A 55,833-nucleotide genomic window follows, 5' to 3' on the forward strand; every position below is an offset into this window, starting at 1 on the left:
TTCGGGCGCCCGCGAACGGCCGAGCAAAAGCACCTTACTTCGGCGGCGCCACCCAGATCTCGGCATTGAGCCTCTTCGTCGCCAGGCCGCGAGCGATGGCCTCGGCGCTACGGGCGCTTTTAGCCAGGGACGAAGCTTGGCGCTTGCTGATGACCAGCCCTTCGGCCAGCGCCCGGTTTCCCCGGAGCACCCGCGCCAGGAACGGTGCGCGGCTGCCGCGCGAACGGGAAAAGCGCGCCGGCATGGTTTGCCGCGCCGTGTGGGCGACAACGTCATCGATCCAGCCTTCCGAAAGCCGCGCGCCAGGTTCCAGAAACAGCAGCCAGTCGCCTTTCGCCTGCCGGATCCCGGCTGCAATGCCGCCGGCGACGAAGTGACAGCCGGCGTGATCGGCGACACGATGCGTCTGGTCGGTCGAGCCGGTGTCGCAGACGATGACATCGCGCACCACGCCCTCGACCGCACCGCCGATCAGCGAGGCGAGCGTGCGGGCAAGGCCCTCTTCGTCATCCCGGGTTTCGATAAGAACGCTGAGCATATTTAGCCGAATAGCGGAAAGCCTGGCGCAGCGCCAGTTTTGCATTGCACAACAAAAAAGTTCTTGCTTTGTTCTCATCGGCAAAATAGGATTATTTTCATGAACAGACCGAATCGACAGCCGGCCGACAGTCCCTGGGAGAGGGCGAAAATGGAACATATCGTGCGTGCGGACATTGCAGCCTTCGGGGCAGGAAGAGCCGAGATGGCCAATGCGATGATCGAACAGAGCGGCATGCGCGTCCGTCCGGACCGCAACCGCGGCCGTTCGGCCGGCATCAATCCATCCGGTCGCTTCGAGCCCGTCAGCCGGCATGTGTTCGACGATGGCTGGAATTCGCTGGAGGAACTGCCGCCGTTCAAGACCGAGGTGCAGGTCGAGAAGCCGCGCACGATCATCACCCGCAACGAATCGCCCGACATTTCCTTCGACCGTTCGATCAACCCCTATCGCGGCTGCGAGCATGGCTGCGTCTATTGCTTTGCGCGGCCGACCCATTCCTTCATGGGCCTGTCGCCGGGGCTGGACTTCGAATCGAAGCTGTTTGCCAAGCCGGATGCGGCGCGGCTGCTCGACAAGGAACTGTCGAAGGACGGCTACCAGCCGCGCACCATAGCCATCGGCACCAACACCGATCCCTACCAGCCGATCGAGAAGCAATACCGGATCATGCGCGAGATCCTCGAAGTGCTGGAGGCGCGCGGCCATCCGGTCGGCATCGTCACCAAATCCCATCTGGTGACGCGCGACATCGACATATTGTCACGCATGGCCGAACGCGGGCTGGCCAAGGTGGCGCTGTCGGTGACGACGATGGACCGCATGCTGGCGCGCACCATGGAACCGCGCGCGTCGACGCCGACCAAGCGGCTGGAGGCGATAAGGCAGCTTTCGGATGCAGGCATTCCGGCCTCGGTCATGGTGGCGCCGATCATCCCCGGCCTGACCGACCAGGAGATGGAACGCATCCTCGATTCGGCACGCGCAGCCGGCGCACGCGAGGCCGGCTATGTCATCCTGCGCCTGCCGCTGGAGGTGGCGCCGATCTTCAAGGACTGGCTGCTGCGCCACTATCCCGACCGCTACCGGCACGTGATGTCGCTGATCCGTTCGATGCGCGACGGCAAGGATTACGATTCGGAGTGGGGCAAGCGCATGAAAGGCGCCGGACCCTATGCCTGGCAGATCGGCCGACGCTTCGAGATTACGGCCAAGCGGCTCGGCCTCAATGCCGAGCGGCGGACGCTGAGGACCGACCAGTTCGTCGCCGCCGCCAATGCGACCGAGCAGCTGATGCTGCTCTGAAGACCATCCCTGCCCCGCCATCGTTGGCTGGGCAGGCGAAGAAATCCCGTCCGGCCTGTCCCCCGGCCTGCAGACGGTGCCCTCCCGGTCTTGCCCCACTCGACCCTGGAGGGACTTGCGGAGAATCGGAGCCGATGCGAACCTCGCCGCAACATGGCTCGCGCGCGTTCCGATTCTCCGCTTCTTTTCGAAATCGTCGAGAAGCCCGACTTCTCCTTCGAGACGAAGGCGATGGCCGAAGGTCTGTGGCCTGTCGCAGGCATGGATGAAGCCGGCCGCGGGCCGCTGGCCGGACCGGTGGTGGCGGCAGCCGTGATCCTCGATCCGGCCAACATTCCCGACGGCCTCGACGATTCCAAACGCCTCAATCATTTGCAGCGCGAGGCGCTGTTCCTGAAAATCCTCGGCTCCGCGCTCGGCGTGTCGATGGCCTCGGTGAGCGCCGAAGGCATCGACGGCAGCAACATCCTCAAGGCGAGCCTGGAGGCGATGCGCCGGGCGCTTGCCGGCCTGCCGATACAGGCGAAGCTGGCGCTGGCCGACGGCCGCGACGTACCGCCGGGTCTCATTTGCGAGGGCCGCGCGCTGATCAAGGGCGACCAGCGCTCGCAGTCGATCGCCGCCGCCTCGATCGTCGCCAAGGTGATGCGCGACCGCATGATGTGCGGCTGCGGCAGCCACCACGAGCGCTACGGGTTCGAAGTCCATATGGGCTACGCCACGGTCCGCCATCGCACCGCGATCGAAGCGCATGGGCCGGTGGCAAGGCTGCACCGCGCGTCGTTCGCGCCGTTCCGGCTGGGCGGGGCTGAGGTGGCGGAAGAAGAGGGTTTTGCCGGGTTGGATGGCTAATCTCCCGCCTTGAGGGGGTTGAGGAGCGGTCCGCGAAGCGGACGGAAAGCCAATTGCTTGGCTTTCCGAGCGACGAACGTCCGGCAGGCCAGAGGGCGGTCGCCGCGCATGAAGCGCTGACCTTTCTTGGCCGCAGAAAGAGCGTCGCGCCCGGTCGAACCGACCCCCTCTGTCGCCTTCGGCGACATCTCCCCCTCGAGGGGGGAGATTATCCGCGCTCAATAAAAAAGCCGCCAGGTTGCCCGGGCGGCTTCATGCTTGCGGCTTCAACCCCGCTCAGTTCAACTTGGCCTTCACGTCCTGCAGCGCGGACTTGAACAGGTCGGCGCCGGCCTTGGCATCGACCTTGGCCGCAAGCAGCGTGCGGGCTGCCTCGACGGCGATGTCGACGGCGCTGGCGCGCACCTCGGCGACTGCCTCGCGCTCGGCCTGGCCGATCTTTTGCTCGGCAAGCGCGGTGCGCCTGACAACATAGTCCTCGGTCTTCTTGTGCGCTTCGGCGGCAAGCATGTCTGCCTCGCGCTTGGCGGCGGCGACGATTGCCGCGGCCTCCTGCTCGGCTTCCTTACGCTTCTTCTGGTACTGGCCGAGCAGCTGCTGGGCCTCTTCGCGCAGCTTGCGGGCTTCATCAAGCTCGTTGCTGATCTTGGCGGCACGGGCGTCGAGCGCCTTGGCCATCAGCCCCGGTACCTTGATGTAGACGGCGATGCCGAGGAAAATGATAAGGGCGACGGTGGCCCAGAGCGTCGCGAGCGATGTGGCGTCCATGATGTGCTCCTCAGCGGGCCACGGATTTGACGGCCGCCGCGATCTCGGCCTTGCCGGTCTTGCCGCCGACAAGCGCTTCTACGATGGCCGAAGCGGTGTCCTCGGCGATCGTGCCGACTTCCTTCATGGCGTTGGCCTTGATGGAAGCAATGCTGGCCTCGGCCTCGCCGAGCTTCTTGTCGAGCGCGGCCTCGACCTTCTTGCGGGCAGCTTCGGCTTCGGCCTTGGCCGCGTCGTTGGCCTGCTGGCCGATCGCGTTGGCCTTGGCCTTGGCTTCCGTCAATTCCTGCTCGTAGGCGGCAACGGCGGCGTCGGCCTCGCCCTTCAGCCTGGCGGCCTGGTCGAGGTCCTGGGTGATGCGATCGCTGCGCACGTCGAGGATGCCGCCGAGGCGCGGCATCACCACCTTCTTCAAGAACAGGTAGAACAGCCCAAACGTGATCGCCAGCCACAGAAGCTGCGACGGGAACGTCGCCGGATCGAATGGCGGGAACGTGCCGTGCGCCTCGGCGGGCACGCCGGTGCCGGAATGCGTTTCGCCTTCCGTGCCGGTATGAGCGCCTTCGGCGGCGGGTGCGGACTCTTGCGCAAAGGCAGATGTCACGAACATGGACTATCCCCTGATATCAGGCATGGCCGCAGGGTAGCGGCCGGCCTGTCCAATCTTCTCGAGTGCTCAGCCGAACAGGGCGAGAAGCGCGATCAGAAGCGAGAAAATGCCCAGAGCTTCGGTCACGGCGAAGCCGAAAATCAGGCGGCCGAACTGGCCATCGGCGGCCGACGGATTGCGCAGGGCGCCCGCCAGGTAGCTGCCGAAGATGTTGCCGAGGCCAATGCCCGCGCCGCCCATGCCCAGGCAAGCGATACCGGCGCCGATGTACTTTGCTGCTTCTGCGTCCATTTTAAAACTCCTTTGGATCTGTAATTCGTTGCAATTCCATCCGGCGACCGATGCCGGAAACTCTCGATTAGTGCCCGGGATGCAGGGCGTCGTTCAGATACATGCAGGTCAGCACGGCAAAGACGTAGGCCTGCAGGAAGGCGACCAGCAATTCCAGGGCGGTCAGCGCGACTGCCATGGCCAGCGGCAGCACCGAACCGGCGACGCCGACGGCGCCCAGCGCGCTCAGGCTGACGACGAAGCCCGAAAACACCTTCAGCGTGATGTGGCCGGCCAGCATGTTGGCGAACAGACGAACCGAAAGGCTGACCGGGCGCGAGACGAAGGAAATCACTTCGATCAGCACCACCAGCGGCAGCAGGAAGACCGGAACGCCATGCGGCACGAACAGCTTGAGGAAGCCCAGGCCGTGTTTCGTGAAGCCGTAGACAACGACGGTTCCGATCACAAGCGCGGCGAGACCAAAGGTGACGATGATGTGGCTGGTGACGGTGAAGAAGTAGGGGAAAAGACCAAGCAGGTTGGCGACAAGGACAAACATGAACAGCGAGAACACGAAGGGGAAGAACTTCATGCCTTGAGTTCCGGCAGCGTCGCGCAGCATGTTGGAAACGAACTCGTAGCCCATTTCGGAAACCGACTGCAGGCGCCCGGGAATCAGGCTGCGGCTTGAAGTCGACAGGTAAAGAAACGCCGACGCGACGAGCACGGTCGCGACCATGAACAGGGACGAATTGGTGAAGGACAGGTCATAGCCGCCGATGTTGATCGGAATCAGCTTGACGATATGGAACTGGTGGATCGGATCGACCTTGTCAGCAGCCATTTACATCCCCGTCAAAGCCGCGAACGGCCTTAAGTGTTCTTGTGCGCCATCAACGGCGCCAGTTCATTCTTTCGGATCGCGCGATTTCTCGCTTTTTCCGAATTCCGCCACAACACCTGCCGAACGCAGGACATTGAGCACGCCGGCGCCAAAGCCCAGCAACAAGCCGACGACCAGACCCCATGGCGAGGTTCCCGCCACACGATCCAGAAACCAGCCAAGGCCCACACCCACCACTATCCCGGCGATGAACTCGCTGGACAGCTTGAGCGCCTGGCCATATCCGGCCGTCGCCTTCGCGCCGTCATTCCCCTCTAGCCGATCCGGCCGTCTTGTCGCAAGCGATGCTCCAAGCTCGCGCCGGCGGCGCTCGAGTTCTTCGTCGCGGATGTCGGCTTCATGCTTGCTGCCGCGGCCGGTTTCTCCGGTTCCGTGTGGCCCATTCTTGTCGGCCATCGAACCCCCCTGCCCGGTCAGACCGTTACCGTCCGTCCGCTTCTAAAGTCGCCGGCAACATAGTTAGAGGGTCCGCGCCCGTCAAGCCACGGGCGGGACTTCAAAGTCATGTATTTTTTCTAATGAAATCAATCTCTTGCCGAGGTGCGACATCGTGCCCGGCACTATGGGGTCGGCACATGCCCCGAATCCGTCCGGCGACCGGCGTCCGATTTCGGCGCCCGGGGGCTTTTGCGGCTCGTAACAGACGGCAGCCCGAAGGGCTCAGCTCCAGCCGCCGCCATAGGTGCGGTAGAAGATATGCAGGCCGATCTTGGTCATCTTCTGCATCGTGCGGGCCCAACCCGGATGGACATAGTTGGCGTAATAATGGGTCGATGAGCCGACTTCCGGAATGAAGATCTTGCCGGCGGTGACCGCCATGGCGACATCCTGCGCCACCTTGTAGTTGGCGGGGCTCTCGATGCGCTTCTTGCGGCCGTCGCAGGCGAAGGAGAACTGGCAGCGGTTCAGCCAGTTGTCGTTCTGGTAGACGACGCCGCAGATCGAGTTCGGATAGGCCGGATTGCGGACGCGGTTGAGGATGACCTGCGCGACGGCGGCCTGGCCGCGCACGGATTCGCCGCGCGCCTCGAAATAGATGCCGTTGGCAAGGCAGGCCTGCTCTTTCTTGGAGAAGACGCTGGCCGGCAGCGGGTTCTGGATCCACGAGTGATCGCCCTTGGCCATCGGCGGAATGAAGCGCCCGCTGTTCGGCTCCTCGTCCTGCAGCAACGCCTCGAAGGGCGAGGCCTTGGCGTAGTCGGGTTCGGCCTGGGCATAGGCGGTGGCCAGCACGTCCGGCCTGTCATTGTTGACGAGAGCGGCAAGCATGGCCGGCACGCCGGGATCCGGCTTCTTGTCCTCCCTCGTGTGGAAGGCCTGGGCGATCTGGATTTCCTTGCCCTTGATGCCGGGCTTGGCGAAGGCCAGCTTCAGGCCGCTGTCCATGCTCGGCCGCAGCAGCGAAGAGGTGCGCTGGAAGATCGAGCCGGCATTGAAGTTCTTCGGCGGCGCCACCGGCGAGATCTGGATGATGCGGCCCTTCTTGTCGGCGCGCATGATGCGGTCCTCGTCGGGCGTGACGCCGGCGACATTGCCCTTGCCGCGAAACGAGACCTTGCCAACGCCGGGCAGGCGCACGCCCGAGCCCGAAAGCGAACCGGTGGTGACGGAATCGATGAAAGGCATTTCAGCGGCATGGACCGAACCGGCGACGGAGCGCTCGACATAGGAATTCCAGCGACTGCCCGACGCTTCGAGGCCGGAAATCAGGCTGCCCATGTCCTGGTAGGCGACGACGGTCGGAAAGCCGATCCAGATGCCGAGCCCGATGACCAATGGCGATACGAAGGAACGTTTTTTCTCACCGGCGACGGCAGCCAGCCGCTTCAAGACACGTCGATGCACGGGGAACTCTCCAGAAACGCCACTGAGCCACTGGAGAGCCAAAATGAAGCATTAACCTTGATGCGGGGTTAACGTTAACGATGGTGTTTCTTCAAACTGCTCCGGAATGGAACGCCGTTCGCGGGTCCGTCAAAGTGGTCAGTTCGGCCGCAGCAAGATCGGCCAGGCGATGAGTGCGCAGAGCGCCCCGACCAGCCAGACGCCTGGCCACGACCAGATGTGCAGCAATGCCGGAATGGCTGTCGGCACCACGAAGAAGGCTATGAAGACGAAGCTGTTGGCAAGCCCGAGCGCGGTTCCGGCGCGGCTGGCGCCGGCCAGCGTGGCGAGCTCGGTGTAGGCGACGCCATGCCAGGCCGAGACCGAGATGCCGGCAACGACCAGCAGCACCGCGATCGCCGGCATCAGCGCGGCGTGCGCGCCCGGCGTGGCTCCTGCCGCCAGGACCAGCAGGCCGAGAGCCGCAAAGCCAAGCGCGCTCGTCATGCTGCAGAGGCGAAGGAACCAGCGGCGGTTGCCATGGCGGTCGGTGAAGCGGCCGCTCCAGACGCGCATGATCATGGCGCCGGTCTGCACCGCGGCAAGGCTGGCGCTGATCGTCAGCGTGCCCATGCCGGCGAAGTCGTGCAGGAAGACGGAGGCGAAGGTCAGCACCGCCACCTGCGGAAAGCAAAGCAGGCCGATGGCGGTGGCGATGCGCCAGACCTCGACATTGCGCAGCGGCGCCGGACCGGCCGGCTTTGTCGTCGCAATGCCTCCGGCATTGTCGATCTCCGGGTCGACCTCCGGCGGCTGATGCAGCCAGCGCCAGGCAAACAGCGCCGAGACTGCGTTCACGGCGGCCAGCAGCCCGAAGACCGCCGCGAAGCCATGGGCTGAGGCCAGCGACGGCAGGACCAGCGCGCCGAGCCCGCCGCCGAGCGGCACCGCCGTCTGCCTGATGCTCATCGCAAAACCACGCTCGCCCTCATGGAACCAGGCCATGATGGCGCGGCCGCTGGAACCGTTGACGCTGCCGCCGAGCAGGCCGGTGGCGAGAAGGCATGCCGCCAGCATGGCAACGCCAGGCACATAAGTCGCCGACGGCACGATGAACAATGCCATCAGCGCAAGCCAGGCCGCCGTCGCGCCGAGACCGGTCAACAGCACGCCGCGATCGCCCCAGCGGTCGGTGAGCAGGCCCCAGGGCAGTTCGCTCAAGGCGACGCCCAGGCCGAGGAGACCGAGGACGAGGCCGAGATTGCCGTTGGAGAGCTGATAGCCCGAGCGCAGAAACACCGCTGCCGCCGGTATGCCGGCGAAGGTGGCGGAGAAACTGGCATTGGCGGCAACGCCGATGCCGAGCACCTTCCAGCGATGATTGGCGCGAAATCGTTCGGCCTTCGAAATGGCGGTGACGGCGGCTGCTCGACCAACCCGGCGTTGCTCACAATTTGCGTCGGCAATTGACATGGCGGAACTCCTGTAATGGCCCTTCCGGACCCTTGACGCCTTGTCTCTACCGCCATAACTTCATCCCGAATATCGGGAAGTTTTTGACTATTATTCCCGGAAATCAGGATTGTTTCCATGCGGCGCGTAACCTTCGACCTTGATGTCCTCAGAAGCTTCGTCACTGGCATGGAACTCGGCAGCTTCGCCAAGGCCGCCGACCGGCTCGGACGCTCGACCTCGGCGGTCAGCGCGCAACTGAAGAAGCTGGAGGAGCAGGCGGCGACGCCGATCTTCCGCAAGTCAGGCCGCGGCCTGGCGCTGACCGAAGCCGGCGAGACCATGCTCGGCTATGCTAGGCGGCTGCTCGAGTTGAATGACGAGGCGGCCTCAGCCATCCACGACGTCGAACTGGAGGGCTGGGTGAGGCTTGGCCTGCAGGAAGATTTCGGCGAGGCGGTGTTGCCGGAGGTGCTCGGGCGCTTCGCCCGCGCGCACCCCAAGGTCAAGATCGAGGCCAGGATCGGACGCAGCTATGAACTTGCCGAGAGGATCACATCAGGCAATCTCGACATTGCGCTGGCCTGGGACAGCGGCCAGGCGCTGCCCTACAGCCGGCACGTCGGCGATGCGCAGTTGCGCTGGATCGGCCCGGCAAAGCTGATCGAGACCAGCCTGCGCGAGGGTGAGGCGCTGCCGCTGGTGGCGCTGGAAGCGCCCTGCCTGTTGCGCACGGTGACGACGGAAACGCTGGACCGCGCCGGTCTGCCGTGGCGGATGGCCTTCTCCAGCCCCAGCCTTGGCGGCATATGGGCGGCGGTCGCCGCCGGGCTCGGCTTGACCATCCGCACCGATATCGGCCTGCCGGCCAATGTCAGGGCGATGGCGCCGCAGCTGCTCGGTTTGCCTGCGCTGCCGACAATGGCGCTGGTGCTGCACCAGAAGGACGCCGAACTGGATCCGGTGGCGGCGCGGCTGGCGGACATATTGTTGCAGGCGGCGATAGAGGCGCTGCCGGAGCGTGCGCGGATGGATGAGAGGCTGAGGGCGGTTGCTTAGACGCGATCCGGCGTCGAGTTCCCGCACCCCCCTCTGTCCTGCCGGACATCTCCCCCGCAAGGGGGGAGATTGGATGGCGCGAGTGCTCTCGCGAATCTTCAATCCTGCAAGAAAGGCGCCGTTGGAACGAACTGCTGATCTCCCTCCTTGCGGGGGAGATGGCCGGCAGGCCAGAGGGGGTGCTGTCCCGCAAACATTGCAGAGGATTCCCAGAAGCGAAGGCGTGCCCAAAGGCCGGCTGCCTCACTTGCGCTTGTTCGCCCTGCCGGCGAACGGATTGTCCGAAGTGCGCAGCGCTATCCTGATCGGCACGCCCGGCATGTCGAAGGCCTCGCGCAGGCTGTTGGAGAGATAGCGGACGTAGGATTGCGGCATCGCATCGGGCCGCGAGCACTGGACGACAAATCCCGGCGGCCGGGTCTTGGCCTGGGTGACATATTTGACCTTGAGCCGGCGGCCCGCGACGGCGGGTGGCGGATGATGCGCCAGTATGCTTTCCAGCCAGCGATTGAGCTTGCCGGTGGAAACGCGGCTGTTCCACACCTTGTGCGTCTTGATGACGGCATCCATCAGCTTGTCCAGGCCGCGGCCGGTCTCGGCCGAAACCGTCACCGCCTGGATGCCGCGAACTTGCGGCAAAAGCCGTGTGGTCTTTTCGCGCAATTCCGCCAGCAGTTCCTGCGGATTGTCGATCAGGTCCCATTTGTTGAAGGCGATGACCGGCGCCCTGCCCTCGCGGATGATCAGGTCGGCGATCTGCAGGTCCTGCTTCTCGAAGGGAATGGTGGCGTCGAGCACGATGATGACGATCTCGGCAAAGCGGATGGCGCGCAGGCCATCCTGCACCGACATCACTTCCAGCTTTTCATGGATCCTCGCCTTGCGGCGCATGCCGGCGGTATCGAACAGTTTTAGCCTGCGGCCATGCCAGTCCCAGTCGACGGAGATGGAATCGCGGGTGATGCCGGCTTCCGGGCCGGTCAGCAGCCGCTCCTCGCCGATCAGCGCGTTGATCAGCGTCGACTTGCCGGCATTGGGGCGGCCGACGACGGCGATGCGCATCGGCTTGGTGTCGTCATAGGTCGCTTCAGCATCGGGATCTGTGATGTCCTCGCCGATCAGCACCTCGCTGGCGGCGACCTCTTCCTCGGCGTCGTCCTCTTCCTCGTCGAATGCGCGCTTCTCGCCAAGGGCTTCGATGACGGCGTCGCGCAAATCGGGCATGCCCTGGCCGTGCTCGGCGGAGACCGGGATCGGCTCACCGAGGCCAAGTTCCCAAGCCTCCAGCATGCCACCCTGGGCGCCCTTGGCCTCGGCTTTGTTGGCGACCAGCACGACCGGCTTGCCGGACTTGCGGACAATCTCGGCAAAGGTGCGGTCGTCGGGCAGCAGGCCGGACTTGGCGTCGATGGTGAAGAAGATCAGGTCGGCTTCGCGGATGGCGATCTCGGTCTGCGCGCGCATGCGGCCGGGCAGCGTCGAGGCGGCCGCGTCCTCGAAACCGGCTGTGTCGATGACATCGAAATGCAAGTCGTAGAGTTTTGCCGCGTGGACGCGACGGTCGCGGGTGACGCCCGGCGTGTCGTCGACAAGCGCCAGCTTCCTTCCCACCAGCCGGTTGAAAAGCGTCGATTTGCCGACATTAGGCCGGCCGATAATGGCGACTTTGAAGCTCATCCGGCCCTACAATCCGTCATCCATCGCCCAAAACCGCAGCGCATTCTGGGCGACGCGTATCATGACGCGCCCGAGCCGCGGATCAGTTCGGACATCAGGGTCGCCCGCTGGCGCGCATTGCGCGGGGCGCCGTCATCGGCGGCGATCTGGTCGAACAGTTTCAGCGCATCCTGGGTCTTGCCTTCCTTCCAGGCGGCAAGGCCGAGCGCTTCGCGCGCCGTGTGGCGCAGCGTGTTGTTGTCGGCGGTCAGCGCCTCGACGCGGCTGGAGACGTCGGCGAAGGAGCCGTGATCGACCAGCAGCAGAGCTGCCCGCAGGCGCGCCATGTCGCGAATACCCTGGGGAATGGCGGTGTCGGCGGCGACGCCATCGAAATCCGCGACGGCGGCGGCAAAGTCGCCCTTGTCGGCCTTGACGGTTGCCGCGCGCATGCGGGCGAGCAGCGGATAGGCGCCGTAGCCATCCTTTTCCAGCTGCTGAAGCGCTGTCAGCGCATCGTCGCTCTTGCCGTCATTGGCAAGCTTCAGCGCCTGCGAAAAGGCGTCGCCCGAGCGGTTGGCGCGGCTCTCGTCCCAATAGCGGTAGCCGACGAAGGCAGCCGTGCCGAGCACCACCAGGATGGCAAGGCCGAGGATCGCCGGACCGAAACGGTCCCACAGCGCCTGCGCCTGCTCGCGACGGATCTCGTCGTTGACTTCGCGGATAAAACTGTCGTCGGACATCAATCAAAACCATTGCTGCCCCGGCAGGGGCGCTTCTTGAGCCCGCGTTTTAGCGAAATTTTGTCGGCATGGAAGGGGCTGGGCAGGAAAATCGGCTAATCGCCTGGCAGGCGGCTGGAGCCTGTTCCATCCCGACGGGGTCGGGAGGGGCTCCATTTCCTTTTTTTCAGCATGATCTTTTCCGAAAACCGGTCTCCACTTTCGGGATCATGCTTAGGGCGCCGACCGCACCCACGCCACATTTTGCCGATAGCCGGCTTTGACTGCCTCCGGATCAAGCCCAGATTGTCGATGCCTCTTCTGTCGCGCGTTGTTGCGTTTTCCACAGCCATGCTTGCCACGGCGGGCGCTGTTTTCGCCGACCCGCCGGCCGCGCCCGTCCCGGCCAAGCCGAAGCAAGTGGTCATCATCTCGTTCGACAGCGCCCGCGAGATCTCGCAATGGCAGCGCAGCCGGGCGCTGGCGAAACGGACCGGCGCGCATTTCACCTACTTTCTGTCCTGCGTCTTCCTCTTGTCGCAGCAGACGCGCGCCGAATACACGCCGCCGGGCAAATCCGCGGGCAAATCCAACATCGGCTTTGCCGCCTCGAAACAGGAAGTCGCGGACCGCCTCGAGCAGATCGGGTTCGCCGTGTCGGAAGGCCACGACATCGCCAGCCATGGCTGCGGCCATTTCGACGGCAAGGACTGGAGCAAGGCCGACTGGCTGAAGGAATTCGCGGCGTTCGAGCGCATTCTGGAGAACGCCTATTCGATCAACGGCATTACGCCCGAACCCAAGGGCTGGCACGATATTGCCCATGCCGTTGTCGGCTTTCGCGCGCCCTATTTGTCGACCAGCAAAGGACTCTATGAGGCCCTGCCTGAAGCCGGCTACCACTATGATGCCAGCGGTGTTTCAAAAGGCCCGGTCGAGCCGCCAACCGGCGGCGGCCTGACCCGCTTTTCATTGCCGCAGATCCCGGAAGGCCCGAGTGCGAGGCCGGTGATCGCCATGGATTACAATCTCTATGTCCGGCATTCCGGCGGCTTCGAGCGGCCGAGCCAGGCAGCCGAGTTCAGCGATCGGACCTATCAGGCCTTCCGCGCCGCCTTCGACAAACAATATCAGGGCAAGCGCATTCCGCTGGCGCTCAGCTTCCACTTCACGCTGATGAATGACGGCGCCTACTGGAACGCGCTGGAACGCTTTGCCGGCGAGACCTGCGTCAAAGCCGATGTCGAGTGCATCAGTTTTCGCGATTATGTCGCGCGGCGGCGCAGCGTCGAGAGGCAGGCGGCGGTGGGCGGCTGAGCCGCCCACCGTTTGCATCACAATTTCAGTCTTTACTCAGGCAGGATCTTCGGCGCTCTGCCGCTCCAGGTAGCGCCGATCAATATCCGGCAGCGGCTCGCCTTGCAGTGTCGCTTCGAAGGCGCGCAGGCGTTTGTGAACCGACTGAAGTTCAACGATGGTCGACCAGGAGGTGAGCAGGAACTGCAGAGACCCGGTAACCTTGCCGAAGGCGTTCGAGATCTGGTTCAGCGCGCCAAAGGTGATCTTGTGCGCAACCAGTGACGGCCCCAGGATCAGCAGTGAGAAAATGTTGTCGGCCTGCAGGTAGGTGTAACGGACAACGTTGAAATAGATGTAGTGGAAATAGAGCCTGAAATAGTTGTGACGAACATTCGCGAACAGCTCGGCAGTGGTGGCTGGCTGGGCTCTGTCCGCATGGTCCTCGCCGTAGACCAGTTCCTTGCGGTAAGCAGCTTCAACGCGCTGGTTACGGAATTGTAGTCCCGGAAGCTTCAGACCGGCGACCATGACCGAGATCGTTCCGAACAGACACCAGGCCAGTGCCGCGACCACCAATGGCTGAGGGATCGCACCGACAATCGGCAACTCACTGATGTGGGACTGCAATTGGATCATCACCGGCAGGAATGCAATCAAGGTCATGATCGACTGGACGAAGGTAGCGCCGAGATCCTCCATGATCTGCGAGAAGCGCATTGTATCTTCCTGGATACGCTGCGAGGCGCCCTCGATATGGCGAAGTCTGCCCCAGTTCTCGACGAAATAGTTGTTCATCGCCGTGCGCCAGCGGAAGATCCAGTGGCTGACGATGAAGGCATTGACCACCTGCACATTCATGCCAACCAGCGCGAGCCATGAAAAGTCGGCCAATCCGATGTAGAATTCGCCATTGGTTGACTTTCCCGTCCCGGACATCAGCCCCTGCACATAATCAAAGAAGGGGCCGTACCAGGCGTTGACGGCGACGCTGACCTGCACATTGAAATAGATGAAGAACAGGATGACCGCCGTCATCAGGATGGACCAGCGCTGCCAGGGATGCGGTGAATACCAGCTCCAGAACGCGTAGAACACGAGCACGCAGAACGCGAAATAGAGATAGAACCAAAGGAATGGCTTCGACATGAGGATGGCGATGCCGATGATGGGCGGCGCGTCGGCGGCGGCCGGTGGCATACCGAACAAGGCCCCCAACTGCTCACCTCCAAAGAACCAGAACAGGATTGCGGCAAGGCTCCAGATGGCGGCCGAAGAGAAGAACAGCTTCGGCTGCGGGAAGAAGGATACGAACACTGTGGTGAAATCCTCGGTCGATGCGCAAATCAGCGGCGCTGCGTTTCAGCGGGCATAAAGTCACACATTAGGTGGAAAGCAAATGCCCGTGCCCGATGCCCGGCATCGAGCAAGACCACAATCATGGCGATTTTGGCGCAGCCGACCAGGTGATCCCAGCAGATACCAGCAATACGGCAGCAGCTACGATCGAGGCGAGGAAGAAGTTGCCCGACGCCTGCGCCAGCAGGCCGGCGACGATCGGGCCGACAATCTGGCCGATGCCGAAGGACGCAGTCATCAGCGCGAAGATGCGGCGCAGCGCCTGTGGCACGAGCAGCCTTGCCGTCTGCAGGCCGAGCGCGGTGATGGCGATGAAGGTGCCGCCGAGCAGGACGCCCGCCAGCAATGGTCCGACGGTGCCGCCCACGGCGACGCTGGCGGTGACGCCGACCACTTCGACCAGGCAGCCCACGGCATAGGCTGCGTACAGCCCGATCCGTGCCGCAATCTTCTGCCAGAGCCAGACGGAGGGAAAGCCGGCAAGGCCGGTGACCATCCACACGGTTGCCTCGACGACGCGGCCGCCGCCGCCTTGGCGCACAATGGCGACCAGGAACGTCGCCGTCACCACATAGCCGAAGCCGAACAAGCCGTACGCGACGATGAGCTTCATCAGCGATCGGTCCTTGGGCAGCGCCGGTTCGCGGCCGGCCACGCCGCCGGCGGACGTGGTGCCGCCGGCAAGCCAGGCGACGAGCAGAAGGCCGCAAGCCGAGATTGCCGCGGACCACAGCCAGCCCGAGGCCCAGCCGGCATGTTCGGTGACCAGAACCGCCATCAGCGCCGAGGATGCCGCGATGCCGAGGCCAACGCCACCGAAATGCAGCGCCTGCAGATCGCTTCTGTTGGCGGCAGCCAGATGACCAAAGACGATGCTGGCCATGAACACCATGACGAAGGCGCTGGCGAGACCGGCGAGGAAACGGATGACGATGAAGGCGGTCATCGTCTCGGTCAGCCCCATCAGGGCGGCGAGCGCAGCACTCGCGGCAAGGCCGCCAAACATCAGCAAACGCTCGCGTCCATGTGCCCAACCGCCGGCCGCGGCAAGCGCGCCGACGAGGTAGCCGAGATAATTGGCCGACGCGATCCAGCCGGCATCGGCCGGCGACAGATGCAGCTCTTCCATCATGCCGGGCAGGATCGGCGTGTAGACGAAGCGGCCGATGCCCATGGCAACGGCCATGGCAATCATGCCGGCGAGAGCGAGGCGAAGGGGTGACGGCGCGGCATTCATTGCAGCGCACAATAAGGGTGCCCGGTGGGGAGACAATGCGCTTGAATTGGGCCAGATCTGTTGGTGGCGACGATAGTGCGATTGGCGTCAATGTGCCGGGGTGAAGGCCATCTGACGTCGCGCCGCCCCTCATCCGCCTGCCGGCACCTTCTCCCCGTAGAACGGGGAGAAGGGGGCTAATCGTGCGCCTCGGCGCCCTTTCCTGCAGCGCTGGTGGTTGGCGAAACCTTCAGCGAACGCTTTTTTCTCCCCGTCACTGTACGGGGAGAAATGCCCGGCAGGGCAATGAGGGGCAGCGCCAGCGTCGACAGCACGCCTCTTTCTCTCTTGCCGCGTTCGCGATTTTCAGTGGCAGCCGACAGCACCGGTCTCGTAGGCGGTGCGCCGCGCCGTCAGCCGAAACGGAATGTCGCCGAGTTCGCGCTCCGACATGGTGTCGAGCACCGGATGAGACAGCGGATCGGTCGCCCAATTGACGGCATCGCCATTTTGGCGCGGGGCTCGCCGCGCGCCCACGGCCGCAAAGATCTTGAGCAATGATAGGAGCGTCACCATCCTCGCCTCCTCGATCTGACTGTCCCGCTAAAATCTGCCCTATCGACTCGTCTTTCAATTGAGATTTCAGCCGTAGCGGTTTAGAAAAACTGAAATGGCTGTGCTGAACCGCGTCCATCTCAACGGCTTGCGCGCCGTCGAAACCGTTGCCCGCCTCGGCTCGCTCGCGGCGGCCGCCGGCGAACTCAACGTCTCTGTCAGCGCCGTCAGCCAGCAGATCAACCGCACCGAAAAGCAGCTCGGACAGGCGCTGTTCGAACGCACGGCAAGCGGTCTGGTGCTGACCGAATTCGGCAGGGTGTTTTCCGCCAGGCTGGGCGCCGGTTTTCGCGAACTTGCGCAGGCGGTGGCGCTTGCCGACGAGGCAAACCAGTGCACGCTGGTGGTTTCGGTAGCGCCGGCCTTCGCCTCGAAATGGCTGCTGCCGCGGCTGTCGCGGCATTTCGATCGGCATCCCAACGTGCTGCTGCGCATCGACGCCTTGGCTCAGCTGGCTGATCTTGACCATTCCGACGTCGACATCGCCATCCGGATGGGTGATGGCACCTGGCCGGCCGGAAGGGCCGAACTTCTGCTGGCGCAGGAAGTGTTCCCGGTGTGCGCGCCGTCGATCGCCAGCAAGCTTCACGCGATCGAGGATCTGGCGAACACCTGCGCCATCACCGACGAGCGGACGATGATCAACTGGGAGAGCTGGTTTGAAGCTGCCGGCGTCGAACCGGTCACCTTCCGCAAGGGCGCGCGTTTTACCGACCCGATGCTGTGCCTGGAATCGGCGATCGCCGGCCATGGCGTGATGCTTGCGTGGCAGTTGCTGGCCGCTGACGCGTTGGCCGATGGCCGGCTGGTCGCGCCTTTCGGCGTTCGCGTGGACAGCGGGCTCGGCTACTGGATGGTCACCTCGACTAGCAAGGCCGAAAGCCGCAAGGTGCGGGATTTCAAGGTCTGGATCCGCGAGGAGATCGCGCAGACCATGGCGCAGTTCAGTGCGCTGGAGAGTGCGGCGTAAAGCTAGCTGCCGCGACGGCGCTGGAAAGGACAGCCGCGCCGATCTATGTTGGAAGCTTCACCCCAAGACCAAGGCAGGCAGGATCATGACCACACATTCGCGCGGCGTTTCCGCAACCATCGACCCGGTGAAGCTCGACAGGCTGGCGGAAGTCGCCATCAAGGTCGGGCTGCAGTTGCAGCCGGGCCAGGATCTGGTGCTGACCTCGTCGATTGCGGCGCTGCCGTTGACCAGGCGAATCGTCGAACACGCCTACAAGGCCGGCGCCGGGCTGGTGACGCCGATCTTCAACGATGACGAGATCACGCTGGCGCGCTTCCGCTACGGCGCGGATGCCGGCTTCGACCGCGCCGCCGGCTGGATGTATGAAGGAATGGCGAAAGCCTTTTCCAACAATGCGGCACGGCTGGCCGTGCGCGGCGAAGACCCGTCGCTGTTGTCGGCGCAGGACCCGGCCAAGGTGGCGCGCGCCAACAAGGCGAACTCGATGGCCTACCAGCCGGCGCTGGAGAAGATCACCGGCTTCGACATCAACTGGAACATCGTCGCCTATCCCGATCTCGCCTGGGCCAAGCAGGTTTTCCCCGGCGATGCCGACGACGTCGCGGTGGTCAAGCTCGCCGACGCGATCTTTGCCGCGTCGCGGGTCGATGTGGAAGACCCAATCGCAAACTGGACGGCGCACAATGCAGCGCTGCGCGGCCGCACCGAGTGGCTGAACGGCCACAATTTCCATGCGCTGCATTTCACCGGGCCGGGCACCGACCTCACCGTCGGGCTGGCTGACGGCCACGAATGGATGGGCGGCGCCTCGACGGCCAAGAACGGCGTCACCTGCAACCCCAACATCCCGACCGAGGAAGTCTTCACCACGCCGCATGCACGGCGCGTCTCCGGACATGTCTCCTCGACCAAGCCGCTGTCCTACCAGGGCACGCTGATCGACGAGATTTCGGTGCGTTTCGAGGACGGCAGGATCGTAGAGGCCAAGGCTTCGAAGGGCGAGGACGTGCTGAAGAAGGTGCTCGACACCGACGAAGGCGCGCGCCGGCTCGGTGAAGTGGCGCTGGTGCCGCATTCCTCGCCGATCTCGGCCAGCGGGCTGTTGTTCTTCAACACGCTGTTCGACGAGAACGCCGCCTGCCACATCGCGCTCGGGCAGTGCTACTCGAAATGCTTCGTCGACGGCGCCTCGCTCAGCCAGGACGAGATCGCCCAGCGCGGCGGCAACAAGAGCTTCATCCACATCGACTGGATGATCGGCTCGGACAAGATCGACATCGACGGCGTCCACAAGGACGGCGCTCGCGTGCCGGTGATGCGCAAGGGTGAGTGGGCCTGAGGTCACAACGACTTCGTCATCCTCGGGCTTGACCCGAGGATCCATGCCGTGACCTCCGCTCAGGGTGTAACGGCAGCAGAACCTGCATGGTGTGGCAACGCTCATAGGTCGCGGCATGGATCCTAGGGTCTGCGCCGCGTCGCTTCGCTCCTTGCTTCGCCCTAGGATGACGAAGTGAGGGATACGCAGAGCGCTACTTCACAGCCGCCTCATAAGCCTCCGGCTTGAACCCCACCAAAATCCGATCCCCGACCTCAAGCACCGGCCGCTTGATCAGGGTCGGCTTGGCCAGCATCAGCTTCTTGGCCTTCTTCTCGTCGAGCCCGTTCTTGTCCTTGTCCGGCAGTTCGCGGAAGGTGGTGCTGCCCTTGTTGAGCAGCTTTTCCCAGCCGACCTTGCCGACCCAGCCGTCCAGCTTGCCGGCGTCGATCCCCTCGGCCCGGTAGTCGTGGAACCGATAGGGCACATCGTGGCCCTCCAGCCAGGTGCGCGCCTTCCTGATCGTGTCGCAGGTGGTGATGCCGTACATGGTGATGGTCAAAACGCGCTTCCCTTGGGCTGACAGTCGAATCCGCCAGACAGCCTAAAACCGCCCTTCCCGCTTTGCCAGCATCCCGACCGCTACCAGCGCATTTTTAGGGGCTTGCCAATACTAAGGAAATTGCCTAAGTGTTGCGAAAATCGGCAGAGGAAAAGCCATGGCAAGGATCGTTGTGTCGGAATTGATGTCCATCGATGGCGTGACGGAAGCGCCGGGCGGCGAGCCGGGTTTCCGACACACCAACTGGGTCGGCAAGCGCCACGAGGCCGGCATGATCGAATACAAATTCCAGGAGGTGCTCGACCACGAAGCGCTACTCATCGGCCGGGTGACCTATGAAAGCTTCGCCGGCGCCTGGCCGACCTACAAGGGGCCATTCGCCGACCGGATGAACGGCATGGCGAAATATGTCGTCTCCTCGACGCTGGAGAACCCGGCATGGAACAACACCACCCTGCTGCAAGGCGATCCGATCGCCGCGATACGCAAACTCAAGTGGGAGATGAAAGGCGATATCTTGGTTGGCGGCAGCCGCAGGCTGGTCAACGCGCTCAAGCAGCACGATCTCGTCGACGAATACCGGCTGATGGTGTTCCCTGTCATCCTCGGCAGCGGCGCGCAGCTTTTCGACAGGACGGAGGACGCGACCGACCTCAAGCTGGTCGACACACGTTCCTTCGGCAATGGCGCTGTGGTGCTCACCTATCATGTGGAGCGCGCGTCGTGATGGCCGGTCTGCAAACCGCAACCCCTCCGCCGATCGATGGCATCTTCCGCGCGCTGGCCGACCCGACGCGGCGGCGCGTGGTCGAGCGGTTGAATCGCAGCCCGGCCTCGGTCAGCGAGCTGGCACAGCCTTTCGAGATGGCGCTGCCTTCCTTCATCGAACACCTCAAGGTGCTGGAGGGCTGCGGGCTGGTGCGATCGGAAAAGATCGGTCGGACCAGGACCTATCAGCTAGCGCCCGAGCCGCTGCAGCTTGCCGAAAACTGGCTGGCCGAACAGCGCGCGCTCTGGGAGCGCCGCCTCGATCAATTCGACGCCTATGTGATGAGCCTCAAGGAGCAGGAAAAGTGAGTTATCCTTTCAAGCCCGACCCCAGACTGGACCTCGTGCTGGAGCGCAAGCTCGACGCGCCGTGCGAACTCTTGTGGCGCGCCATGACGGTGTCGGAGCATGTCAAGCAATGGTTCACCCCAAAGCCGTGGCTGATCACCGATTGCGAGATCGATCTTAGGCCAGGCGGGCTGTTCCGGACACGCATGCAGTCGCCGGACGGCACAAAGGTCAACGACCGCCGTTGCTGCTATCTCGACATCGTTGAGAACGAGCGGCTGGTGTGGACGGATGCGCTGCTGCCGGGCTACCGGCCGTCGGGCGAGCCCTTCATCACCGCTGTCATTTCCTTGCATCCGGACGGCAAGGGCACGCGCTACACCGCAACCGCCATCCACCGCGATGAGGCCACCCGCAACAACCATGAAGAGATGGGCTTCTTCGACGGCTGGGGCACGGTGGCCGATCAGCTGGCGCAATATGTGAAGACGATTTGAGTTTTTCGCCCGGCGGCCAGGACAGTGTCCCGGCCGCCATTCTTGAATCATGCAAGTGAGCCGGAAGCCGACGGTATTCCGGACTTAATAATAGAAGCGCTCTTCGGTGATCTTGCCGTTCTTGACCGTATACAGGCCAACTTCATCCATGGTGGCCCGCTCGCCGGTAGCCTTGGGCGTTATGTCAAACTTGAAGCGCAGCGCGAACTGATCGCCATTGACATAGGGGCCATCGATCGAGCCGCCATGGACCTCATGGTTCGCTTCCCACCATTCGCCCTTTTGCTTAACGGCTTCCTTGCCGTTGCAGACAGCCATCGGCCCTTCCATCGCCTCATAGCTGACGATGTCGTCGGCATTGTATTTCGCGGCAGCGCTGTGGCTGTCGCCCTGCTTGAGGAGTTCGGTGAAATCCTTGGCAAGTTCCGCAGTGGTCATGATGTTCCTCCTGTTCAGACGCATCCCAAGTAGGGGGCCGCATGCCGGCATGCCACCGTTAGGACGCTCGGTAGCTGACAACTGGTGTCAAGACGATTGATATAGCGCGGCTATGTGACGACGATTTTGGGGCGGCGCCGACAGCGACGTCGGTTGCGGACACAAGCCAATTCCGCAATGCTAGGTGTATGTGCAACCTCTACAACATCACGACGACGCAAGAGGCTGTCCGCCAATGGACGCGCACATTACGCGATATCAGCGGCAACCTTGAGCCTTCGGTCGACATCTATCCCAATCAGCCCGGTCCGGTCGTTCGCAACACGCCCGACGGAGAGCGTGAGCTGGCGAAAATGCTTTGGGGTTTGCCAACACCGCCAGAGCGCATGAAGGGTAAGGCCGACTACGGCACTACCAACGTGCGCAATCCGCAATACTCGCACTGGCAGCAGTTTGTCGGCGTCGAGCATAGATGCGTCGTCCCGGTGACCAGCTTTGCCGAACCCAGCCCTGCACCGAACGACAAGGACCCAGACACAGGCATCCAGCGCAATTATTGGTTTGCCCGTGACGAAAGCCGGCCGCTGTTCTTCTTCGCTGGTTTCTGGACCCGCTGGCAGGGCGTGCGAAAGGTCAAGGACGGTCCCGGCGACTTCGAGTTGTTCGCCTTCATGACAACCAAGCCTAACGCCCTCATCGCGCCAATTCATGAGAAGGCGATGCCCGTGATCCTAACCACGCCGGAAGAGACCGAGGCTTGGCTGACAGCGCCATGGTCAGAAGCACGGCATTTGCAGCGGACAGCGACCGACGACGCGTTGGTGATCGTCGAGAAGCCAGCTACACAGATCAAGTTCACGCAGTTGGCGCCGGCGCAGGGGTCTCTGTTCTAGGCCGGGATCGGCTCTCCTCAATCGTCGTCTCGCCAGATCACCCGGCGAACCATGCGGATTTCGACAAGACGCCTGACACGAATTTTCAAACGCTCGGCTGCGCCAGGCAGGATGATGCTGGCGTCAAGCTCGCGACCTTTGCAGCGCTCACACCGCATGTGCCGTTCCACATCCCAAAAAGGTATATCACCGACCAGCTTTGCGAGGTCGCCAGGGAGATAGTGTCGAGTGATGTTGCAGTGCCGGCATCGGATACGAATTAGCTGCCCGACCTCGTGCGCCAGGCACAGGGTTTGCACATTTCGGCGCGGTCGGGTGCTCAGTTCGGGCATAAGACAAGGTAGGAATATGTTCCTTGTCGAGTCAATTCACACTTAATTCCATCTTCCTTTTTCACCGCCGGCGGTTGGACGCAAAGGCAGACCAACCGCCGTGGTGAACCTGACCTAAGGCCTACTACGCCCCGTAGCCGATAATGCCCTTGACCTCGAGGAAGTCGTGGATCGCCCAGTCGGCGTATTCGCGGCCGTTGCCGGACTGTTTGTAGCCGTCGAAGGGGGCGAAGGTGTCCCATTCCGGATAGTTGATCGGGACCTGGCCGGCGCGCAGCTGTCTGGCCACCTTGCGGGCGTGCTCGACGTCGCCGGATTGCACATAGGCGGCGAGACCATAGAACGGTGTCGTTGGCGATCTTCACCGCGTCTTCGTCATCCTTGTAGGAGATGACCGACAGCACCGGCCCAAAGATCTCTTCCTTCTCGATGGTCATGCCCGGTGTGACATGGCCGAACACGGTTGGCCTGACATAGTAGCCGCGGTTCAGATGTTCCGGCCGGCCGGGGCCACCGGTGACGAGCGTCGCGCCTTCCTTGATGCCGGCTTCGATCAGCCGCTGGATCTTGGGGCGGATCAGCTTGGCAGCATAGGGCAGTTGGCGCCACGGCGCAGACTGATATGCGCCACGTCGCCAACGCTGAATTGAAAGCCCTCGGCCTGGCGCGGGGCGTCGATCACCACCGGCAATCCCTGCTGGAGTTCGGCGTGCAGCCGAAGCGTGCGGCCGTGGAAGACGATGGAGTTGACGCGCGCCGGCGCGGTGCCGGCGGCGGCGTCGGTGGTGGCCAGCAGATCCTCGGGACGGACGCCGATGGTGCGTTCGGCACCCTCGGTGGGCGTATCGCCGGTTTCGGATGTTGCTTCCAGCGAGAGCCCGCCGGCGGCGAAGCGCAGACGATCACCGTCGCGGCCGACAAAGCGCGACTGCAACAGGTTCATCGTGCCGATGAAGCTCGCGACGAATTTCGTCGCCGGCCGGTCGTAGAGCGTGGCCGGCGGCGCGATCTGCTCGATGCGGCCCTTGTTCATGACGACGATGCGGTCGGAGATCGACAGCGCTTCGGTCTGGTCGTGGGTGACCATGACGAAGGTGGTGCCGAGGCGCGACTGCAGCCGTTTCAGTTCGACCTGCATCTGTTCGCGCAGATGCGCGTCGAGCGCCGACAGCGGCTCGTCGAGCAACAGCACGCGCGGCTCGCAGACAATGGCGCGGGCGAGCGCGACCCGCTGGCGCTGGCCACCCGACAGTTCGGAAACGCGGGCGCCGAGCTTGTCGGCAAGGCCGACCATGTCGAGCGCTTCACGGACGCGCTTGGCCTGTTCGCTGCCTGAAAGCTTGCGCAGCGACAGGCCGAAGCCGACATTTTCGGCCACGTTCATATGCGGGAACAGCGCGTAGTCCTGGAACACGGTGTTGACGGGACGGTCGAAGGGCCGGAGCGCGGTGATGTCGCTGCCGCCGAGCAGAACCTTGCCGCTGGACGGACTCTCGAAGCCGGCGATGACACGCAGGCTGGTGGTCTTGCCGCAGCCCGACGGTCCGAGCAGCGTGATGAACTCGCCGCTGATGATGTCGAGATCGACGGCATCTAGCCCGACAATGCCGCCGGGAAACACCTTTGAGACCTTGTCCAGGCGTACCAGAGCATCAAGCGCCATCGCGCACCTCGGACGGCTTGGTGGTGTTGACCCAGAGGATCTGGCAGCGCTCGGTGCCGGGATTGCGGAAGGCGTGCAGAAGCGTGCTCTTGAAGGCAAAGGAGTCGCCGGTCTTCAGCACATATTTTGTCGAATCCACCACCAGTTCGACCTCGCCCGACAGGACGTAGCCGAACTCATGGCCGATATGCGCATAGGCTTCCGCCGTGCCACCATCGGCTTCGACCGTCACCAGGAGCCCGGTCAGCGTCGCGCCCGGCGGCGACAGCAGCGCCTTGGCGATGCCTTCGGACTTGACCGGGAGCTGCCGCCTTTTGTCGGCACGCACGCAATAGAGATCGTTGCCGGCATCATTGCCGTCGGTGATCAGCGCCGAGGGCTCGATGTCGAGGGCCGCGGCCAGCGGCCAGATCACCTTGACGCGCAGCGAGGACAGGCCGCGCTCGATCTGGCTCAGCGCCCCGATCGATACGCCGGCCTTGGCCGCAAGCTCGGCCAGAGACAGATTGCGCTCCAGCCGCAGCGCCCGCACACGGCGGCCGACGCGGATGTCGGCATCGACCTTGGCCTTCTCGGTTGCGTCGTCAAGCATGTCCATGCGTGGGTCCTTGTTGCAGTCTTACGGGCGCGGCGAGATGGGCCGGCTTCAAGAAATTAATCGCAATTTACCGGCCGTCGGCGCCGCCCCTCATTGTCCTGCCGGACATTTCTCCCCGTATAGTGAAGGGGAGAAGGGGCAGCTTCGGTCCAGGTGCCACTTCCTGCTGCGCTGGAGATTGGCGAACCCATCGAGGACAGTGCCCCTCTCCCCGTCCCTATACGGGGAGAGGATGCCGGCAGGCAGGTGAGGGGCAGCGCAAACTTCGGCAATTAATCCCTCAACCGCCCGCCTTCACCTTCTCGAACATCTTCGCCACATCGTCATTCTGCTTCATCGGGCCGGTGAAGATGGTCGACTTCAGCATCACTTCCGGGTCCGCCGGCAGTTGCAGCTTGTCCAGCTCGTCCTTCGCCACGCCGGCGAAGGCGGTGCTCAGCGAGCTGCCATAGCCGTAGGACTGGATCAGGTACTTACCGGAGTCGGCGTCCAGCCGGCTGTTGATGAAGTCGTAGGCGAGGTCGACATTCTTGGCGTCCTTGAGCATGACGAAGCCGCAGGCCCAGGTCAGCATGCCCTCCTTCGGCTTCATGAACTCGACCGGCACGCCTTGCTTCTTCAACGAGGTGGCCGACGCATTCCAGGTCATGGCGGCGACCAGCTGGCCGCTGGCTAGTGCCTGTTCGACCGAGGTCATGTCGGTGGTGTAGTTGGAGAGCAGCGGGCGCTGCTCTCGCAGCTTTTCCGCCACCTTGTCCATCTCAGCCGGCGTCATGTCGAACGGATTGACCCCGGCGAGCAGCGCGGCAACGATCGGCGTGTCATGCACGGCATCGATCGTCGCCATGCGGCCGGCATACTGCTTGTCCCACAGAAGGTTCCAGCTTGCTTCCGGGTTCTTGACCAGATCGGTGCGGTAAAGGATCGAGGTGTTGCCCCAGTCCCACGGCACCATCCAGACCTTGCCGTCGCCGGCCTGGATGTCGGGCAGGTTCTTGAACACCGGGAAGATCGAATCCCAGTTCTTGATGCGCTTGGTGTCGATCGGCTGCAGCAAGCCTTCCTTGTTCCATCGCGCCACCTTGTCGTAGCAGGGATGCGCGATATCGGGGCGGAAGCCGGCCTTGACCTTGGTGAAGGCATCGTCGTCGTCGCCGAAGATGGAGGCTTCGACGCCATCGGGATGCGCCGCCAGGAAGCTCTTGTTGAAGTCGGGCAGTTCATAGCCCGACCAGGTGAAATATTGCAGCTTGTCGGCGGCGAACGCGACGGTCGACGACAGGACGATTGCAAGGGCGGCAAGCCCGGTACGAGCTGCCTTTCCGGTGATCGATTTCAGGCCAGATGTCAGGTCGAATGCCATTTCAGTTCTCCTCTCTTGTTTTGTTGTCATCAGGATGGTTTCGCGCTGAGCTCGCGATGGCGCAGCAATTCGGCTGTGCCGGCAATGATGAAGGACGCCGCCAGGATCGCTGTCCCCAGCGCCATGACGGTCGGTAGTGAACGCGGGAAGCGCAACTGGCTCCAGATGTAGAGCGGCAGCGTCGGCTCGGTGCCGGCGAGGAAGAAGACGACGATGAATTCGTCGAAGGAAATCAGAAACGCCAGCATGAAGGCCGAAATGATCGCTGGCAGGCTGAGCGGCAGCATCACCCGCCGGAACGTGGTCCAGTCGGACGCGCCGAGATCGAGCGCTGCCTCGCGAATGGTTTTCGGGATGGCGGCAAAGCGGCTGCGCATGATCACCACCGTCGTCGGCAGCGCCACCAGTATGTGGCCGAGAACGATGGCGATGCGCGACGGGCCGAGGCCGATGAGGTTGACGAGGATAAGCAGCGATATGCCGACGATGACGCCGGGGATCAGGATCGGCAGCCTAGAGATGGCGCTGATGGTGGCGGCCACCGGCGAGCGGCCATAGAGGTCCATGTAGGAGACGGTGATGCCGCAGAGCGTGGCGCCGGCGGCGGCCACGACGCCGATGACGAGGCTGTTCAAAAGCGCGCCGGACAGCGCCGGATTGCCATAGAGCGTGGCATACCATTCGAGCGTGAAGCCCTGCAGCGGAAACGCTGCCTGGATGGAGTTGTTGAAGGAAAACAGCGGGATCAAAAGGACCGGCAGGTAGAGGAACACCAAGTAGGCGATGACGTAAACGCCAAGCCAGCGACCGCCTTCCGTGCGCGCCGCGCTCATGTGCGGCTGCCGAATCTGCGGTCGGCGCCGCGCGCGACCAGCACCACCCACAGGATGACCAGCATGACGCAGACCGAGAGTGCAGCGCCGAACGGCCAGTCATTGGCCTTGCCGAACTGAGACTGGATCAGCGTGCCGATCATGGTGCTGGCCGGGCCGCCGACCATGGCCGGCGTGACATAGTCGCCGACCGTCGGCACGAAGACGACCAGGGCTGCCGCCAGCACGCCCGGCATGGAATTGGGCAAGACAACGCGGCGGAAGGTAGTGAAGGGTCTGGCACCAAGATCGGACGCGGCTTCGAGCAGCGATTTCGGAATGGTATCGAGCGCCACATAGATCGGCAGGATGGCAAAGGGCGCGTAGGCGTGCGCCAGGGTGACGACCACAGCGGCCGGCGTGTTGAGGAAGGCCAGCGTCGGTTCCGACCAGATGCCGCTTTCGATCAGCGCCGAGTTCAACACGCCGTTGTAGGCCAGCACGATCTTCCAGGCGAAGACGCGCAGGAGATAGCTGGTCCAGAACGGCAGGGTCACCAGGAACAGCAGCAGTCCACGGCGGCGGCCGGCATGGAACGCGAGATAGTAGGCGACGGGATAGGCGGTGACGACAGTTGCCAGCGTCACCAGGCCGGCAATCACCAGCGAGCGCAACGTCACCGTCCAGTACAGCGGATCAGAGAGCACGGTGATGAAATTGCCTGCCGTAAAACCGACGCCGAGCAGCGAACCGTCATTGCCGCGAAAGGCGAGGAACAGCACCAGGCCAAGAGCAAACAGGATCAGGAAGAAGGTGACCAGTCCGCCCGGCAGCAACATGGCAAAGCGGAAGCCTCGGGACGACCCGGACCCTGCTGGCGCTTCAGACGCAACGATGCTCGACATCGGACTGCTCAAGGGAAATATGAAATCGACTTAACTTTTTTCATATTCCTGAAACTGTCAAGCTGAATCCGCGGAGCCTGAACGACCGACGCACAATCAGTGCTCGAAGGCGTCCAGCATCCGGTACCAGGCAATGGTCGCTGCCACGCCGACCTGCCGGAAGGCATGAAACGGGATCGGCCGGATCGGCGACAGCGGGAACGGCAATTGTGCTGCATCACCGTTCGCCAGGTAGCCCGCCATGCGTTTTCCCAACGCGCTCATCAGGCCGACGCCCCTGCCCTGGCAACCGACCACGGCGAGCAAGCCTTTTTCAGGTTCGTGGATGTGCGGCAGATGATCCGGCGTCATCGCCACGCGGCCGAACCAGCGCTTCTCGATCGGGGTATCGGCCAATGCCGGATAGAGCCTCACAAGTGCACGCTGCAGATGCGCCCAGTCCGCTTCGCTGGAGGGCAGCGCCATGCGGCCGCGCCCACCAAGCACCAGCCGGCCGTCGGCTGTCTTGCGATAGTAGACGAGGATGCGCCTGGAGTCGGACACCGCTTGCCCTTCCGGCAAGATCGCCGCTGCAAGGTTGGACGACAGTGGCGCGGTCGCGATCTGGAAGGAATGCAACGGCACGATCGTCTCGGCGAGACCAGGCAGCAGTCCATCGGAATAGGCATTGGTCGCCAGGACAACCGCCTTGGCCCGCACTTCGGCGCCGTTTGCGCTCGAAACACGCCAAACGCCGGCGTCCCTGGTCAGCTTCACCACCTTCTGCCGCTCGGCAATGCTGGCGCCGTCCGCGGCAGCGATGCGCGCCAGTTCCAGCGTATAAGCGAGCGGATCGATGATGCCGGCGCGGCGGTCGAGCCAGCCGCCGAGATAGCCTTGCGCGCCGGTCATCGCAGCGATCTCGCTTTGGCTGAGAAGCCGGACATCGGCGCCACGTGCACGCCATTGGCGATCCCGGTTCGCTGCCGCTGTCAAAGCGGTTTCGGTGTGCGCAGCCTGGATCCAGCCATTGCGCGTGAACGGCACCGCCAGTTTTTCGTCACGGATGAGATTGAACACCGTATCCGCCGTCGAGGCGGCGAAATCGACCAAAGCCTGGCCACGCTTGGGGCCGAAATGCTCCAGCAGCCATTCGGGATCATATTTCAGTCCGGGAATGACCTGGCCGCCATTGAGGCCCGAGGCGCCCTGGCCGATCTCGCCGGCCTCCAGCACCTGAACGCCGAGACCAAGCCGGGCGGCATGCAAGGCCGTCGACAGGCCCATGAAGCCGCCGCCGACGATGACGACATCCACCAGCGTGCCATCCGGGACGAGTGACTGAAAGGTGGATGCGGTCTGCGGCTTTTGCCAGATCGGGACGGAAAACGGTGTGGGCAAGGCTTCACCTGGAGTATGCGTAAAATGAAAATCCTAGTGCTAGTTTCATTTTTTTGAAAGAGATGGCTTCATGTCAGCACTGACAATTGGCTGCGCCACGGGATAGACCTTTGGCAGGAATCCGGTGAAAGTGCCGCGCCCTTCAGGCCAGCTCACATTCGCGATCATTCAAAGGACCGTAAGCCATGACGAACCCAACGCAGCTTCCCGCCGACGGGCTCTTTATCGGCCGCGCCAAAGCGAGCGATGCCTCGCATCCGCTGGTGGTCACGGTGCGCGACGGCACTGTCTTCGACATCACCTCAAGCGCCGCGCCAACCGTGCGCGATATCTGCGAGATGGCCGATCCGGCGGGATATATGCGCTCCGCCAAGGGCAAGCCGATCGGCGCGCTCGAGGCGATTGCCGCCAACAGCTTTCAGGCCACACGCGATCCGGCGCAGCCATATCTCCTTTCGCCCGTCGACCTGCAGGCGGTGAAGGCATCGGGCGTCACCTTCGTGGTCAGCCTGCTCGAGCGCGTCATCGAGGAGCAGGCGCGCGGCTCGGCCGAAAAGGCCGACGCCATCCGTGCCGACATTGCCGGGCTGATCGGCCATGATCTGTCGAAGCTGAAGCCCGGTTCGCCCGAAGCGATGGAGATCAAGGCGAAGCTGATCCAGCGCGGCGCCTGGTCGCAATATCTGGAAGTCGGCATCGGGCCCGACGCCGAGATCTTCACCAAGTGCCAGCCGATGGCGTCGGTCGGCTTCGGCGCCGATGTCGGCCTGCATCCGGTGTCGACCTGGAACAACCCCGAGCCGGAGATCGCAATGATCGCGGCGAGCAGCGGCAGGATCGTTGGCGCCACCATCGGCAACGACGTCAATCTCAGGGATGTCGAGGGACGCTCGGCGCTACTGCTCGGCAAGGCCAAGGACAACAATGCCTCGGCTTCGCTCGGCCCATTCATCCGGCTGTTCGACGACACCTTCGCCATCGACGACGTGAAGCAGGCCATCGTGCGGCTGAAAGTCGAGGGCGAGGACGGGTTCTCGCTCGAGGGCGCGAGTTCGATGGCCGAGATCAGCCGTTCGCCGGAAGAGCTGGTTGCCGCCGCCATGGGACCGCACCACCAATATCCCGACGGGTTGGCGCTTTATCTCGGCACCATGTTCGTGCCGTCGAAGGACCGCGGCGAAAAGGGCAAGGGCTTCACCCACAAGGTCGGCGACATCGTCACCATCTCGTCGGAGAAATTCGGCGCGCTGGTCAATCGCGTGCTTCTGTCGCCCGATTGCCCGCACTGGACCTACGGCGCCAGCCATCTCATGCGCGACCTCGCCAAAGCCGATCTGATTTAATTTCACGACCGTCTGGACGAGCGGACTGCCAGCAAACGTTCCTGTCCGGGATCCGAAAGCCGTTTGTTGGCGGAATCCGGTGACTGTTTCGGAAATTCGCTCCAAGATCGGGGCGCGGTCTGAGGGGGCCGAATCGCATGCTCGGTCCGCCGATAATGTCGGTGCGCAATCTCGCCCTGCGTTATGGCGGTGTTGTCGCGCTCAGGGATATGAACCTGTCTGTCGGACAGGGGACGATTCCTGCCGTGATCGGTGAAAGCGGCGCCGGCAAGTCGACGCTGGTGAAGGTGCTTGCCGGCGTGGTCAAGCCTGATAGCGGCACCATCCGCATCGGCGTCCAGACCGTTGCCATCGACAGTCCAGTCATTGCCAAAAAGCATGGCGTCGGTGATCTTGAGCGGCGCGACCCTGTTCGGCATCGACGCGACATGGAGCCCCCCTCGTGATCGGCGCCGTGATGGTGCTGGCGCTCGCGCTCGACCGCCTGGTTGTTGCGCAACCGCCGGGCCGAGCGCATTCCGGAAAATCTGCACGCCTGAGTTCCGGCGCCGCCTGCCTGCCCGGAAATATCTGTATCTCTTGATTTGACCCAATTCCCAAGGGAAAGCGCTGCGCGCTTTTCCCGGGAAAACCGCTTCACACTTTTCCTGGAATTGCTCGAACTGATGCGATCTGATGGGATCGCTGATGGCGTGTTGCATCGCGCCACCATCCATTGGGCGGATGGAGGCTTGCCATCGGCCGGAAAAGAAGATGCTCTGAGCATCCGGGCGGCGCTGGCAGGAGGAAATGATCGGGCATGGCCCGGATCATCGCCGGACGTGGAGGTCGTTTTTCAACATGGGAGGAAAGCAAATGCTGACGAGGCTACGAGTACTCGTGCTTGGCTTGATTGTGGCGCTGGCCATTCCGGCGGCGGCACAGGCCAAGACGTTCTACTGGATTTCGCATGGCGGCCCGGCCGACCCGGTCTGGACCTACTTCCTGGCCGGCGCCAAGCAATGGGCGAAGGACACCGGCAACACCGTCAACACCTCGTTCCACAATGGCGATGTTGCCTCGCAGCAGGAGGCCGTGCGCGCCGCGATCTCGGCCAAGGCCGACGGCATCGTCACCACCAGCCCCGATCCGGGCAGCCTGATCGAGATCGCCAAGGAAGCCAACACGGCCAAGATCCCGATCATCAATTTCAACACGCCCGATCCCAAGGCGAGCTTCAACGCCTATGTCGGCGGCGACAACGTCACCTTCGGCAAGCACTGGGCACAGTATCTGGTCGACAAGGGCCTGGTGAAGAAGGGCGACTTCGTCTGGATGCCGGTCGAAATCCCCGGCGCCACCTATGGCGTACAGGAAGAGGAAGGCATCAAGAGCGTCTTCGAGCCGCTCGGGATCACCTATGAGATCACCGAAGCGACGCTCGACCAGGCCGAAGCCATCAACCGCATGGTCGACTATCTCACCGCCAACAAGGCCAAGGTCAAGGCGATCATCGGCCTCGGTGACCTGGTCACCGGTTCGATCAAGCGCGTCTTCGACCAGGCCGGCATCAAGCCGGGCGAAATCCCGGTCGTCGGCTGGGGCAACTCGCTCGACACCACCCAGGAAGTGCTGACCGGCTACGTCAATGCCGGCCAATGGCAGGACCCGCAGGCGACCAGCTATGTCGCACTGTCGCTGGCCAACATGGCCGCCAGCGGCATTCCTCCGGGCTTCAACGTCATCACCGGCGCGCTCTACGAAAAGGACACCGCGCAGGTCTACGACGACATCCTGTCCGGCAAATAACCTGGGTGCCTAACAGTCGCGGCCGCATCGGCGGTCGCGACCGTCCTTTCGCCGAACTGTTCGCAGTATGTGCGAGGTTCAGCCCTTCCCTTCCTGTCGCGGGTCATCAGTGGAAAACCGTTCGCTCCCCCAACGCCTGATCGCGAGGCCGGAATTCGGCCCCCTGGTGCTGCTCATCATCGAGCTCGCCGTGTTCTGGAGCATCAACCATGACTTCCTGTCGCCGCAGAACATCTCCAACATCCTCGCCTTCACCGTCGAGCTAGGGCTGATCGCGCTGGCGATGACGCTGCTGATGACATCGGGCGAATTCGACCTGTCGGTCGGCTCGCTGTTCGGCTTCTCGCCGGTGCTGATGTGGACGCTGTTCAACAGCGGCCTGACCTCGCTAGAAGTCGGTTTCCTCGCCGCCTTGCTGGTCGCCGCCTTCATCGGCTTGGTCAATGGCTGGTTCGTCACCCAGCTCAAGATCCCGTCCTTCCTGGTCACGCTCGGCATGCTGCTGGTGGTGCGCGGCACGGCGCTGTTCGTCACCGACGGCTTTCCTCAGCGCACCTGGAGCGCGGAAGGCAGCTGGCTTGCCGAAGCCCTGGTCGGCGATTTCTTCATCGGGCCGTTCCGCATCTACATGTCGCTGTTCTGGTTCATCGCGGCGGCCGCAATACTCGGCTACGTGCTGACGCAGAGCCGCACCGGCAACTGGATCCAGGCGGCCGGCGGGAACCCTAATGCCGCCCGCGCCCGCGGCGTCAACGTCAACGGCGTCAAGGTCGGCCTGTTCATCCTGTCGTCGCTGATGGCTTCGCTTGCCGGCGTCATCTCATCGCTGCGCACGTCGGCCGCCAACCCCAACAGCGGCACCGGCTACGAGCTCGAAGTCATCGCCATGGTGGTGATCGGCGGCACGGCGCTGACCGGCGGACGCGGCACCATCATCGGCACCGTGCTCGGCATCCTGATCCTGCGCGTCATGCGCAACGGCATCGTGCTGATAGGCGTGCCCGGCCTTGCCTACAACATCTTCATCGGCGCGATCATCCTCGGCATGATGGCGCTCCATTCATGGCTGGAACGCCGGCATCAGGCAGGGACGTGACCATGGCTGAACCGCTCATCCGCATGACCAACATCAAAAAGTCCTACGGGCGCGTGCAGGCACTCGAGGACGCCAATTTCCACGTCAACGAAAGGGAGATTGTCGGCCTGCTCGGCGACAATGGCGCGGGGAAGTCGACGCTGATCAAGGTGCTGTCAGGCGCGGTGCCACTGACCAGCGGCGACATCTTCATCCGCGGCAAGAAGGTCAATCTGCGCTCGACCAGCGACGCCATCGCGCAGGGCATCGAGACGATCTACCAGGACTCGGCGCTGGTGACGCAACTGTCGATCGCCCGAAACTTGTTCCTCGGCCGCGAGCCCATCAAGCCACCGCGCTTCTTGAACCGCATGGATCAGGAGGCGATGAACGTGGTCGCCCGCGATCTGCTGAAGCAGGTCGGCATCTCCAAGAACATCCCGCCGACCACGCCGATCGGCTCGCTGTCGGGCGGCGAGCGGCAGGCGGTCGCCATCGCCCGCGCCATGCATTTCGACAGCGACCTGATCATACTCGACGAGCCGACCAACAATCTCGGCGTCGCCGAGACGCAAGGCGTGCTGAGCTTCGTGCGCAACGCGCGCGATTCCGGGCATTCCTGCATATTCATCGCCCACAACATCCACCACGTCTTCCAGGTGGTCGACCGTATCGTCGTTATGCGCCGGGGCAAGGTGGTGGCCGACGACATCGATCCGAAGAAGACCACAGTCGCCGAGGTGGAGCGTATCATCACCGGCATGTCGGACAAGGAAATCCGCGACGCCATCGTCGAAGGCAAGCCATCGCACGGCTGAACCGTCTTCGCGCCGTCTGGCACGGAAACGCATCCGCTCTAACTCTTTGTGGAGCATGATCTTTGGACAAAAACGGTTCCCGTTTGTCCGACAAAACCGGTTCCCACGTTTCGGGATCATGCTCTATGACTGTGACCATGAAAGCCACCGTTTCGGACATAGCCAGAAGCTGCGGCCTGTCGACCGCGACCGTCGACCGGGTGCTGAACAACCGCGCCGGCGCAAGTGCGGCCAACCGGCAACGGGTGATGGAGGCGGCCAAGCAGCTCGGCTATCTGCCGGTGGTCGACCAGGTGACGCTGCCGTCGCGGCCGGCGCATCTGGAATTCTTCCTGCCGCTTGGCGCCAATGGCTTCATGATCGACCTTGCCGGCCACATCGAGGACTATGCGGCGCGGCTGCCGCTGGTCGCCTCCTGCCGCATCCATAACCTTGCCGGCATCTCGCCCAACGCGCTCCAGGCGGCCATCGAAAATATCTCGCTGAAGGTGAACGGCGTCGGCGTCATCGCCGTCGACCATCCGCGCACGCGCAACATATTGCGCGATGTGGTCGAGGCCGGCATCCGCCTCGTCACGCTGGTCTCCGACGTTCCGGCAGCGCCACGTTCGGCCTATGTCGGCATCGACAACCGGGTCGCCGGGCGTACCGCGGCGCTGCTGATGGGGCGCTTCCTCAACGGCCATAAGGGCCATCTGGCGATGGTGGTCGGCTCGCGCTCCTATCGCGGGCACGAGGAGCGCGAAATGGGCTTCCGCTCGGTGCTGTCGGAAGAGTTTCCCAATTTGACCGTCACCAGCGCCGTCGAGATCAATGACGAGCCGGAGGGCAGCTATGCCGCCACGATGCAGGCGCTGCACAACGAGCCGGACCTGCTCGGCATCTATTGCGTCGGCGCCGGACGCTCGGGCGTGGCGCGCGCCCTGCTTGAAGTCAGGCCAAAGAAGAAGCCGGTGTTCATCTGCCACGACCTGACCAGGGAAACGCGCGGCTATCTCGTCGACGATCTCGCCGATGTCGTCATCGACCAGAATGCGCGGCTGATCGCGGAGCAATCGGTGATCCGCCTGCTCGGCTCGATCGCGTCTTCCGCGCCCTATCTGACAAAGAAGTTCATCGAGCCGCGGCTGATCTTCAAGGAAAACGTGCCGGTGCAGTGAATTTTGCGCCGTGGCGGCTTGTCTATTTGTCCGACAAGTCGGGGTAGCTGCCGCAAATCTGCACAGCAGCTATGCATCTTTTATGGTTGCCGAATCATTAAGCAACTCGTAGGTATTGGTGGTCGGCCATCTACTCCTCCCAGATGCGATGCCGGCGTTGAGTGCGGTGCACCTCCTCCCGCGCCGTATTCGAAATCAAGCCCGCTGCCACCTCCTCCCGGCAGCGGGCTTTTTCTTTTTTGCATGGATTCCAAGAGGATGGCCAAGGCCTCGCTAGCCGGGCCGGATGGCAAGTCCCCTCACCCGGATGCCAACCGAATTGCGAAGGGCAATTCGGGACAATCCGACCTCTCCCCGAGGGGAGAGGAGGTGGTTGGCGCCGACGCTTCCTCTTTTCCCCAGCGGGGGTGAGGCGCGGTCCGCGTAGCGGACGAAAAGCCATTTCGAGCAACGAGCGCCCGAAGGGCGGTGGCCGCGGAGCGGCCGGATGAGGGGCTCTTAGTCCAAGCTCAGTGAGCTGGCTGTCAGCGTGCCCTGAAAGAGCTGATCAGGCCTTCCGCCATGCGCACGAACTGTGTGCTGGGGCCCTGGCAGCCCATGGTCTGCACGCTGACGCGCGCGCCTTCGAACAGCAGCGACAGCGTATCGGCGAGAAGCTCGGCCTGGCCGATGCCAGCATCGCGGCACAGCGCAACGAGGCGATCGCGCTGGGCGCTCTTGAGCTCCTTGATCACGCTCCTCGCCGGATGGTTCGGCTCGGTCAGTTCGACGGCGGCGTTGGCCATGTCGCAGCCGCGACCGTCGGCGGCGAGCATGTCGGCGACCTTGCGGACCCAGGCATGCAATTGCGCCAGCTTGTCGCCGGGGTGCTCCGCCTCGAACTCATCCCATATCGCGGCGCCCTTGGCCGCCGAAGCGCGCAGGCACTGGATGATGAGTTCGTCCTTGGACTCGAAATGACGGTAGAGCGTCATCTTGTTGGTGCCGGCGGCTTCCGTAATGGCGTCGACGCCGACGCCCTTGATGCCATGTTTGTGAAACATGTCCTGCGCCGTCTCCAGGATTCGATCCCGGGGACGCACGCGATCCGTAATGCCGTCTGCCATCGCAGTCTCCTTGTCTCCCTAAATTTTCGGCCCACCTCTTGACTAGGGTGTTACCGGTCTGTAACTATCAGAATGTTACTTACTGGTAACACCTATGTAGCCTTCCGTCAATAACAAGGCCGTGAACTGGTCCTGCCAGATCACAAAGGGTGAAAATTGCGGTTCATGCGGCTCCGGCCGGTGAAGAGATGAAAACCGGTTCGCGATCATCCGATGCGAATCGCTGGAATGGAGACGCTCCAATGTCGCAGCGCAAGGATTTGACCATCGATGAAGCCATCCGGGATCCGATGATCCGGCTGGTGATGAAGGCCGACCGCGTCAACCCGCGCGCCTTCGAGGCGATGCTGAGGACAGTGGCCGATGAGCAGGGCCTCAGCGGTGCGGCGCCGTCTTCGTATTTTTTGCAGGCCCCGGGTTCGGCGCGCAGTCGGCGGCTGTCCCGGTCTGCCCATTCATTTAAAGAGGCCCATTCTTTTAAAGAGGCTTGCGTGTCGTGGTAAACTTTTTCATCCATCGTCCGATCTTCGCCTCGGCGATCGCCATCATCATGGTGCTCGCCGGGACGATTTGTTATTTCCTTTTGCCGGTCTCGCAGTTTCCCGACATCACGCCGCCGCAGGTGGTGGTCAGCGCCCATTATCCGGGCGCCAGCGCGCAAGTGGTCGCCGATACGGTGACGACGCCGCTGGAGCAGCAGATCAACGGCGTCGAAGGCATGACCTACATGTCGTCGTCGAGCTCCAATGACGGCTCCTCGACCATCACCATCACCTTCGATGTCGGCTATCCGCTGAGCACCGCGGCCGTCGACGTGCAGAACCGCGTCTCGCAAGCCGCCTCGTCGCTGCCGGCGATCGTCAACCAGGGTGGTGTGACGATCAAGAAGCAGAATCCGAATTTCGTCCTCATCGTCAACCTGACCTCGCCCGACAGTTCGGTCGACCCGGTGGCGCTGAGCAACCTTGCCTATTTGCAGGTGGTCGACCCGCTGAAGCGCCTGCCCGGCGTCGGCGATGTGCAGATCTTCGGCGAACGGCGCTATTCGATGCGCGTCTGGCTCGACCCCGACAAACTCGCCAATCTCGGCATCACCGCAGTCGACGTCCAGAATGCCATTTCGGAACAGAACGTCCAGGTGGCAGCCGGCAAGATCGGCCAGTCGCCGGCGCCCGCCGGCACCGCCTTCGAAATGCAGGTCAACGCCGTCGGCCGCCTGAGCGACCCGAAGGAATTCGGCGACATCGTCGTGCGCGCCAACACGGACACCGGTTCGCTGGTGCGGCTGCGCGACGTCGCCCGCATCGAGCTCGGTGCGTTGCAATATTCGTCGTCGGCCTTCTTCGGCAAAGACCCGACCGTGGTGCTCGCCGTCTACCAGATGCCGGGTTCCAACGCGCTCGATCTGCAACAGCGCGTCAAGGACAAGATGCAGGAGCTGTCGGCGCGTTTCCCCAAGGGCGTCTCCTACGCCATGCATTACGACACGACGCGCTTCGTGTCGGCCTCGATGCATGACGTGCTGATCACGCTCGGCGAAGCCCTGGTGCTTGTCGTGGCCGTTGTCTTCATCTTCCTGCAAAGCTGGCGCACGACGATCATCCCGACCATCGCCATTCCGGTGTCGCTGGTGGCGACGATGGTCGTCATGGAGATGATGGGCTTCTCGCTCAACATGCTCTCTCTGCTCGGCATGGTGCTGGCCATCGGCCTGGTCGTCGACGACGCCATCGTGGTGGTGGAAAACGTCGAACGACAATTGGAGGCGGGCCTCAAACCGCTGGCGGCGACGAAGGCCGCGATGGCCGAAGTCACCGGACCGATCATCGCCACCACGGCGGTGCTGATGGCGGTCTTTGTTCCGGTGGCCTTCATTCCCGGCGTCTCCGGCAAGCTCTACAACCAGTTCGCGCTGACGGTGGCGATTTCCGTCGGCATCTCGGCCTTCAACTCGCTGACGCTCAGCCCGGCGCTGAGTGCCGCCTTCCTGCGCCATCGCGGCGAGACGCAGTTCGCGCCGTTCCGCTGGTTCAATACGGGCTTCGACAAGCTCTCGCATCTCTACGCCCACGGCGTGCGCATCCTCATCCGGCTGCGCTGGATCATGCTCGGCCTGTTCGCGGCCGGACTGGTCGCCACCTACTTCGTCTGGCAGAAGCTGCCTTCGACCTTCCTTCCGGTCGAGGACCAGGGCTACTTCTTCGTCGTCATCCAGCTGCCCGACGGCGCTTCGCTGGAGCGCACCGACGCGGTGGCGCAAAAGGCGCGCGACATATTGCAAGCGACGCCTGGCGTCGACATTGTCGGCTCGATCAGCGGCCTGAACTTCCTCACCAGTGCAGCGCAGTCGAACTCGGCGGTCGAGTTCGCCATCCTGAAGCCATGGGAAGAGCGCGGCCCCGACCAGAGTGCGTCGAAGCTGGTCGCCGACGTGCGCGGCAAGCTGATGCAGATTCCGGAAGCCTTCGCGCTGTCTTTCGATCCGCCTTCGATCCCGGGTATCGGCACCACGGGCGGCTTCGAATTCGTCGTCGAAGACCTTACCGGCCGTGGCAGCATGGCCCTCAACGATGCGACGCAAGCCGTGATCGCCGAGGCGCGCAAGCAGCCGGAAATCAATCCGCAACAGCTGTTCTCGCCGTTCTCGACCTCGACGCCGCAGTTCAACTACGACCTCGACCGCAGCAAGGCCAAACTACTCGGCCTCAACCTGCCCGACGTCTTCAACACGCTGCAGATCTATCTCGGCTCGCTCTACGTCAACGACTTCAACCTGTTCGGCCGCACCTTCCGGGTGACCATCCAGGCCGACAAGGATGCGCGTGCGGGTGCGGCCGACATTTCGCGGCTCTATGTGCGCAATGCATCCGGTGGCATGGTGCCGCTCTCGACACTGGGCAAGCTGGTGCCGTTCGTCGGCCCGGAAACCGTGCCGCACTACAACAACAACGCCTCGGCCACGATCAATGGCGGCGCAGCCCCCGGCTTCTCGTCGGGCCAGGCGGTCGCCGCGATGGAGCGGGCCGCTGCCACCGCGCTGCCCAGGGATTTCGGTTTCGAATGGACCGGCATCACCTTCCAGGAGCTCAAGGCGGGATCGATCGCGTCGGTCGTGTTCGGCCTCGCCATCGTCTTCGTCTTCCTGATCCTGGCGATGCAGTATGAGAGCTGGGCGATGCCGTTCATGGTGCTGCTGGCGGTGCCACTGGCCCTGTTCGGCGCCTTCGCAGCCCTGTTCCTGCGCGGCATGCAGATCGACGTCTACTCGCAGATCGGCTTCGTCATGCTGATTGGCCTGGCGGCCAAGAACGCGATCCTGATCGTCGAGTTCGCAAGGCGGCGGCGTGAGGAAGGCCTGAGCATCGTCGACGCGGCGATGGAAGCCGCGCGGCTCAGGCTGCGGCCGATCCTGATGACGGCCTTCGCCTTCATCCTCGGCGTGCTGCCGCTGATGTTTGCGACGGGTGCGGGTGCAGCAAGCCGGCAGTCGATCGGCACCACCGTCTTCGGCGGCATGGTCGCCGCGACCATCCTGTCGCTGGTGTTCGTGCCGGTCTTCTACGCAGTCATCGAACGGCTGCGCGAAGGCCGCGAGCGCAGCGAACCCGCCGCACATGACCAGGACCACAGTGACCAGGACAACAATGAACCGACTGCCGACCCAGCGCTCGTGCGACTGGCCGAAGCGGCCGAATAGAATTGGAGACCAAAATGCGTAAATGGAAAATAGCATTGGGAACGGCCGTCGCCCTGGGGGCGATCTCGGTGGCAAGCGTTCACTTCCTCGACATGGCCAATCTCAGCCTCAATGCCGGCACGGCGGCAGCGACGCCGGCGCCGGCGGCATTCGTCATGCCGGTGCCGGTGGCGAGCGTGGTCAAAAAGACCATCCCGATCTATCTCGACTACGCCGCCCGCATCGAGGCGATCCACAGCGTCACGCTGCAGGCCCGCGTGCCCGGCTATCTCGAGGAGCAGACGGCTGAAGACGGCGCCGATGTGCGCCAGGGCGACCTGCTCTACAAGATCTCGCCAGACGACTTCCAGGCGGCTCTCGACCAGGCCAAGGCCGCAGTGCAGCGCGACCAGGCGAGCCTCGACTATGCGCGCTCCAATCTCGGCCGCGGTTCCGAACTCGCCAAGAGCGGTTATCTGGCCAAGGACGGGTTCGACCAGCGCACCAGCACGTTGCGCCAGGCCGAGGCGTCGCTTGCCGTCAACCAGGCGGCGGTGCGGACCGCCGAGCTCAATTTGAGCTATGCCGAAATCCACGCCCCGTTCGCCGGCCGCGTCGGCCGCAACCAGGCTTCCGTCGGCACGCTGGTCAGCGTTGCCGGCACGGTGCTGAACACGCTGGTGCAGCTCGACCCGATCTACGTCACCTTCAATCCGAGCGAGACGGACCTGGCCGAAATCGAGCAGGCCCGCGCGGCCGGCCCGATCGAGGTCGAGGTGCTGCTGCCCGGCGAGACCAAGGCCAGCCAGAAAGGCGAACTCACCTTCATCGACAACACGGTCGACCACTCGACCGGCACGATCACGGCGCGCGCCACCATCGGCAATGCGAAGTTCTCGCTGCTGCCGGGCCAGTATGTCCGCGTGCGGCTGCACATCAGGCAGCTGCCCGATGCACTGATGGTGCCGCAGGTGGCGCTGGGTTCGAGCCAGCTCGGCAAATATGTCTATGTCGTCGGCAAGGGCAACACGGTCGACCAGCGCATCGTCACGCTTGGCGCGAACAGCGGCGATCTGGTGGCCGTGCTGACCGGCGTTGCCGAAGGCGACCAGGTGATAACGGGCAATCTGCAGAAGATCGGACCAGGAATGCCGATCTCGCCATTGCCTCAGGAAAAACCGGCCAGCTGATAACCCCCATCGGCCCCGGTTCTGTGGCGCCCTCGGCACCCACGCCGAGGGCGCCGTTTTTTATGGAGCGCCGTGCGCTTTTCCTGGAATTACTCCGAGCAGCGCGACGAGGCCGGCAATGTCGGCGCGCTCGGCTTTCGCCGGCAGCATGAAGGCGCAATAGGGTTGCCCGAGCCGGACGGAAACCGAGGAGAGCGCTATCAGGCGGCCGGCTTCGAGATCGGCATCAGCCATTGTCCTCTGGCCAAGCGCTATCCCCAGCCCCAGCCTCGCCGCCGATATCGCCAGGCTGGAGAGGCCGACGCGGCGGCCATGCGAAGGGTCGGGAGCGCGATTGCCGCCCGCCGCCGCGAACCAGTCGGCCCAGCTTGGATGCGAGGCATAGTTCGGGCCCCAGTTGGTATGAATGAACTGGCTTTCATGCGCATCCGCGAGTTCGACAACTCCGTTGCCGTGGCGCTTGAGAAATTCGGGCGACGCGACCGGCAGCACCTCATCATGCACCAGCCGCACCATCCGCAGCGCCGGATAGTGATAGTCGCCATAGGAGATGCGCAGGTCGATGTTCTGGCGCACGACATCGACCGGATCGTCCTCGACGCGGATATCGATCGCCATTTGCGGGAAGCCGTAGAGCAGCTCCGCCAGTCGCGGCGCCAGCCACAATTCGGCCAGCGAGTACGGCACGCTGACGACCAGACGCGGCCGCACGCCGCCTTCCAGCATGCGCCGGCCGACCGCCGCGATGTCGCCCAGGGCGCGGGCCGTCTGCGGGTAGATGGCGTGGCCGGCATCGGTCAGCGTGATGCGGTTGCCGTTGCGCACGAAAAGCTGCTTGCCGAACCAGTTCTCGAGGTTGCGGATCTGCTGGCTGACCGCAGCCGAGGAGACGCCAAGTTCGGTGGCGGCAAGCGTGAAGGAGCCGGCCCGCGCGGCAACCTCGAAAGCTCGCACGGCGTTCAAGGGCGGGAGCTTCTCCATTTCGCTTCCTCAATATTTTCTTGCGCAAGCCTAAGTATTTTCCGCGTTGAGAGAAAGATTTTTTTGTCGTCTTCTGCTTTCGAAACCGGAGCATTTGACGATGAAAGACATTCTCGATCTCGACCGCTACCCGCTCGACCGTGAAGGCAGCCCCGAATGGAGGCGGCTGGTGGACACCTCTGTCGCGGCGCTGGAAGCCGACGGCATGTTCAATCTCGAAGGGTTTCTGCGCTCCGGCGTCGCCGAAAAAGCGGTCGGCGAGATACAGCCGGTGATGGCGGAGCGCTCGCATGTGCACAAGCGCATGCACAACATCTACTTCAAGCCGGACCTTCCCGAACTCGCTCCGGATCATCCGGCGCTGCGCAAGGTCGAGACCATCAGCCACACGGTCTGCGCCGACCAGATCCCCGGCAGCACGGTGCTTGCCATCTATGAGTACGAACCGCTGCTGCGCTTCCTGGCGGCGGCGATGGGCAAGAGCAAGCTGCATGTCATGCAGGACCCGCTGGCGCGCACCAATGTCATGGCCTACCGCGCCGGCGAGGCGCTGAACTGGCATTTCGACCGTTCGGAATTCACCACCACGCTTTTGCTGCAGGCACCTGAACGCGGCGGCGATTTCGAGTACCGCACCGATCTGCGGTCGGACGACAATCCCAACTATGACGGCGTCGCAAAACTGCTCGAAGGGCGCGACTCCGAGGCAAAAATCCTGCGACTGAAGCCGGGCACGCTGAACGTCTTCCGCGGCAAGAACACCGCACATCGCGTCACCACGGTCCAGGGCGAGCGCGAGCGGATGATCGCGGTGTTTTCCTATTATGAGAAGCCGGGTGTGATGTTCAGCCCAGAAGAGCGGGTCGGCTTCTACGGCCGCGCAGCATGAGGCCGAAAGGCTGACACGCCACCCGCTACAAGAATCCGGAAAAGGCCTCTTGTCGGATTGTCGACAATCTGCTTGTCTTGTTCCCGGCTCTCACTGGAGTGGCGACATGGCCAAGCTGGATTTCAGTCCGATCGCGGATACGACACGTCGGGCCGAGATCGTCGCGCTGCTCAGGCGCGCGATCCTGACCGGCCAGCTCGAACCCGGCCAAAAGCTCAACGAATTGAGGATCGCCGAACAGATGCGGGTCAGCCGCGCGCCGCTGCGCGAGGCGATGCGCGAGTTGGTGCAGGAAGGCATTCTCACCAGCATTCCCTATGCCGGCACGTTTGTGATCGATGTCACCGCCAAGGACATCGATGACGCCTATTCGTTGAACAAGGTGCTCGATGAATTCGCCATCGAACGCACCTGGAAGCTGCGCGACCAGCGCTTCTTCGACGAGCTCGACAGCCGCCACGAGGCGGTGAAGCAGGCGACGCGGGCGCTCGACACCACGCGCCAGATCGAAACCGCGCTGCAATTGCACGGGCTGATTTATGAATGGGCCGACAATTCGGTGCTGCTGGAAACCTGGCAGCGGCTGACCAGCCGGCTGCAAATGTACTTTGCCCTGCACCAGCGCGCCCGCAACGAGCCGGTGCCGGCGGAAGATGTCCACGAGACCTATGTGCGGCTGTTAAAGGGCGCCGACATGCGCGCCGCACAGCGCCATGCCCGTGAGCACATCGACCTCGATTTCGAAGAGCTGCTTGCCTATGCGCGCGGCCTCGAACAGCGGATATCGAAGGGCGCCTGACCCCTCCTCGCCACCAAGGGACAACGGACAGACAAACGTGCAGATCAAAACCATCAAGGCCTATCGAGTCGTGCAGCCCTTCGTGGACGGGCCTTACCGCATGTCCAAGGGGCGCGTCGCCGACTGCTTCGACGCGGTGATCGTCGCCATCACCTCCGACAGCGGCGTGACCGGCTGGGGCGAGATGGCGCCGCTTGGCAATTTCTATTCGGCCGCCTTTCCGGCCGGCACCCGCGCCGGCGTGGTCGAGATCGCGCCGCATCTGATCGGCCAGGATCCGCGTGGCTTGGCCAGCATCGGCCGGCTGATGGACACGGTGTTCAAGGGCCATCCCTACATCAAGTCGGCGCTCGATATGGCCTGCTGGGACCTGGCCGCCCGCGCCGCCGATGTGTCGCTGGTGACCATGCTCGGCGGCCGCGAGAGCGACATGGCGGAGACCTACCGCGTCGTCACCCACGGCACGCTCGATCAGATGGCGGCACTGGCCAAGAGGATCATCGCCGAGGGCTGTCGCCGCCTGCAGGTCAAGGTCGGCGGTAACGTGCATGACGACATCGAGCGCGTGACGGCCGTCGCTTCTGCCGTGCCGAAAGGCACGGTCATTTTCTGCGACGCCAATGCCGGCTGGACGCCCTACCAGGCACGGCAGTTCGCCGATGCCACGCGCGGCATCGACTACACATTCGAGCAGCCCTGCACGACGATCGAGGAGAACATGTCGGTGCGCCGCATGCTCGACAAGCCGATGGTGCTCGACGAGAGCGTCATTTCGCTCGAGGCTATGCTGGATATTCACCGCCTGGGCGCGGCCGACGGGCTGACGCTGAAGATCTCGCGGCTGGGCGGCGTGACCAGGACCCGGCAGATCCGCGACGTCGCCGTCGATCTGGGCTTCATGATCACCGTCGAGGATACGGGCGGCGCCGAGATCGATACCGCGGCGATGGCACATCTGTCGCTGTCGACGCCGGAAGAACGGCGGCTGCACGCCATTGCCTTCCACGAATGGGTGACGGTGCGCACAGCAAAAAACGCCCCGCCAGTCACCGGCAGTCATATGGGCATTCCCGACGGACCCGGCCTCGGCATCGATGTCGACCCGAGCCTGCTTGGCAAACCATTCTTCGAGATCGGCTGAGATGAAGATCAAGCGCGTCAAGGCGACGCCGATCAATTACCGGCTCGAAGCCCCTTATGTCTGGGTGTTCGGCGAACTCGACGGTTTCTCGCCGACCATCGTCGAGGTCGAGACCGAGGATGGGCTGGTCGGTATCGGCGAGGCGCCGACGCCGGCCGCCGCGGCCGTCATCAACGATGTGCTGGCGCCACGACTTGTCGGCCGCAACGCCTTCGATATTGCCGGGGCCGAGGAAGTCTGTCTGCCCTTCTGGAGCGGCGTGCAATCGATCAACGACCGCACCCGCATCATGGCCTTCGGCGCCATCGAGGTGGCGCTGTGGGACCTGCGCGGCAAGGCGTGGAAGCAGCCGCTCTACCAACTGCTCGGCGGCGCCGTGCGCAAGGACATCCCCTTCACCGACTATTTTTCGCTGCGCGGTGATGGCGCTGATGTGAAAGGTGAGAAGACGCCGGAGGAAGTCGCCGACTATTGCGTCGAACTCAACGAGCGCTTCGGCACCACCTTCTTCGAAGGCAAATTCTCGACCGCCGATCCGAAAATCTCGCTGAAGATGGTCGAACTGATCCGCAAGAAGCTCGGCGACGAGGTGATGATCCGCATCGATTCCAACCAGGCCTATTCGCTGGCCACCGCCAGACACCTGGCGCGGCCGCTGGAAGAGCTTGGCGTGCGCAACTGGGAGGATCCGGTGGCGAGCATCGAAGAGATGCGCGAATTGCGCCGTCATTGCTCCATCCCGTTCTCGACCCACAACATCGACATTGCCCGCGCCATGGAGTTGAAGGTGCCGGACGCCTTTGTCGGCAACCCGACGGCGCATGGCGGCATTGGCCGCATGCAGCGCTTCGTCGGCGCCTGCGAGCATGCCGGCATCGACTACTGGTGCTACAGCGGCGACACCGGCGTCGGCAGCGCCTGCTACCTGCATCTCTGCGCCGCACTCGGCTGGATCCGCGAGCCCAACCAGTCGCTGTTTCGCATGCAGTCGATGGACATTATCGAGGAAGGGCCGTTTTCGCCCAGGAACAATGTCGTGCCGGTGCCGGAGGGCCACGGCCTCGGCGTCACGCTGTCTCAGGACAGGCTTGCCGCCTGCCATCGCGACTTCGTGGAAGACGGGCCGTGCAACAAATACCACGACCCGGAAAAGCCCGGCACCTATCGCCGGCTGCCGTTGAACTAGGCGGTTTTCCGCTCGCAATTGCGTCAAAACAACGAGGAGTGATCACACAGAGACGGATACAACAAGAGAAGCCCGCAGCTGTGACAAGCGCGCGGGACGAGCGGGTAAAAAGCAGATGGCTCCGACGAACGTCCGGCAGGACAAAGGGGGGCGCTGTCCCACCAGCATCAGCAGGCTCTCATCACAACTATCGCTTCGCCTCCAACTTGAAATCCTCCCGCCTCAACCCTTTTCTCGGTTGAAATATTTTTCAAATGGAAATAGGAATGTTCAAAATGATGATTTGACGCTGCGGCGCGTCATGACTGGAGGAAGCGATATGGCCCATCCGCAATTTGCAGCGGAACTTCTGCAGCGCGCTGAAGCCCAAGGGCCAATCACCATCGGTCTCGCCGGCGCCGGTCAGATGGGCACCGACATCGTCGTCCAGGTGGCGTTGATGCCGGGCATGCGGATCGGTGCCATTTCCGAGGTTCGGCCACAGGCGGCGATCGATGCCGCCCTGCTTGCCGGCCATGATCGCTCCGACATCGTCCAGGCGGCCAATGCGTCGGCCATCGACCGCGCCATCGAGGCCGGCAAGATCGCTGTCACCGAAGATTTGCATGCGCTGGCCGCGGCCGGCCGTATCGACGTCATCATCGACGCCACCGGCAATCCCAACATCGGCACGCTGTTTGCGCTCGAAGTGATGAAGAACGGCAAGCATATCGTCATGCTCAACGTCGAGGCCGACATTACCATCGGCCGCTTCCTCAAGGAAGAAGCCCGCAAGGCCGGCGTCGTCTACACGGGTGCTGCCGGCGATGAGCCCGCCTGCACGCTGGAGATCATCGGCTTTGCCCGCAGCCTCGGCTTCAACATCATCGCCGCCGGCAAGGGCAAGAACAACCCGCTGAAGTTCGACGCCATGCCGGCCGACTACGCCAAGGAAGCAGCCGAGCGCAACATGAATGCGCGCATGCTGGTCGAGTTCGTCGACGGCTCCAAGACGGCGATCGAGATGGTGGCGATCGCCAACGCCACGGGGCTGGTGCCCGACGTGCCGGGCATGCACGGCCCGACGGCAACGCTGGAGGAGCTGGCCAGCGTGCTTTGCCCGCGCGAGGATGGCGGCGTGCTGCACCGCAAGGGTGTCGTCGACTATTCAATCGGCAAGGGCGTGGCGCCCGGCGTGTTCTGCGTCATCGAGACCAGGCATCCGCGCGTGATGGAGCGGATGATCGACCTCAAGGTCGGCAAAGGCCCCTATTTCACGATCTTCCGGCCCTATCATTTGACCAGCCTGGAAGTGCCGCTGTCGGCGGCGCGCGCCGTGGTCTACAGGCGCGCCGACATGGAGCCGCTCGACCATCCGGTGGCCGAGGCGGTGGCGGTGGCCAAGAGCGATCTCGGCGCCGGGCAATCGCTCGGCATGATCGGCGAGACCGACTATCGCGGCTTTGCCATGACCTGGGAGGACGCGCGCGCCAAGGGTGCGCTGCCGCTCGGGCTTGCCGAACGCGCCAAGGTGGTCAAGCCGATCAGAAAAGGCGACTTCCTCACCTATGAAAATTGTGTACCCGACGATTCGATGGTGATAACGCAGATCCGCCGTCGTCTCGACCAGTCGGACGGACGGTTCGTGACCAACGCTGCCTGAACCTTCGGGAATAGCTGTGATGGACGATGTCGTTATCGGGATCGACGCCTCGACGACGGCCGTGAAGGCGATTGCTTTCACCCGCGATGGCGCCGAGCTTTTCCAGGCGCGCGAAACCTATCCGCTTTCAAATCCGAAGCCCGGCCATTTCGAACAGGATGCCGAACATTGGTGTGCAGCCCTCATCAGTGCGTTGCAGCAGGTTGCCGACAAGGTCGGCGCCGCGCGCGTGGCGGCAATCGCCATCGCCCATCAGCGCGAGAGCTTCACCCTGATCGATCAGGCCGGCAAGCCGCTCATTCCGGCGATCCTGTGGCTGGACGAGCGCGCCCGGCCGCAGGTCGCCCGGCTGTCTGCCGAACTCGGCCGCGAAGCGATCCGCGACTGGAGCGGCAAGCCGCCCGACCCAACGCCGGCGCTGTACGCCATCGCCTGGCTTGCCGAGCACCAGCCGCAGGTGCTGGCCGAGGCTGCGGCCCTCGTCGATGTTCACGGCTTCTTCGTCCACCGTCTCACCGGCCGTCTCGTGACCAGCACGGCAAGCGCCGATCCGCTCGGCCTGCTCGATGTCGCGACAGGCGAATGGCACGCTGACCTCGTCGCGGCTGCGGGACTCAGGCCCGAGCAGTTGCCGGCGCTGATTGGTCCCGGTGAAATTTGCGGCGGACTCGCCGAAAGCATTGCGCAGCTGACTGGCCTGAAGGCCGGTACGCCAATCGTCGCCGGCGCCGGCGACGGCCAGGCGATGGGCCTCGGCATGGGTGTCTATGGCGCCGGCAAGAGCTATCTCTCGCTCGGTTCCGGCGTCGTCAGCGGCTGCTATTCCGGCACGGTCACCACATCGGACGCGTTTCGCACGCTGGTCTCGCCGACCGGCTCCGGCTTCATGCTGGAGACCGTGCTGCGCTCGGGCATGCAACTGGTCGACTGGATCGTGCGCACCACAGGCGCTTCTTCCGCGGCAGAACTGGAGAAGCTTGCGGTCGATATCGCGGCCGGCAGCGACGGGCTGCTGGTCATGCCCTATTGGGCCGGCGTGATGAGCCCCTATTGGGATGGCGCGGCGCGAGGCGCTGTCGTCGGCCTGTCGCTCAACCATGAGCCAAGGCATCTCTTCCGCGCGACGTTGGAAGGCATCGCTTTCGAGCAAGCCATCGCAAGTGAGGCGATGGAAGGCGAGAGCGGCGGCACACCGGCGGAAATGATTGCCGCCGGCGGCGGCACCAATTCGGGGCTGCTGATGCAAATCATGGCCAGCGTGCTCGAGCGGCCGCTTCTCGTGTCGCCGGTCAACGAGGCGGCCGCACTTGGCGCGGCCATGCTGGCGGCTTCGGCGATCGGCTGGTTTGCCTCACCGGAAGACGCGGCCAAGGCGATGGCGGCGGCGCCCGCCAGACGTGTCGATCCGGACATGGCGCTGTTGGCGGCTTACCGGGCGCGCAGGGCGATCTATCGCGACCTTTATCACGCGACGCGCGATATTCATGCGCGGCTTGGCGCGATTTGAGGTCGACCTGTCGCTTCCGGCCTGAAGCTACCGGATTTGCGTCTTGTCTGGCCAGTGCTAAGCTCAGCGGGCTCATGAAAGTAGCGTTCCACCTCGCGGCCCTGCCCTGGATCGTCGCTGTTGCGACAGCTCCAACGGCAGCGCGCGCGCAAGACGAACTGTCTCTTGAGGTCTCCGTCGACCTGGACAATGACGGCCGTACGGATCGGGCTGTCCTCGCGCAAGATACCAACAGCGGGCAAGCGGACCTCTCGATCTATCTTGCCGCCGGTGACGGTAGGCTCGACCCTTCGCGCAAGCCGAGCCTCGTCAAGAAGGCGCTGACGGAGGACCGGATTCTTGCGCTCGAAAGGAAAGGCAAGGGATCGCTTGTCATCACCTCCTGCTTCGGCTGCGGCGCCAGCAAATCGACGGAAGAGACGCTGACCGTCGTTTATCGCCGCGGCAAGTTCCTGGTCGGCGGCTACAGCCGCAGCTGGGACTGGGGCGAGCAGAAAGCCGACGGGACCGTCGAGACCACGCTCGGCGGCTGCGACATCAACTATCTCACCGGCAAGGCCACCGTCGCCAAGGACCTGGAGGCCGGCCGGCCGATCAAGGGCAAGTTCAAACCGGTGCCCTTGAAGGACTGGTCCTACGAGAAGCGCCCCAAGGCTTGCGAATTCTGAAAAGACTTTTTTCTCAGGTTCCTGACGGAAAATCGCTGCCACTGTTCCGGGCATCGAGGATCAGCGATTGAGCAGGCCCTTGGCGGCGTCCTCGTCGGTGATCAGCACCGCGATCTTGGTGTTGGCCAGCGCGGCGCGCATGATGGCCACCTTTTCCTGCCCCCCCGAGACCAGGATGATGTTCGGGATGTCCGACAGTTCCTGCAGCGGATAGGCGCAGACGCGGCGGTTGACCTCATGGTCGACCGGGCGGCCCTCGGCGTCGATGAAGTGACAGAGGATGTCACCGACAGCACCCGCCGCCTGCAATTCCTCGAGCTCGCTCGGCTTGATGAAACCGTAATTGGCGATCGGGCTGTCGTTGGAGAACGAGCCGACGCTGAGCACAGCGATGTTGGCCCGGCGCGCCCGGAAGACGACATCCTGGACACTGCGCTGGCTCATGAAGGCATCGCGCTGCTCGGGCTTGTCGGCATAGACCGGCACCGGCAGCAGGAAACATTCAGCGCCGATCTTCTCGGCGAATTCCCAGGCGCTTTCGGTCGGGTTGAGCGGCTGTGCATGGGTGAGGCCGCCGAGCATCGAGACGACGGTGGTTCTGGCAATCGGTCGCCTCGGCAACTCGTTGATGGCGAATTTTAGCGTGCGGCCCCAGCCCAGAGCAATGACGTCGCCGGCATTGACGTTGTCGGCGAGATAGGCGGCAGCGGCGTGGCCGATCATTAGCGGCGCGTTGCTGCGGTCGGCGGCCGACGGCACCACGACGGCCTGGCTGAGCCCGAAACGCTGCTTCAGGCTTTCCTCAAGCTGCACGCATTCGACGACACTGTCGCGAATGCGGAACTGGACAATGCCCTCCTCGCGGGCGGCGGAGAGGATGCGATGCACCTTGATGCGGCCGACGCCGAGGATCTCGGATATCCGCTCCTGCGTCAGGCCTTCGACATAGTAATGCCAGGCGGCACGGGCCTTCAGCTCGGCATCGGGGAAGCGCGAGGCCTTCTCGTTTTCGACGGTTGCCATCTTTTTGCCCTCCCACGGCAGATTCGGAATCTTTTCCGCAGAGCGCCGCCCCTGGCCTTCCCTAGGACAAACCCCCAGGTGGCGCAAACCGTCTGCATGGCGCGACGGCACTTGACAATTTTCTAACGAACAGTTTAGCTGAACAAAATTGCATATCAAAGATAAATTGTTCACAGGGAGGTGCCTGGTGAACAAGAGCGGACGGCAGGCCATCGCCGTTTCGCTGACGGAGGAGACGAAGTGGCCGTGAGCAATGATGCAAGCGACTCGAAAGCTGGCGAGTTGAAAGCCGTGCCCGGCGCTCAAGGCGCGACGGGTACAAAGCTTTCGGCGCTGTTCGCCGGAACCATGGGACCGTTGATCGGACTCGCACTGCTTTGCCTGGCGTTGACGCTAACCACCGACACATTCCTCACCGTTCGCAACATCCTCAATGTGCTTGACCAGATCACCGTGCTCGGCATCATGGCGATCGGCATGACACTGGTCATCCTGATCGGCGGCATCGATCTCTCGGTCGGCTCGGTGCTGGCGCTGGCCGCCATGGTGATGGGCTTCGTCGCCCACCCCGACTATCTCAATCTCGGCCTTGCGGCCGGCGTCATCGCCGGACTGGTCGTCGCCGGCCTTTGCGGACTGGTGTCGGGCCTGCTGGTGACCGTCACCCGGCTGCCGCCCTTCATCGCCACACTGGCGATGATGTCGGTGGCGCGCGGTCTTGCCAACATGATCACCGACGGCTCGCAGATCGTCGGCTTTCCCGACTGGTTCACCAACCTGTCGATCATCCGCCATTTCGGCTTCCTGTCCGTCACCGTCGGGCTGATGATGGTGCTGGCGATCATCTTCGCCATCTTCCTCAACTACCGCGCCACCGGCCGCAGCCTTTACGCTATCGGCGGCAGCGCCGAGGTGGCGCGGCTCTCCGGCATTCCGGTGAAGTCGCTGACCAACTGGGTCTACGCGATCTGCGGTGTGCTCGCCGGGCTCGCCGGCATCGTGCTGGCGGCGCGGCTGGATTCGGTGCAGCCCAGTTCCGGCCTCGGCTATGAGCTCGACACCATCGCGGCGGTGGTGATCGGCGGCGCCAGCCTGTCGGGCGGCGTCGGCTCGATCGGCGGCACCGCGGTCGGCGTTCTCATCATCGGCGTGCTGCGCAACGGGCTCAATTTGCTCGGTGTCTCGCCCTTCATCCAGCAGGTGGTGATCGGCGTGGTGATCGCGCTGGCGGTCGCGACCGACACCTGGCGTCGGCGAGCTCAATGAGGAATTCGCCCGGAGCGTCCGGGCGATAGACGGATCGGTCGATCCGAAACTGGGATGTTCCAAGGGGCGCGATGCGCTGGCGGGACAGTTTGACTATCAACGGAGGAAACACATGCTGACCAAACGTTCACTGCTGCTTGCCGCGGCCGCAATCATTCCGCTGCTCGGCCTGACTGAAATGGCCTCGGCCAAAGAGGCCAAGAAACTCGGCCTCGCTGTCGCCAATCTGCAGGCCGACTTCTTCAACCAGATCAAACAATCGGTCGAAGCCTACGGCAAGGAAAAGGGCATCGAGATCGTCACCGTCGACGCCAAGGGCGATTCGGCAACGCAGGTCAGCCAGGTGCAGGATTTGATCACGCAGAACATCGACGCGCTGATCTACATCCCGGCCGGCGCCACCGCCGCCACCGTGCCGACCAAGACCGCCAAGGCCGCCGGCATCCCGGTGATCAATGTCGACCGCAACGCCGACGGCGCGCCGGGCGACACCTTCATTGCCACCAACAGCGTCGCCTCGGCGCAGGCCGTGTGCGACTACATTGCCAAGCAGGCCGGCGGCAAGGGCGAGCTGATCATCATCCATGGCCAGAAGGGCACGACGCCCGAGGTCGACCGCTCGAAGGGCTGCGGCGAAGCGCTCAAGGCCTATCCCGACATCAAGGTGGTCGGCGAATTGTGGAGCGAAGGCTGGCACCAGGACGAAGGTTTCAAGCTGACGCAAGACCTGCTGCAGTCGCATCCCGATGTCTCCATCGTCATCGGCCAGGCCGATGCGCTGGCGCTGGGCGCGGCACAGGCGGTCAAGGTCGCCAATCCCGGCCACAAGGTCTGGGTTGCCGGCTTCGACGGCGACGTGGCGGCGCTGAAGGCGCTTAAGGACGGCGTGTTCGACGTCACCGCGACGCAGCAGACGCAAGGCATGGGCAGGCTCGCTGTCGATGCGGCGATCAAGCTGGTGGCCGGCGAAAGCATTCCGGCCGAACAGCTGCAGGACGCGACGCTGACCACCAAGGACAATGTCGAGCAGTTCATCGCCAAGCACCCGTAACAGCTCGCACCGCGTAAGAGAGCGCCACGATGTCCACAGAGCCTCGCCACAGCGAAAGCCCGCATAACGGACTCTTCGTCAACGGCCTCTGCAAGAGCTACGGACCGGTCCAGGTCCTGGCCGATGCGAGCTTCGAGGTGCGGCCGGGCGAGGTCGTGGCGCTGCTCGGCGAAAACGGCGCCGGCAAGTCGACGGTGTCCAATATCATCGCCGGCTCGATCAGACCCGATGCCGGCACCATCATCTGGCGGGGGAAGCCCTACTCCCCCGCCTCGCCTGCCGCGGCAATCGACGCCGGCGTCGGCATGATCCACCAGGAACTGAAGCTGCTGCCGGACCTGTCGGTGGCGGAAAACGTCTATGTCGGGCGCCTGCCGATGCGCGGCGGCCGCATCGACCGTGCTGAGATGAACGCCAAGGCCTCGGCACAGTTGAAGCGGCTCGGCCTCGATGTCTCGCCGGAACGCAAGGTGCGCACGCTGCGCATCGCCGCCCAGCAGCAGGTCGAGATCGCCAAGGCGCTGACGCTGAACGCCGAACTGCTGATCTTCGACGAGCCGACGGCAGCGCTTGGCGGCGAAGAGACGGAACTGTTGTTCCAGCAGATCCGCAAGTTGAAAGCCGAAGGCATGTCCTTCATCTATATCAGCCACCGTCTCGACGAGATCGCGCAGATTGCCGACCGCGTTGTGGTGATGCGCGACGGACGCATCGTCGCCCGCCACGAACGCGCCGACATCCCTGTGCGCACCGTGGTCGAGCAGATGGTCGGCCGCTCGGTCGAGCGGATGTTTCCGCATCTGTCGCCGCCGCGCGAGGAGACGCTGCTCGAGGTCGAGAACCTGTCCTCGCCGGAGAAGAGTTTCAACAATGTCTCCTTCTCGGTCAAAGCCGGCGAAATCCTCGGCATAGCCGGGCTGATCGGCGCCGGCCGCACCGAGCTGGTGCGGGCGATCGCCGGCGCCGATCCGATCTCGTCGGGCGCGGTGCGGGTTGCCGGTAAACCGGTGCATCTCAGCGGGCCGGCGGCGGCGATCAAGGCTGGCGTCGTGCTGGTGCCGGAAGACCGCAAGGCGCAAGGCGTGGTGCTCGACCAGACGATCGGCGAGAACCTGGCGTTCGGCAATTTCGACCATGTCGCGCCGAAGGGTTGGGTGTTTCCGAAGGCGGTGCAGAAATTCGCCGAGGCCGGCATCTCGCGGCTCGGGGTGAAGGGCAAGCCGAACCAGGCGGTGAGCAAACTTTCCGGCGGCAACCAGCAGAAGGTGATCATCGCCAAATGGGTGTCGCGGCCACCAAAGGTGTTCATCCTCGATGAGCCGACGCGCGGCATAGATGTCGGCGCGCGCGCGGCGATCTACGACGTGATCGCCAACCTCGCCCGCTCCGGCATGGCGGTGGTGGTGGTGAGCTCCGACCTCGAGGAAGTGCTGGGACTGTCGCACCGCGTGCTGGTGCTGAGCCGCGGCCGCCAGCGCGGCATTCTCGACCGCAGCGACGCCAGCAATGTCGCGGTGATGGAACTCGCCACGAGCTAGAATAACGCGCAGCAGGTGATATCCTCCCAAGGATCGACCGCGCGGGGCGCCAGCAAGGACTGGCGCCCCTTCATTTCAGACGGCCGGTGGTTGGAGCAGAGGGACCGACGAATGAAACTATTCGATCTTCACGGGGACGTGGCGCTGGTGACCGGAGCCGGCAGCGGCATCGGGCAAGCGATCGCAATTGGTCTGGCCGAAGCCGGCGCCGATGTCGTCTGTTTCGGTCACACATCCAAGGGCGGACTCGACGAGACGGCACACAAGATTTCAGCACTTGGCCGCAAGGCGCTGGTGCTGACCGGCACTGTGACGTCGGAGGAAGACCTGGCGTTGGCGGTCGCGCGCACGGAGAGAGAACTCGGCGCGCTGACCATTGCCGTCAACAATGCCGGCATCGCCGGAGCCGAACCGGCCGAAACGCTGCCGCTGCAGACATGGCAGAAGATCTACGACGTCAATGTCAGCGGCGTGTTCCTGTCCTGCCAGGCCGAGGCGCGCGCCATGCTGGCGCGGCGCAAGGGCTCGATCGTCAACATCGCCTCGATGTCGGGTTCGATTGTCAATCGCGGCCTGACCCAGGCGCATTACAATTCGTCGAAGGCTGCCGTCATCCACATGTCGAAGAGCCTCGCCATGGAGTGGGCCGATCGCGGCCTGCGCGTCAATGTGGTGAGCCCAGGCTACACGCTGACGCCGATGAACAAGCGGCCAGAGGTCGCCGAACAAATCAAGATCTTCAAGCGC

Annotated in this window: 56 protein-coding genes and 1 pseudogene (1 of these 57 running past the window's edge); 31 read left to right on the top strand and 26 right to left on the bottom strand. The window is 63.6% G+C overall.

Annotated features, from left to right (window positions below; translation table 11 throughout):
* Window positions 1-34 precede the first annotated feature (34 nt).
* Window positions 35-538: a glycosyltransferase gene (locus AC1D1N_RS16745; RefSeq protein ID WP_352584516.1), complete on the bottom strand. Its 504-nt coding sequence runs from the start codon at window positions 536-538 to the stop codon at window positions 35-37.
* Between the two features lie 150 nt (window positions 539-688).
* On the opposite strand from AC1D1N_RS16745, the gene AC1D1N_RS16750 reads away from it, so the two are divergent.
* Window positions 689-1,843, top strand: coding sequence for a PA0069 family radical SAM protein (locus tag AC1D1N_RS16750; RefSeq protein WP_352584514.1), 1,155 nt, complete (start codon window positions 689-691; stop codon window positions 1,841-1,843).
* A gap of 153 nt (window positions 1,844-1,996) precedes the next feature.
* The gene (locus tag AC1D1N_RS16755; protein WP_477349800.1) at window positions 1,997-2,695 is read left to right on the top strand and encodes a ribonuclease HII; all 699 of its coding nucleotides are present in this window, start codon (window positions 1,997-1,999) and stop codon (window positions 2,693-2,695) included.
* 276 nt (window positions 2,696-2,971) lie between these two features.
* On the opposite strand, the gene AC1D1N_RS16760 is transcribed toward AC1D1N_RS16755, so the two are convergent.
* The 7 genes from AC1D1N_RS16760 to AC1D1N_RS16790 form a co-directional block, all read right to left on the bottom strand.
* Entirely contained in the window at window positions 2,972-3,463 is a 492-nt protein-coding gene (locus AC1D1N_RS16760) for a F0F1 ATP synthase subunit B (RefSeq protein ID WP_477342289.1), read from the bottom strand.
* 10 nt (window positions 3,464-3,473) lie between these two features.
* Window positions 3,474-4,073 carry a F0F1 ATP synthase subunit B gene (locus tag AC1D1N_RS16765; RefSeq protein WP_477342287.1) on the bottom strand — a complete coding sequence of 200 codons (600 nt, stop codon included), beginning with the start codon at window positions 4,071-4,073 and terminating at the stop codon, window positions 3,474-3,476.
* Between the two features lie 66 nt (window positions 4,074-4,139).
* Window positions 4,140-4,364, bottom strand: coding sequence for a F0F1 ATP synthase subunit C (locus AC1D1N_RS16770; protein ID WP_006206606.1), 225 nt, complete (start codon window positions 4,362-4,364; stop codon window positions 4,140-4,142).
* 67 nt (window positions 4,365-4,431) lie between these two features.
* Window positions 4,432-5,190, bottom strand: coding sequence for a F0F1 ATP synthase subunit A (locus AC1D1N_RS16775; RefSeq protein ID WP_112567034.1), 759 nt, complete (start codon window positions 5,188-5,190; stop codon window positions 4,432-4,434).
* Window positions 5,191-5,253: 63 nt separating this feature from the next.
* Window positions 5,254-5,646, bottom strand: coding sequence for an AtpZ/AtpI family protein (locus AC1D1N_RS16780; RefSeq protein WP_112567037.1), 393 nt, complete (start codon window positions 5,644-5,646; stop codon window positions 5,254-5,256).
* Window positions 5,647-5,910: 264 nt separating this feature from the next.
* Entirely contained in the window at window positions 5,911-7,095 is a 1,185-nt protein-coding gene (locus tag AC1D1N_RS16785; RefSeq protein ID WP_477349803.1) for a cell wall hydrolase, read from the bottom strand.
* 138 nt (window positions 7,096-7,233) lie between these two features.
* A complete protein-coding gene (locus tag AC1D1N_RS16790; RefSeq protein WP_477349805.1) occupies window positions 7,234-8,547 on the bottom strand; it encodes an MFS transporter in 1,314 nt (437 codons plus the stop codon).
* Between the two features lie 117 nt (window positions 8,548-8,664).
* On the opposite strand from AC1D1N_RS16790, the gene AC1D1N_RS16795 reads away from it, so the two are divergent.
* Window positions 8,665-9,585 carry a LysR substrate-binding domain-containing protein gene (locus tag AC1D1N_RS16795; RefSeq protein WP_477349807.1) on the top strand — a complete coding sequence of 307 codons (921 nt, stop codon included), beginning with the start codon at window positions 8,665-8,667 and terminating at the stop codon, window positions 9,583-9,585.
* A 243-nt stretch (window positions 9,586-9,828) separates the two neighbouring features.
* Here AC1D1N_RS16795 and der read toward each other — a convergent pair whose 3' ends face one another.
* The gene (gene der / locus AC1D1N_RS16800) at window positions 9,829-11,262 is read right to left on the bottom strand and encodes a ribosome biogenesis GTPase Der (RefSeq protein ID WP_477349809.1); all 1,434 of its coding nucleotides are present in this window, start codon (window positions 11,260-11,262) and stop codon (window positions 9,829-9,831) included.
* A 59-nt stretch (window positions 11,263-11,321) separates the two neighbouring features.
* Window positions 11,322-11,984 carry a tetratricopeptide repeat protein gene (locus tag AC1D1N_RS16805; RefSeq protein WP_192256206.1) on the bottom strand — a complete coding sequence of 221 codons (663 nt, stop codon included), beginning with the start codon at window positions 11,982-11,984 and terminating at the stop codon, window positions 11,322-11,324.
* 291 nt (window positions 11,985-12,275) lie between these two features.
* Here AC1D1N_RS16805 and AC1D1N_RS16810 point away from each other — a divergent pair, with 291 nt between their 5' ends.
* Window positions 12,276-13,280, top strand: coding sequence for a polysaccharide deacetylase family protein (locus AC1D1N_RS16810; protein WP_477350096.1), 1,005 nt, complete (start codon window positions 12,276-12,278; stop codon window positions 13,278-13,280).
* A 36-nt stretch (window positions 13,281-13,316) separates the two neighbouring features.
* Here the strand turns inward: AC1D1N_RS16810 and sbmA are convergent, their stop codons facing one another.
* From sbmA to AC1D1N_RS16830, 4 genes are all read right to left on the bottom strand, one after another.
* Entirely contained in the window at window positions 13,317-14,576 is a 1,260-nt protein-coding gene (gene sbmA / locus AC1D1N_RS16815; protein ID WP_112567059.1) for a peptide antibiotic transporter SbmA, read from the bottom strand.
* Between the two features lie 121 nt (window positions 14,577-14,697).
* Entirely contained in the window at window positions 14,698-15,813 is a 1,116-nt protein-coding gene (locus tag AC1D1N_RS16820; RefSeq protein WP_477350098.1) for a YbfB/YjiJ family MFS transporter, read from the bottom strand.
* A gap of 218 nt (window positions 15,814-16,031) precedes the next feature.
* The gene (locus tag AC1D1N_RS16825; RefSeq protein ID WP_477349811.1) at window positions 16,032-16,169 is read right to left on the bottom strand and encodes a hypothetical protein; all 138 of its coding nucleotides are present in this window, start codon (window positions 16,167-16,169) and stop codon (window positions 16,032-16,034) included.
* A 31-nt stretch (window positions 16,170-16,200) separates the two neighbouring features.
* Entirely contained in the window at window positions 16,201-16,410 is a 210-nt protein-coding gene (locus AC1D1N_RS16830; protein WP_436258819.1) for a hypothetical protein, read from the bottom strand.
* A gap of 94 nt (window positions 16,411-16,504) precedes the next feature.
* Between AC1D1N_RS16830 and AC1D1N_RS16835 the strand changes: the two genes are divergently transcribed.
* Both AC1D1N_RS16835 and AC1D1N_RS16840 read left to right on the top strand, forming a co-directional pair.
* Complete coding sequence (locus AC1D1N_RS16835; RefSeq protein ID WP_436258818.1) at window positions 16,505-17,419, top strand: LysR substrate-binding domain-containing protein; 915 nt, start codon at window positions 16,505-16,507, stop codon at window positions 17,417-17,419.
* A gap of 85 nt (window positions 17,420-17,504) precedes the next feature.
* Window positions 17,505-18,761: an aminopeptidase gene (locus tag AC1D1N_RS16840; protein ID WP_436258817.1), complete on the top strand. Its 1,257-nt coding sequence runs from the start codon at window positions 17,505-17,507 to the stop codon at window positions 18,759-18,761.
* A 193-nt stretch (window positions 18,762-18,954) separates the two neighbouring features.
* Here AC1D1N_RS16840 and AC1D1N_RS16845 read toward each other — a convergent pair whose 3' ends face one another.
* Window positions 18,955-19,302 carry an ArsC family reductase gene (locus AC1D1N_RS16845; RefSeq protein WP_477349813.1) on the bottom strand — a complete coding sequence of 116 codons (348 nt, stop codon included), beginning with the start codon at window positions 19,300-19,302 and terminating at the stop codon, window positions 18,955-18,957.
* A gap of 157 nt (window positions 19,303-19,459) precedes the next feature.
* Between AC1D1N_RS16845 and AC1D1N_RS16850 the strand changes: the two genes are divergently transcribed.
* From AC1D1N_RS16850 to AC1D1N_RS16860, 3 genes are read left to right on the top strand one after another with little or no spacing between them, the layout of a single operon-like run.
* Complete coding sequence (locus AC1D1N_RS16850; RefSeq protein WP_436258815.1) at window positions 19,460-20,029, top strand: dihydrofolate reductase family protein; 570 nt, start codon at window positions 19,460-19,462, stop codon at window positions 20,027-20,029.
* Window positions 20,029-20,379 (top strand): ArsR/SmtB family transcription factor, encoded by a 351-nt coding sequence (locus tag AC1D1N_RS16855; protein ID WP_192256834.1) that lies wholly within the window; start codon window positions 20,029-20,031, stop codon window positions 20,377-20,379. The genes AC1D1N_RS16850 and AC1D1N_RS16855 overlap by 1 nt, the downstream gene beginning before the upstream one ends.
* Complete coding sequence (locus tag AC1D1N_RS16860; protein WP_436258814.1) at window positions 20,376-20,855, top strand: SRPBCC family protein; 480 nt, start codon at window positions 20,376-20,378, stop codon at window positions 20,853-20,855. The genes AC1D1N_RS16855 and AC1D1N_RS16860 overlap by 4 nt, the downstream gene beginning before the upstream one ends.
* Window positions 20,856-20,939: 84 nt before the next feature.
* Here AC1D1N_RS16860 and AC1D1N_RS16865 read toward each other — a convergent pair whose 3' ends face one another.
* Window positions 20,940-21,293, bottom strand: a complete 354-nt coding sequence (locus AC1D1N_RS16865; RefSeq protein WP_112565644.1) for a nuclear transport factor 2 family protein — start codon at window positions 21,291-21,293, stop codon at window positions 20,940-20,942.
* 188 nt (window positions 21,294-21,481) lie between these two features.
* Here AC1D1N_RS16865 and AC1D1N_RS16870 point away from each other — a divergent pair, with 188 nt between their 5' ends.
* A complete protein-coding gene (locus AC1D1N_RS16870; RefSeq protein ID WP_112565647.1) occupies window positions 21,482-22,186 on the top strand; it encodes an SOS response-associated peptidase in 705 nt (234 codons plus the stop codon).
* A gap of 456 nt (window positions 22,187-22,642) precedes the next feature.
* Here the strand turns inward: AC1D1N_RS16870 and AC1D1N_RS16875 are convergent.
* The 7 genes and pseudogenes from AC1D1N_RS16875 to AC1D1N_RS16905 all read right to left on the bottom strand — a co-directional run.
* Window positions 22,643-23,090 (bottom strand): annotated as a pseudogene (locus AC1D1N_RS16875) (aldehyde dehydrogenase family protein); the annotation flags it as partial.
* A 5-nt stretch (window positions 23,091-23,095) separates the two neighbouring features.
* A complete protein-coding gene (locus AC1D1N_RS16880) occupies window positions 23,096-24,181 on the bottom strand; it encodes an ABC transporter ATP-binding protein (protein WP_477349817.1) in 1,086 nt (361 codons plus the stop codon).
* Window positions 24,171-24,779, bottom strand: a complete 609-nt coding sequence (locus tag AC1D1N_RS16885) for a helix-turn-helix domain-containing protein (protein ID WP_436258812.1) — start codon at window positions 24,777-24,779, stop codon at window positions 24,171-24,173. The genes AC1D1N_RS16880 and AC1D1N_RS16885 overlap by 11 nt, the downstream gene beginning before the upstream one ends.
* A gap of 280 nt (window positions 24,780-25,059) precedes the next feature.
* Window positions 25,060-26,142 carry an ABC transporter substrate-binding protein gene (locus tag AC1D1N_RS16890; protein ID WP_436258811.1) on the bottom strand — a complete coding sequence of 361 codons (1,083 nt, stop codon included), beginning with the start codon at window positions 26,140-26,142 and terminating at the stop codon, window positions 25,060-25,062.
* Between the two features lie 29 nt (window positions 26,143-26,171).
* Entirely contained in the window at window positions 26,172-26,975 is an 804-nt protein-coding gene (locus tag AC1D1N_RS16895; protein ID WP_436258810.1) for an ABC transporter permease, read from the bottom strand.
* A complete protein-coding gene (locus AC1D1N_RS16900) occupies window positions 26,972-27,859 on the bottom strand; it encodes an ABC transporter permease (protein ID WP_436258809.1) in 888 nt (295 codons plus the stop codon). The genes AC1D1N_RS16895 and AC1D1N_RS16900 overlap by 4 nt, the downstream gene beginning before the upstream one ends.
* Window positions 27,860-27,955: 96 nt before the next feature.
* Window positions 27,956-29,239 (bottom strand): NAD(P)/FAD-dependent oxidoreductase, encoded by a 1,284-nt coding sequence (locus AC1D1N_RS16905; protein WP_436258808.1) that lies wholly within the window; start codon window positions 29,237-29,239, stop codon window positions 27,956-27,958.
* Between the two features lie 185 nt (window positions 29,240-29,424).
* On the opposite strand from AC1D1N_RS16905, the gene AC1D1N_RS16910 reads away from it, so the two are divergent.
* The 7 genes from AC1D1N_RS16910 to AC1D1N_RS16940 all read left to right on the top strand — a co-directional run bounded on the left by AC1D1N_RS16910 (window position 29,425) and on the right by AC1D1N_RS16940 (window position 35,423).
* The gene (locus tag AC1D1N_RS16910; RefSeq protein ID WP_436258807.1) at window positions 29,425-30,582 is read left to right on the top strand and encodes a fumarylacetoacetate hydrolase family protein; all 1,158 of its coding nucleotides are present in this window, start codon (window positions 29,425-29,427) and stop codon (window positions 30,580-30,582) included.
* A gap of 137 nt (window positions 30,583-30,719) precedes the next feature.
* Window positions 30,720-31,028, top strand: a complete 309-nt coding sequence (locus AC1D1N_RS16915; protein WP_436258806.1) for an ATP-binding cassette domain-containing protein — start codon at window positions 30,720-30,722, stop codon at window positions 31,026-31,028.
* Window positions 31,025-31,165 carry a hypothetical protein gene (locus AC1D1N_RS16920; protein WP_436258805.1) on the top strand — a complete coding sequence of 47 codons (141 nt, stop codon included), beginning with the start codon at window positions 31,025-31,027 and terminating at the stop codon, window positions 31,163-31,165. The genes AC1D1N_RS16915 and AC1D1N_RS16920 overlap by 4 nt, the downstream gene beginning before the upstream one ends.
* A gap of 272 nt (window positions 31,166-31,437) precedes the next feature.
* On the top strand, window positions 31,438-32,370 hold the full coding sequence (locus tag AC1D1N_RS16925) for a substrate-binding domain-containing protein (protein WP_436258804.1): 933 nt from the start codon (window positions 31,438-31,440) through the stop codon (window positions 32,368-32,370).
* A 109-nt stretch (window positions 32,371-32,479) separates the two neighbouring features.
* On the top strand, window positions 32,480-33,466 hold the full coding sequence (locus tag AC1D1N_RS16930; RefSeq protein ID WP_436258803.1) for an ABC transporter permease: 987 nt from the start codon (window positions 32,480-32,482) through the stop codon (window positions 33,464-33,466).
* Window positions 33,467-33,468: 2 nt separating this feature from the next.
* Complete coding sequence (locus AC1D1N_RS16935) at window positions 33,469-34,263, top strand: ATP-binding cassette domain-containing protein (protein ID WP_112565680.1); 795 nt, start codon at window positions 33,469-33,471, stop codon at window positions 34,261-34,263.
* A gap of 137 nt (window positions 34,264-34,400) precedes the next feature.
* Window positions 34,401-35,423, top strand: coding sequence for a LacI family DNA-binding transcriptional regulator (locus tag AC1D1N_RS16940; protein ID WP_477342238.1), 1,023 nt, complete (start codon window positions 34,401-34,403; stop codon window positions 35,421-35,423).
* A gap of 524 nt (window positions 35,424-35,947) precedes the next feature.
* On the opposite strand, the gene AC1D1N_RS16945 is transcribed toward AC1D1N_RS16940, so the two are convergent.
* A complete protein-coding gene (locus AC1D1N_RS16945) occupies window positions 35,948-36,529 on the bottom strand; it encodes a TetR/AcrR family transcriptional regulator (protein WP_436258799.1) in 582 nt (193 codons plus the stop codon).
* Window positions 36,530-36,771: 242 nt separating this feature from the next.
* Between AC1D1N_RS16945 and AC1D1N_RS16950 the strand changes: the two genes are divergently transcribed.
* Genes AC1D1N_RS16950 through AC1D1N_RS16960 form a run of 3 tightly spaced genes read left to right on the top strand, consistent with a single transcriptional unit; the run spans window position 36,772 to window position 41,395 of the window.
* On the top strand, window positions 36,772-37,032 hold the full coding sequence (locus tag AC1D1N_RS16950) for a hypothetical protein (protein ID WP_477349823.1): 261 nt from the start codon (window positions 36,772-36,774) through the stop codon (window positions 37,030-37,032).
* Complete coding sequence (locus tag AC1D1N_RS16955; RefSeq protein WP_477349825.1) at window positions 37,026-40,226, top strand: efflux RND transporter permease subunit; 3,201 nt, start codon at window positions 37,026-37,028, stop codon at window positions 40,224-40,226. The genes AC1D1N_RS16950 and AC1D1N_RS16955 overlap by 7 nt, the downstream gene beginning before the upstream one ends.
* A gap of 14 nt (window positions 40,227-40,240) precedes the next feature.
* Complete coding sequence (locus AC1D1N_RS16960) at window positions 40,241-41,395, top strand: efflux RND transporter periplasmic adaptor subunit (protein ID WP_477349827.1); 1,155 nt, start codon at window positions 40,241-40,243, stop codon at window positions 41,393-41,395.
* Window positions 41,396-41,455: 60 nt separating this feature from the next.
* Here AC1D1N_RS16960 and AC1D1N_RS16965 read toward each other — a convergent pair whose 3' ends face one another.
* Window positions 41,456-42,376: a LysR substrate-binding domain-containing protein gene (locus AC1D1N_RS16965; protein WP_477349829.1), complete on the bottom strand. Its 921-nt coding sequence runs from the start codon at window positions 42,374-42,376 to the stop codon at window positions 41,456-41,458.
* Between the two features lie 100 nt (window positions 42,377-42,476).
* On the opposite strand from AC1D1N_RS16965, the gene AC1D1N_RS16970 reads away from it, so the two are divergent.
* The 7 genes from AC1D1N_RS16970 to AC1D1N_RS17000 all read left to right on the top strand — a co-directional run bounded on the left by AC1D1N_RS16970 (window position 42,477) and on the right by AC1D1N_RS17000 (window position 50,208).
* Window positions 42,477-43,265 carry a HalD/BesD family halogenase gene (locus AC1D1N_RS16970; protein WP_477349831.1) on the top strand — a complete coding sequence of 263 codons (789 nt, stop codon included), beginning with the start codon at window positions 42,477-42,479 and terminating at the stop codon, window positions 43,263-43,265.
* A gap of 106 nt (window positions 43,266-43,371) precedes the next feature.
* Window positions 43,372-44,064, top strand: a complete 693-nt coding sequence (locus AC1D1N_RS16975; protein WP_477349833.1) for a GntR family transcriptional regulator — start codon at window positions 43,372-43,374, stop codon at window positions 44,062-44,064.
* 37 nt (window positions 44,065-44,101) lie between these two features.
* Window positions 44,102-45,205, top strand: a complete 1,104-nt coding sequence (locus AC1D1N_RS16980) for a mandelate racemase/muconate lactonizing enzyme family protein (protein WP_477349835.1) — start codon at window positions 44,102-44,104, stop codon at window positions 45,203-45,205.
* 1 nt (window position 45,206) lies between these two features.
* On the top strand, window positions 45,207-46,391 hold the full coding sequence (locus AC1D1N_RS16985) for a mandelate racemase/muconate lactonizing enzyme family protein (RefSeq protein WP_477349837.1): 1,185 nt from the start codon (window positions 45,207-45,209) through the stop codon (window positions 46,389-46,391).
* A 319-nt stretch (window positions 46,392-46,710) separates the two neighbouring features.
* A complete protein-coding gene (locus AC1D1N_RS16990) occupies window positions 46,711-48,033 on the top strand; it encodes an NAD(P)H-dependent oxidoreductase (protein WP_477349839.1) in 1,323 nt (440 codons plus the stop codon).
* Between the two features lie 19 nt (window positions 48,034-48,052).
* Window positions 48,053-49,540 (top strand): xylulokinase, encoded by a 1,488-nt coding sequence (locus AC1D1N_RS16995; protein WP_477349841.1) that lies wholly within the window; start codon window positions 48,053-48,055, stop codon window positions 49,538-49,540.
* 74 nt (window positions 49,541-49,614) lie between these two features.
* Entirely contained in the window at window positions 49,615-50,208 is a 594-nt protein-coding gene (locus AC1D1N_RS17000; protein ID WP_477349843.1) for a hypothetical protein, read from the top strand.
* A gap of 60 nt (window positions 50,209-50,268) precedes the next feature.
* On the opposite strand, the gene AC1D1N_RS17005 is transcribed toward AC1D1N_RS17000, so the two are convergent.
* Window positions 50,269-51,231: a sugar-binding transcriptional regulator gene (locus AC1D1N_RS17005; protein WP_477349845.1), complete on the bottom strand. Its 963-nt coding sequence runs from the start codon at window positions 51,229-51,231 to the stop codon at window positions 50,269-50,271.
* A gap of 282 nt (window positions 51,232-51,513) precedes the next feature.
* Between AC1D1N_RS17005 and AC1D1N_RS17010 the strand changes: the two genes are divergently transcribed.
* The 4 genes from AC1D1N_RS17010 to AC1D1N_RS17025 all read left to right on the top strand — a co-directional run.
* A complete protein-coding gene (locus AC1D1N_RS17010) occupies window positions 51,514-52,497 on the top strand; it encodes an ABC transporter permease (protein WP_477350100.1) in 984 nt (327 codons plus the stop codon).
* A gap of 112 nt (window positions 52,498-52,609) precedes the next feature.
* Entirely contained in the window at window positions 52,610-53,548 is a 939-nt protein-coding gene (locus AC1D1N_RS17015) for a sugar ABC transporter substrate-binding protein (RefSeq protein WP_436258788.1), read from the top strand.
* 29 nt (window positions 53,549-53,577) lie between these two features.
* Complete coding sequence (locus tag AC1D1N_RS17020; protein ID WP_477349847.1) at window positions 53,578-55,086, top strand: sugar ABC transporter ATP-binding protein; 1,509 nt, start codon at window positions 53,578-53,580, stop codon at window positions 55,084-55,086.
* 90 nt (window positions 55,087-55,176) lie between these two features.
* On the top strand, window positions 55,177-55,833 hold the 5' portion of the coding sequence (locus AC1D1N_RS17025) for an SDR family oxidoreductase (RefSeq protein WP_477349849.1). 129 nt of this gene lie beyond the right edge of the window; the window shows 657 of its 786 coding nt (coding positions 1-657); it begins with the start codon at window positions 55,177-55,179; the stop codon falls past the right edge of the window.

Source organism: Mesorhizobium sp. P2_B5 (assembly GCF_056404775.1).

Bases quoted from the DNA above. Each gene is read 5' to 3' on its own strand.
- AC1D1N_RS16790 (WP_477349805.1), bottom strand. From the start codon at position 8,547: ATGTCAATTGCCGACGCAAATTGTGAGCAACGCCGGGTTGGTCGAGCA.
- AC1D1N_RS16885 (WP_436258812.1), bottom strand. From the start codon at position 24,779: ATGGACATGCTTGACGACGCAACCGAGAAGGCCAAGGTCGATGCCGAC.
- AC1D1N_RS16975 (WP_477349833.1), top strand. From the start codon at position 43,372: ATGGCCAAGCTGGATTTCAGTCCGATCGCGGATACGACACGTCGGGCC.
- AC1D1N_RS16835 (WP_436258818.1), top strand. From the start codon at position 16,505: ATGGCTGTGCTGAACCGCGTCCATCTCAACGGCTTGCGCGCCGTCGAA.
- AC1D1N_RS16970 (WP_477349831.1), top strand. From the start codon at position 42,477: ATGAAAGACATTCTCGATCTCGACCGCTACCCGCTCGACCGTGAAGGC.
- der (WP_477349809.1), bottom strand. From the start codon at position 11,262: ATGAGCTTCAAAGTCGCCATTATCGGCCGGCCTAATGTCGGCAAATCG.
- AC1D1N_RS16940 (WP_477342238.1), top strand. From the start codon at position 34,401: ATGAAAGCCACCGTTTCGGACATAGCCAGAAGCTGCGGCCTGTCGACC.
- AC1D1N_RS17000 (WP_477349843.1), top strand. From the start codon at position 49,615: ATGAAAGTAGCGTTCCACCTCGCGGCCCTGCCCTGGATCGTCGCTGTT.
- AC1D1N_RS16865 (WP_112565644.1), bottom strand. From the start codon at position 21,293: ATGACCACTGCGGAACTTGCCAAGGATTTCACCGAACTCCTCAAGCAG.
- AC1D1N_RS16985 (WP_477349837.1), top strand. From the start codon at position 45,207: ATGAAGATCAAGCGCGTCAAGGCGACGCCGATCAATTACCGGCTCGAA.
- AC1D1N_RS16895 (WP_436258810.1), bottom strand. From the start codon at position 26,975: ATGAGCGCGGCGCGCACGGAAGGCGGTCGCTGGCTTGGCGTTTACGTC.
- AC1D1N_RS16950 (WP_477349823.1), top strand. From the start codon at position 36,772: ATGTCGCAGCGCAAGGATTTGACCATCGATGAAGCCATCCGGGATCCG.
- AC1D1N_RS17020 (WP_477349847.1), top strand. From the start codon at position 53,578: ATGTCCACAGAGCCTCGCCACAGCGAAAGCCCGCATAACGGACTCTTC.
- AC1D1N_RS16945 (WP_436258799.1), bottom strand. From the start codon at position 36,529: ATGGCAGACGGCATTACGGATCGCGTGCGTCCCCGGGATCGAATCCTG.
- AC1D1N_RS16990 (WP_477349839.1), top strand. From the start codon at position 46,711: ATGGCCCATCCGCAATTTGCAGCGGAACTTCTGCAGCGCGCTGAAGCC.
- AC1D1N_RS16900 (WP_436258809.1), bottom strand. From the start codon at position 27,859: ATGTCGAGCATCGTTGCGTCTGAAGCGCCAGCAGGGTCCGGGTCGTCC.
- AC1D1N_RS16960 (WP_477349827.1), top strand. From the start codon at position 40,241: ATGCGTAAATGGAAAATAGCATTGGGAACGGCCGTCGCCCTGGGGGCG.
- AC1D1N_RS16750 (WP_352584514.1), top strand. From the start codon at position 689: ATGGAACATATCGTGCGTGCGGACATTGCAGCCTTCGGGGCAGGAAGA.
- AC1D1N_RS16770 (WP_006206606.1), bottom strand. From the start codon at position 4,364: ATGGACGCAGAAGCAGCAAAGTACATCGGCGCCGGTATCGCTTGCCTG.
- AC1D1N_RS16925 (WP_436258804.1), top strand. From the start codon at position 31,438: ATGCTGACGAGGCTACGAGTACTCGTGCTTGGCTTGATTGTGGCGCTG.
- AC1D1N_RS16830 (WP_436258819.1), bottom strand. From the start codon at position 16,410: ATGGTGACGCTCCTATCATTGCTCAAGATCTTTGCGGCCGTGGGCGCG.
- AC1D1N_RS16870 (WP_112565647.1), top strand. From the start codon at position 21,482: ATGTGCAACCTCTACAACATCACGACGACGCAAGAGGCTGTCCGCCAA.
- AC1D1N_RS16765 (WP_477342287.1), bottom strand. From the start codon at position 4,073: ATGTTCGTGACATCTGCCTTTGCGCAAGAGTCCGCACCCGCCGCCGAA.
- AC1D1N_RS16890 (WP_436258811.1), bottom strand. From the start codon at position 26,142: ATGGCATTCGACCTGACATCTGGCCTGAAATCGATCACCGGAAAGGCA.
- AC1D1N_RS16745 (WP_352584516.1), bottom strand. From the start codon at position 538: ATGCTCAGCGTTCTTATCGAAACCCGGGATGACGAAGAGGGCCTTGCC.
- AC1D1N_RS16935 (WP_112565680.1), top strand. From the start codon at position 33,469: ATGGCTGAACCGCTCATCCGCATGACCAACATCAAAAAGTCCTACGGG.
- AC1D1N_RS16855 (WP_192256834.1), top strand. From the start codon at position 20,029: ATGGCCGGTCTGCAAACCGCAACCCCTCCGCCGATCGATGGCATCTTC.
- AC1D1N_RS16915 (WP_436258806.1), top strand. From the start codon at position 30,720: ATGCTCGGTCCGCCGATAATGTCGGTGCGCAATCTCGCCCTGCGTTAT.
- AC1D1N_RS16880 (WP_477349817.1), bottom strand. From the start codon at position 24,181: ATGGCGCTTGATGCTCTGGTACGCCTGGACAAGGTCTCAAAGGTGTTT.
- AC1D1N_RS16910 (WP_436258807.1), top strand. From the start codon at position 29,425: ATGACGAACCCAACGCAGCTTCCCGCCGACGGGCTCTTTATCGGCCGC.
- AC1D1N_RS16840 (WP_436258817.1), top strand. From the start codon at position 17,505: ATGACCACACATTCGCGCGGCGTTTCCGCAACCATCGACCCGGTGAAG.
- AC1D1N_RS16850 (WP_436258815.1), top strand. From the start codon at position 19,460: ATGGCAAGGATCGTTGTGTCGGAATTGATGTCCATCGATGGCGTGACG.
- AC1D1N_RS16810 (WP_477350096.1), top strand. From the start codon at position 12,276: ATGCCTCTTCTGTCGCGCGTTGTTGCGTTTTCCACAGCCATGCTTGCC.
- AC1D1N_RS16820 (WP_477350098.1), bottom strand. From the start codon at position 15,813: ATGATTGCCATGGCCGTTGCCATGGGCATCGGCCGCTTCGTCTACACG.
- AC1D1N_RS16755 (WP_477349800.1), top strand. From the start codon at position 1,997: ATGGCTCGCGCGCGTTCCGATTCTCCGCTTCTTTTCGAAATCGTCGAG.
- AC1D1N_RS16780 (WP_112567037.1), bottom strand. From the start codon at position 5,646: ATGGCCGACAAGAATGGGCCACACGGAACCGGAGAAACCGGCCGCGGC.
- AC1D1N_RS17015 (WP_436258788.1), top strand. From the start codon at position 52,610: ATGCTGACCAAACGTTCACTGCTGCTTGCCGCGGCCGCAATCATTCCG.
- AC1D1N_RS16805 (WP_192256206.1), bottom strand. From the start codon at position 11,984: ATGTCCGACGACAGTTTTATCCGCGAAGTCAACGACGAGATCCGTCGC.
- AC1D1N_RS16795 (WP_477349807.1), top strand. From the start codon at position 8,665: ATGCGGCGCGTAACCTTCGACCTTGATGTCCTCAGAAGCTTCGTCACT.
- AC1D1N_RS16965 (WP_477349829.1), bottom strand. From the start codon at position 42,376: ATGGAGAAGCTCCCGCCCTTGAACGCCGTGCGAGCTTTCGAGGTTGCC.
- AC1D1N_RS16760 (WP_477342289.1), bottom strand. From the start codon at position 3,463: ATGGACGCCACATCGCTCGCGACGCTCTGGGCCACCGTCGCCCTTATC.
- AC1D1N_RS16775 (WP_112567034.1), bottom strand. From the start codon at position 5,190: ATGGCTGCTGACAAGGTCGATCCGATCCACCAGTTCCATATCGTCAAG.
- AC1D1N_RS16995 (WP_477349841.1), top strand. From the start codon at position 48,053: ATGGACGATGTCGTTATCGGGATCGACGCCTCGACGACGGCCGTGAAG.
- AC1D1N_RS17005 (WP_477349845.1), bottom strand. From the start codon at position 51,231: ATGGCAACCGTCGAAAACGAGAAGGCCTCGCGCTTCCCCGATGCCGAG.